Annotated in this window: 60 protein-coding genes and 1 pseudogene (1 of these 61 running past the window's edge); 30 read left to right on the forward strand and 31 right to left on the reverse strand. The window is 54.5% G+C overall.

Annotated elements, in window-relative coordinates; all coding sequences use genetic code 11:
• Positions 1–9, forward strand: partial view of a heparan-alpha-glucosaminide N-acetyltransferase domain-containing protein gene (locus tag WKJ04_RS09535; RefSeq protein ID WP_337880208.1) — the 3' portion only. It extends 1,179 nt beyond the left edge of the window; 9 of the gene's 1,188 nt are visible here — the last part of the coding sequence; its start codon lies beyond the left edge, outside the window; its stop codon occupies positions 7–9.
• 153 nt (positions 10–162) lie between these two features.
• On the opposite strand, the gene pelA is transcribed toward WKJ04_RS09535, so the two are convergent.
• The 15 genes from pelA to kduD form a co-directional block, all read right to left on the reverse strand.
• Entirely contained in the window at positions 163–1,347 is a 1,185-nt protein-coding gene (pelA, locus tag WKJ04_RS09540; protein ID WP_337880209.1) for a pectate lyase, read from the reverse strand.
• Positions 1,347–4,355, reverse strand: coding sequence for a TonB-dependent receptor (locus WKJ04_RS09545; RefSeq protein ID WP_337880210.1), 3,009 nt, complete (start codon positions 4,353–4,355; stop codon positions 1,347–1,349). Before WKJ04_RS09545 ends, pelA begins: the two co-directional genes overlap by 1 nt.
• A 206-nt stretch (positions 4,356–4,561) precedes the next feature.
• On the reverse strand, positions 4,562–6,184 hold the full coding sequence (locus WKJ04_RS09550) for an NADP-dependent glyceraldehyde-3-phosphate dehydrogenase (protein ID WP_337880211.1): 1,623 nt from the start codon (positions 6,182–6,184) through the stop codon (positions 4,562–4,564).
• Between the two features lie 120 nt (positions 6,185–6,304).
• Positions 6,305–7,246: a sugar kinase gene (locus WKJ04_RS09555; RefSeq protein WP_337880212.1), complete on the reverse strand. Its 942-nt coding sequence runs from the start codon at positions 7,244–7,246 to the stop codon at positions 6,305–6,307.
• Positions 7,247–7,259: 13 nt separating this feature from the next.
• On the reverse strand, positions 7,260–7,928 hold the full coding sequence (gene eda, locus WKJ04_RS09560; protein WP_337880213.1) for a bifunctional 4-hydroxy-2-oxoglutarate aldolase/2-dehydro-3-deoxy-phosphogluconate aldolase: 669 nt from the start codon (positions 7,926–7,928) through the stop codon (positions 7,260–7,262).
• On the reverse strand, positions 7,925–9,448 hold the full coding sequence (locus tag WKJ04_RS09565; protein ID WP_337880214.1) for a mannitol dehydrogenase family protein: 1,524 nt from the start codon (positions 9,446–9,448) through the stop codon (positions 7,925–7,927). The genes eda and WKJ04_RS09565 overlap by 4 nt, the downstream gene beginning before the upstream one ends.
• On the reverse strand, positions 9,445–10,857 hold the full coding sequence (uxaC, locus tag WKJ04_RS09570; RefSeq protein ID WP_337880215.1) for a glucuronate isomerase: 1,413 nt from the start codon (positions 10,855–10,857) through the stop codon (positions 9,445–9,447). Before uxaC ends, WKJ04_RS09565 begins: the two co-directional genes overlap by 4 nt.
• A gap of 28 nt (positions 10,858–10,885) precedes the next feature.
• Entirely contained in the window at positions 10,886–12,451 is a 1,566-nt protein-coding gene (locus tag WKJ04_RS09575; RefSeq protein ID WP_337880216.1) for an altronate dehydratase family protein, read from the reverse strand.
• Between the two features lie 72 nt (positions 12,452–12,523).
• Positions 12,524–13,984 (reverse strand): glycosyl hydrolase family 28 protein, encoded by a 1,461-nt coding sequence (locus WKJ04_RS09580; protein WP_337880217.1) that lies wholly within the window; start codon positions 13,982–13,984, stop codon positions 12,524–12,526.
• Positions 13,985–14,420: 436 nt separating this feature from the next.
• The gene (locus tag WKJ04_RS09585; protein WP_337880218.1) at positions 14,421–15,449 is read right to left on the reverse strand and encodes a LacI family DNA-binding transcriptional regulator; all 1,029 of its coding nucleotides are present in this window, start codon (positions 15,447–15,449) and stop codon (positions 14,421–14,423) included.
• Positions 15,450–15,542: 93 nt separating this feature from the next.
• Positions 15,543–16,838, reverse strand: a complete 1,296-nt coding sequence (locus WKJ04_RS09590) for a TRAP transporter large permease (protein WP_337880219.1) — start codon at positions 16,836–16,838, stop codon at positions 15,543–15,545.
• Positions 16,838–17,335, reverse strand: coding sequence for a TRAP transporter small permease (locus tag WKJ04_RS09595; RefSeq protein ID WP_337880220.1), 498 nt, complete (start codon positions 17,333–17,335; stop codon positions 16,838–16,840). The genes WKJ04_RS09590 and WKJ04_RS09595 overlap by 1 nt, the downstream gene beginning before the upstream one ends.
• Positions 17,328–18,350, reverse strand: a complete 1,023-nt coding sequence (locus tag WKJ04_RS09600) for a TRAP transporter substrate-binding protein (RefSeq protein WP_337880221.1) — start codon at positions 18,348–18,350, stop codon at positions 17,328–17,330. Before WKJ04_RS09600 ends, WKJ04_RS09595 begins: the two co-directional genes overlap by 8 nt.
• A 71-nt stretch (positions 18,351–18,421) precedes the next feature.
• Entirely contained in the window at positions 18,422–19,264 is an 843-nt protein-coding gene (kduI, locus tag WKJ04_RS09605) for a 5-dehydro-4-deoxy-D-glucuronate isomerase (RefSeq protein WP_337880222.1), read from the reverse strand.
• A 31-nt stretch (positions 19,265–19,295) separates the two neighbouring features.
• The gene (kduD, locus tag WKJ04_RS09610) at positions 19,296–20,063 is read right to left on the reverse strand and encodes a 2-dehydro-3-deoxy-D-gluconate 5-dehydrogenase KduD (protein ID WP_337880223.1); all 768 of its coding nucleotides are present in this window, start codon (positions 20,061–20,063) and stop codon (positions 19,296–19,298) included.
• A gap of 325 nt (positions 20,064–20,388) precedes the next feature.
• Between kduD and WKJ04_RS09615 the strand changes: the two genes are divergently transcribed.
• From WKJ04_RS09615 to WKJ04_RS09630, 4 genes are all read left to right on the forward strand, one after another.
• On the forward strand, positions 20,389–23,175 hold the full coding sequence (locus WKJ04_RS09615; protein ID WP_337880224.1) for a TonB-dependent receptor: 2,787 nt from the start codon (positions 20,389–20,391) through the stop codon (positions 23,173–23,175).
• A gap of 94 nt (positions 23,176–23,269) precedes the next feature.
• Positions 23,270–25,750 (forward strand): glycoside hydrolase family 88 protein, encoded by a 2,481-nt coding sequence (locus WKJ04_RS09620; protein WP_337880225.1) that lies wholly within the window; start codon positions 23,270–23,272, stop codon positions 25,748–25,750.
• Positions 25,747–26,817, forward strand: coding sequence for a hypothetical protein (locus tag WKJ04_RS09625; protein WP_337880226.1), 1,071 nt, complete (start codon positions 25,747–25,749; stop codon positions 26,815–26,817). Before WKJ04_RS09620 ends, WKJ04_RS09625 begins: the two co-directional genes overlap by 4 nt.
• Positions 26,814–27,590, forward strand: a complete 777-nt coding sequence (locus tag WKJ04_RS09630; protein ID WP_337880227.1) for a rhamnogalacturonan acetylesterase — start codon at positions 26,814–26,816, stop codon at positions 27,588–27,590. The genes WKJ04_RS09625 and WKJ04_RS09630 overlap by 4 nt, the downstream gene beginning before the upstream one ends.
• On the opposite strand, the gene WKJ04_RS09635 is transcribed toward WKJ04_RS09630, so the two are convergent.
• Positions 27,582–27,875: a DUF3861 domain-containing protein gene (locus WKJ04_RS09635; protein ID WP_337880228.1), complete on the reverse strand. Its 294-nt coding sequence runs from the start codon at positions 27,873–27,875 to the stop codon at positions 27,582–27,584. The two genes, WKJ04_RS09630 and WKJ04_RS09635, sit on opposite strands and share 9 nt — an antisense overlap.
• 79 nt (positions 27,876–27,954) lie before the next feature.
• On the opposite strand from WKJ04_RS09635, the gene WKJ04_RS09640 reads away from it, so the two are divergent.
• Positions 27,955–28,392 carry a MarR family transcriptional regulator gene (locus tag WKJ04_RS09640; RefSeq protein WP_337880229.1) on the forward strand — a complete coding sequence of 146 codons (438 nt, stop codon included), beginning with the start codon at positions 27,955–27,957 and terminating at the stop codon, positions 28,390–28,392.
• Here WKJ04_RS09640 and WKJ04_RS09645 read toward each other — a convergent pair.
• Together WKJ04_RS09645 and WKJ04_RS09650 are read right to left on the reverse strand one after the other, a co-directional pair.
• Entirely contained in the window at positions 28,389–30,353 is a 1,965-nt protein-coding gene (locus WKJ04_RS09645; RefSeq protein ID WP_337880230.1) for a methyl-accepting chemotaxis protein, read from the reverse strand. The genes WKJ04_RS09640 and WKJ04_RS09645 overlap by 4 nt on opposite strands.
• 110 nt (positions 30,354–30,463) lie before the next feature.
• Positions 30,464–31,351: a LysR family transcriptional regulator gene (locus WKJ04_RS09650; protein ID WP_337880231.1), complete on the reverse strand. Its 888-nt coding sequence runs from the start codon at positions 31,349–31,351 to the stop codon at positions 30,464–30,466.
• 89 nt (positions 31,352–31,440) lie between these two features.
• Between WKJ04_RS09650 and WKJ04_RS09655 the strand changes: the two genes are divergently transcribed.
• Positions 31,441–32,613: an MFS transporter gene (locus WKJ04_RS09655; protein ID WP_337880232.1), complete on the forward strand. Its 1,173-nt coding sequence runs from the start codon at positions 31,441–31,443 to the stop codon at positions 32,611–32,613.
• Between the two features lie 115 nt (positions 32,614–32,728).
• Complete coding sequence (gene dkgB, locus WKJ04_RS09660) at positions 32,729–33,541, forward strand: 2,5-didehydrogluconate reductase DkgB (RefSeq protein WP_337880233.1); 813 nt, start codon at positions 32,729–32,731, stop codon at positions 33,539–33,541.
• A gap of 24 nt (positions 33,542–33,565) precedes the next feature.
• On the opposite strand, the gene WKJ04_RS09665 is transcribed toward dkgB, so the two are convergent.
• From WKJ04_RS09665 to WKJ04_RS09675, 3 genes are read right to left on the reverse strand one after another with little or no spacing between them, the layout of a single operon-like run.
• Positions 33,566–33,763, reverse strand: a complete 198-nt coding sequence (locus WKJ04_RS09665; protein WP_337880234.1) for a hypothetical protein — start codon at positions 33,761–33,763, stop codon at positions 33,566–33,568.
• A 35-nt stretch (positions 33,764–33,798) separates the two neighbouring features.
• Positions 33,799–34,716: a LysR family transcriptional regulator gene (locus WKJ04_RS09670; RefSeq protein ID WP_337880235.1), complete on the reverse strand. Its 918-nt coding sequence runs from the start codon at positions 34,714–34,716 to the stop codon at positions 33,799–33,801.
• A gap of 19 nt (positions 34,717–34,735) precedes the next feature.
• A complete protein-coding gene (locus WKJ04_RS09675; RefSeq protein ID WP_337880236.1) occupies positions 34,736–35,746 on the reverse strand; it encodes a zinc-binding alcohol dehydrogenase family protein in 1,011 nt (336 codons plus the stop codon).
• A gap of 374 nt (positions 35,747–36,120) precedes the next feature.
• Between WKJ04_RS09675 and WKJ04_RS09680 the strand changes: the two genes are divergently transcribed.
• The 3 genes from WKJ04_RS09680 (at position 36,121) to WKJ04_RS09690 (ending at position 38,877) form a co-directional block, all read left to right on the forward strand.
• Positions 36,121–36,537 (forward strand): organic hydroperoxide resistance protein, encoded by a 417-nt coding sequence (locus tag WKJ04_RS09680; RefSeq protein WP_337880237.1) that lies wholly within the window; start codon positions 36,121–36,123, stop codon positions 36,535–36,537.
• A 64-nt stretch (positions 36,538–36,601) separates the two neighbouring features.
• Complete coding sequence (locus WKJ04_RS09685) at positions 36,602–37,636, forward strand: alpha/beta hydrolase (RefSeq protein ID WP_337880238.1); 1,035 nt, start codon at positions 36,602–36,604, stop codon at positions 37,634–37,636.
• A 332-nt stretch (positions 37,637–37,968) separates the two neighbouring features.
• Positions 37,969–38,877 (forward strand): GNAT family N-acetyltransferase, encoded by a 909-nt coding sequence (locus tag WKJ04_RS09690; RefSeq protein WP_337880239.1) that lies wholly within the window; start codon positions 37,969–37,971, stop codon positions 38,875–38,877.
• Here the strand turns inward: WKJ04_RS09690 and WKJ04_RS09695 are convergent.
• Both WKJ04_RS09695 and WKJ04_RS09700 read right to left on the reverse strand, forming a co-directional pair.
• Positions 38,865–39,494 carry a hypothetical protein gene (locus WKJ04_RS09695; protein ID WP_337880240.1) on the reverse strand — a complete coding sequence of 210 codons (630 nt, stop codon included), beginning with the start codon at positions 39,492–39,494 and terminating at the stop codon, positions 38,865–38,867. The two genes, WKJ04_RS09690 and WKJ04_RS09695, sit on opposite strands and share 13 nt — an antisense overlap.
• A gap of 40 nt (positions 39,495–39,534) precedes the next feature.
• Positions 39,535–40,407 carry a hypothetical protein gene (locus WKJ04_RS09700; protein WP_337880241.1) on the reverse strand — a complete coding sequence of 291 codons (873 nt, stop codon included), beginning with the start codon at positions 40,405–40,407 and terminating at the stop codon, positions 39,535–39,537.
• 333 nt (positions 40,408–40,740) lie between these two features.
• Between WKJ04_RS09700 and WKJ04_RS09705 the strand changes: the two genes are divergently transcribed.
• The 15 genes from WKJ04_RS09705 (at position 40,741) to WKJ04_RS09775 (ending at position 46,638) form a co-directional block, all read left to right on the forward strand.
• The gene (locus tag WKJ04_RS09705; protein ID WP_337880242.1) at positions 40,741–41,742 is read left to right on the forward strand and encodes a sigma-54 dependent transcriptional regulator; all 1,002 of its coding nucleotides are present in this window, start codon (positions 40,741–40,743) and stop codon (positions 41,740–41,742) included.
• Positions 41,739–41,957, forward strand: coding sequence for a hypothetical protein (locus tag WKJ04_RS09710; protein WP_337880243.1), 219 nt, complete (start codon positions 41,739–41,741; stop codon positions 41,955–41,957). Before WKJ04_RS09705 ends, WKJ04_RS09710 begins: the two co-directional genes overlap by 4 nt.
• Positions 41,932–42,276, forward strand: a complete 345-nt coding sequence (locus tag WKJ04_RS09715; RefSeq protein WP_337880244.1) for a hypothetical protein — start codon at positions 41,932–41,934, stop codon at positions 42,274–42,276. Before WKJ04_RS09710 ends, WKJ04_RS09715 begins: the two co-directional genes overlap by 26 nt.
• A gap of 9 nt (positions 42,277–42,285) precedes the next feature.
• On the forward strand, positions 42,286–42,654 hold the full coding sequence (locus WKJ04_RS09720; RefSeq protein WP_337880245.1) for a hypothetical protein: 369 nt from the start codon (positions 42,286–42,288) through the stop codon (positions 42,652–42,654).
• Positions 42,647–42,937, forward strand: a complete 291-nt coding sequence (locus WKJ04_RS09725) for a hypothetical protein (RefSeq protein WP_337880246.1) — start codon at positions 42,647–42,649, stop codon at positions 42,935–42,937. Before WKJ04_RS09720 ends, WKJ04_RS09725 begins: the two co-directional genes overlap by 8 nt.
• A gap of 180 nt (positions 42,938–43,117) precedes the next feature.
• Complete coding sequence (locus tag WKJ04_RS09730) at positions 43,118–43,333, forward strand: RebB family R body protein (RefSeq protein ID WP_337880247.1); 216 nt, start codon at positions 43,118–43,120, stop codon at positions 43,331–43,333.
• A gap of 15 nt (positions 43,334–43,348) precedes the next feature.
• Positions 43,349–43,660, forward strand: a complete 312-nt coding sequence (locus WKJ04_RS09735) for a hypothetical protein (RefSeq protein ID WP_337880248.1) — start codon at positions 43,349–43,351, stop codon at positions 43,658–43,660.
• 26 nt (positions 43,661–43,686) lie between these two features.
• Positions 43,687–44,316 (forward strand): hypothetical protein, encoded by a 630-nt coding sequence (locus WKJ04_RS09740; protein WP_337880249.1) that lies wholly within the window; start codon positions 43,687–43,689, stop codon positions 44,314–44,316.
• A gap of 157 nt (positions 44,317–44,473) precedes the next feature.
• Entirely contained in the window at positions 44,474–44,704 is a 231-nt protein-coding gene (locus tag WKJ04_RS09745) for a RebB family R body protein (protein ID WP_337841424.1), read from the forward strand.
• 32 nt (positions 44,705–44,736) lie between these two features.
• The gene (locus WKJ04_RS09750) at positions 44,737–44,967 is read left to right on the forward strand and encodes a RebB family R body protein (protein ID WP_337841425.1); all 231 of its coding nucleotides are present in this window, start codon (positions 44,737–44,739) and stop codon (positions 44,965–44,967) included.
• Between the two features lie 56 nt (positions 44,968–45,023).
• On the forward strand, positions 45,024–45,263 hold the full coding sequence (locus WKJ04_RS09755) for a RebB family R body protein (RefSeq protein ID WP_337841426.1): 240 nt from the start codon (positions 45,024–45,026) through the stop codon (positions 45,261–45,263).
• A gap of 25 nt (positions 45,264–45,288) precedes the next feature.
• On the forward strand, positions 45,289–45,528 hold the full coding sequence (locus tag WKJ04_RS09760; RefSeq protein ID WP_337880250.1) for a RebB family R body protein: 240 nt from the start codon (positions 45,289–45,291) through the stop codon (positions 45,526–45,528).
• Between the two features lie 101 nt (positions 45,529–45,629).
• Positions 45,630–45,839, forward strand: a complete 210-nt coding sequence (locus WKJ04_RS09765; protein ID WP_337880251.1) for a hypothetical protein — start codon at positions 45,630–45,632, stop codon at positions 45,837–45,839.
• A gap of 47 nt (positions 45,840–45,886) precedes the next feature.
• Positions 45,887–46,141, forward strand: a complete 255-nt coding sequence (locus WKJ04_RS09770; RefSeq protein ID WP_337880252.1) for a hypothetical protein — start codon at positions 45,887–45,889, stop codon at positions 46,139–46,141.
• A 59-nt stretch (positions 46,142–46,200) separates the two neighbouring features.
• A complete protein-coding gene (locus WKJ04_RS09775; RefSeq protein WP_337880253.1) occupies positions 46,201–46,638 on the forward strand; it encodes a hypothetical protein in 438 nt (145 codons plus the stop codon).
• 41 nt (positions 46,639–46,679) lie between these two features.
• Here WKJ04_RS09775 and WKJ04_RS09780 read toward each other — a convergent pair whose 3' ends face one another.
• The 8 genes and pseudogenes from WKJ04_RS09780 to WKJ04_RS09815 form a co-directional block, all read right to left on the reverse strand.
• Entirely contained in the window at positions 46,680–46,922 is a 243-nt protein-coding gene (locus WKJ04_RS09780; protein ID WP_337880254.1) for a hypothetical protein, read from the reverse strand.
• Between the two features lie 5 nt (positions 46,923–46,927).
• The gene (locus tag WKJ04_RS09785; protein WP_337880255.1) at positions 46,928–47,431 is read right to left on the reverse strand and encodes a hypothetical protein; all 504 of its coding nucleotides are present in this window, start codon (positions 47,429–47,431) and stop codon (positions 46,928–46,930) included.
• 13 nt (positions 47,432–47,444) lie between these two features.
• Positions 47,445–47,900 (reverse strand): hypothetical protein, encoded by a 456-nt coding sequence (locus WKJ04_RS09790; RefSeq protein ID WP_337880256.1) that lies wholly within the window; start codon positions 47,898–47,900, stop codon positions 47,445–47,447.
• Between the two features lie 157 nt (positions 47,901–48,057).
• Positions 48,058–48,618, reverse strand: a complete 561-nt coding sequence (locus WKJ04_RS09795) for an AraC family transcriptional regulator (protein ID WP_337880257.1) — start codon at positions 48,616–48,618, stop codon at positions 48,058–48,060.
• A complete protein-coding gene (locus WKJ04_RS09800) occupies positions 48,615–48,761 on the reverse strand; it encodes a hypothetical protein (RefSeq protein WP_337880258.1) in 147 nt (48 codons plus the stop codon). The genes WKJ04_RS09795 and WKJ04_RS09800 overlap by 4 nt, the downstream gene beginning before the upstream one ends.
• Before the next feature lie 137 nt (positions 48,762–48,898).
• Positions 48,899–50,809, reverse strand: a complete 1,911-nt coding sequence (locus WKJ04_RS09805) for a PAS domain-containing protein (RefSeq protein ID WP_337880280.1) — start codon at positions 50,807–50,809, stop codon at positions 48,899–48,901.
• Positions 50,807–51,211 (reverse strand): annotated as a pseudogene (locus WKJ04_RS09810) (GAF domain-containing protein); the annotation flags it as partial. The pseudogene WKJ04_RS09810 and the gene WKJ04_RS09805, both read right to left, overlap by 3 nt.
• 307 nt (positions 51,212–51,518) lie before the next feature.
• Positions 51,519–51,665, reverse strand: a complete 147-nt coding sequence (locus tag WKJ04_RS09815) for a hypothetical protein (RefSeq protein WP_337880259.1) — start codon at positions 51,663–51,665, stop codon at positions 51,519–51,521.
• A 307-nt stretch (positions 51,666–51,972) separates the two neighbouring features.
• On the opposite strand from WKJ04_RS09815, the gene WKJ04_RS09820 reads away from it, so the two are divergent.
• From WKJ04_RS09820 to WKJ04_RS09835, 4 genes are all read left to right on the forward strand, one after another.
• Positions 51,973–52,794, forward strand: coding sequence for an alpha/beta hydrolase (locus tag WKJ04_RS09820; RefSeq protein WP_337880260.1), 822 nt, complete (start codon positions 51,973–51,975; stop codon positions 52,792–52,794).
• A gap of 138 nt (positions 52,795–52,932) precedes the next feature.
• On the forward strand, positions 52,933–54,402 hold the full coding sequence (locus WKJ04_RS09825) for a catalase (RefSeq protein ID WP_337880261.1): 1,470 nt from the start codon (positions 52,933–52,935) through the stop codon (positions 54,400–54,402).
• Complete coding sequence (locus WKJ04_RS09830; protein ID WP_337880262.1) at positions 54,399–55,196, forward strand: SDR family NAD(P)-dependent oxidoreductase; 798 nt, start codon at positions 54,399–54,401, stop codon at positions 55,194–55,196. Before WKJ04_RS09825 ends, WKJ04_RS09830 begins: the two co-directional genes overlap by 4 nt.
• A gap of 33 nt (positions 55,197–55,229) precedes the next feature.
• On the forward strand, positions 55,230–55,943 hold the full coding sequence (locus WKJ04_RS09835; RefSeq protein WP_337880263.1) for a hypothetical protein: 714 nt from the start codon (positions 55,230–55,232) through the stop codon (positions 55,941–55,943).
• Positions 55,944–55,975: the final 32 nt, after the last annotated feature.

Genomic DNA, 55,975 nt, shown 5'->3' on the forward strand with positions numbered 1-55,975 from the left:
TACTTTTGAGCGGAAAACCTCTCCAGCCCTGTCTCAGTGCGTTCAACAGGTGAAATCAGGCCTTGGGAGCACACTGCAGGTCCCCGGCGGCGTGGCGCTGTTTGCCACAGGCGGAATCTGCAGTTTCCAGCCGGCAGGTAATACCACAGCAGCCAGTGCCGGTTAAGGAGCTTTCGTCGCATGGCCAAGCTCCTGTTGGCTTGGCGCACACTGTTGTTGCAGCTCAGGTCGTTTGGCCCAGGCTTTTAAAAAGGCTTTCCCTTCCGACTGGTACCAGCCATAGCCTTGCTGCCGTTCCAGTGACAACTGATTGACGTCACTGTACGTCTGACCATCGCGATCAAAAAACACCGGTTTTTCATCTTTCAGACTGTAAAAACGCGCCCACAGTACCCGGCCTTTCTCTGGCACCAGACTGGAACCTGTGGCTGTGCGTTGCCATTTTTTGTCGGTGATTTGATGCTGCTGCAGCCATAAAGCGCCATAACACAAGGTACGGTGAACCCCCGGCTGGTCACTGGCTTTGCCCAGCAACAGAGCCAGCAGTTTGGCACTTTCGGTGCTGACCAGACTGACCTGTTCAAATTTACGGGCCGCCACCGGAGCCAGCGTTAAGGGATGATGCTGTGCAGTCCAGACGGTAGGGCGGCCATTCAGCACCACCACCGCCTTCACCAGAAACTGCACACCACGCTGAAAACTCTGACTGGCTTGCTGTTGCTGTTCAGTGCTGAACAAAGGCGACTGGCTGATATCCGACAACAAACTGAGTAAGTCCGTCATCACATGATCATTTAAGGTGGCGGCGTCATGGTAGCCGCCCCGCAGCGGGTAAGTCTGAGGAAAACCTCCATTGGGAAACTGAGCCTGAAGCAGGAACTGCAGCGCTTTATCAAGGCTATGACGGATCCGCTGCCGCGCCGCACCGTCGGCCTGCGGGTAGTAGTTCATCAGCCAGCGTATCTGGCTGCTGGTCGCGCTGTTATCAAAAGTGGGAATATAGGCTGGCTCCGCACCAGCCCACTGACCCGGCCGACGTGGCTGACGCATGTCTGTTCTTTTACTCCAGCCGCCACTTGGCGTTTGGTAACTCAATACCGCCGCCAGTTCCGCTGCCGAACTGATCGCCTCCAGGCCAAAGTTTTTGGCTTTAGGCGCCGCCAATGCTTTGGTTAAACCCAGAGCAGTCAATTCCTTTGTAAACTGCTGCTGGTCCTGCTGCTTTAACTGCACTGATTGCTGCAGATACTGCTGCCAGTCTGGCGTTAACGGCTGATCCTGCCAGTACGAAGAGCCCCAGACGGGGCTCCCCAACAGCAGCAGAAAAAATCCACTGCAACGGCTCATCAGAAGGTCCCCCGCACACCGACCAGATACTGGCGGCCGGTCAGCAGGTATTCCACTGGCCGCGAGGTATAGACATCACTCCACTGTTCAGTGGCCGCATTGGTCAGGTTAATGGCTTCGAAGCTCAGTGACAGGCTGTCGCTGAGTTTGTAGCGGGACGAGAAGTTCAGCTGCCCCTTGTCTTCATAACCCCGGCCGAAATTCCCTTCGTCTTTGTATTTGTCCAGGTACTCCTTGATATAACGTTCGCGGAAGTTCCAGGAAAAACGCGCACTGAAATCGCCGTGCTCATAATACAGAGTGGTGTTGTACGCCAGCCGCGAGGTTTCTTCGGCCAGCAGGCTCAGTGGCACCTCAGTGAATGGATCCGTCAGATCTTTCATGTAATCAATCCAGGTCAGGTTGCTCTGAATACCAAAACGGTTCCAGGGCTCAGGCAGGAAGCTGAAGGGTTGCTGGTAAATAAACTCAGCCCCACGCACCCCTTCGGCTGGCGTATTGATCAACTGCGTCACCTCCCAGGTGATGGTCGACGGATCCGTGTCGCCCAAGTCAATGCCCAACTGCGACAGTTGCTCACGGCTGAACACCTGCGAGGTAGAGCCTTTCGACAAGCCAGTGATGTCTTTGTAGAACACGGACAATGCCAGCAGGGCTTCGTCGTCAAAGTACCATTCCAGACCCACATCAATCTGCTCCGATTCGTACGGCATCAAGGTTGGGCCTGCCCCCATTTCAATGGTTGCGGTCGGGTCTTTCGAGTCCGGGGTATTCACTTTAATGGCCGAAGCAAGATCCGCAATCGCAGGCCGGGTAATGGCTTTGGCCAGGCTAAGGCGGGCCACCACCTCATCCGTCAGATCATAGGCCAGGTTTAAACTGGGAAGAAAATCTTTATTGCTGCTGGTGGTGGAGCGCCAGCCGTAACCGCCAGCCAAATCGGCCCCGGCTCCGCGGCCAGCGGTGTAACCGTCTGCATAGATATGGTCCAGGTTGACAATGCCTGAGGTGTTTTCATTGTCCAGATAACGGCCACCAATATTACCGCGCAGCTCTTTGCCCGCCAGCTCCGCTTTAAAATCGAGCTGAATAAACAGGCCCGAGACTTTTTCTTCAATATCGTAAGTTGAGTTGTAACGCTGTTTCGCTTCAAAGAAATCGGCTGTCGAAAAGGCGTTATACACCTTCTGGTAGTCGGTGGTTAACCAGCTGTTGGAATCCAGCGTGGAGTTGCCGGGGATAGACGCGGCATTGCCAAAATGCTGACCGGCATCAGCCAGCGAAATACCAAACAATGAACCGGCGCGCTCGGCGGCAGGTAACTTCAGCACCAGCGATTCCGCCGCATCACCACTGGTTTTATTGGTGCTGGTGTTCAGCACTTTCCAGCCGTTGTCGTACTGCACATTGGCGGTTTTGAACGTGCGGTGGTTCAGGCCCCATTTCAGCGTCAGCCCGTCATTGATTTCATAAGCAAAATTCAGTGAAAAGTTATTGTTTTCGCTGTTAATCTGCTGACTGCGGTTACGCACCAGACCCAGGCTGTACAGGGACGGGTCCAGCATCAGTTGCTGCAATTGCTCTTTGCTGTAGCTGCCGCCAAAAGCCTGAGCCGGTGCAAAGGCAAAGGCCGGCATATCCATATTCATAGTGGCAGTGCCAATGCTGGTGCCGGTTTGGCTGAGCAGGCTGATAGGGTCAATGGCGCTGTCGTAGCTGTACGCGAACGTGGAGTTAAAGCTGTCCAGGCCAAAGGTGCGCTGGTAAGGGATATCCAGATCCGATGTGCCGCTACCGGCCAGAAAACTGATTTTCAGCGCGTCGCTGACATGCCAGTCAACCGAGAAAGTCACCTGATTAAAGTCCGAATTGGACACATCCTGGCGGGCTTCAGAGCGGATAGGCACGCCGGACAAGGTTGCAGCCACCAGGGTATTGTTGGCATCGACCAGCAGGTTCTCGGCATAAATACTGGTTTTGCTGCTGACATTGCCACGCAGCAAGGCGGAGTACTGGAACTCATCCATGGTGCTGTCGAGTTTGGCCTGCAGAATATCCAGATTCAGTAAGATATCGTCAGTGGGCTGGTATTGAAATGCCGCCGTCAGGCCTAACCTGTCCTGTTGTTTATTGAAAATGGAATACCGTGGAATACGCGGCAGCCAGATGCCTTCCATGTTTTCATTGGTATAAACCCCTTTCGGACTAAGCTGAGTCACAGGCGCAGCCGTCAGCAGATTATCGGCGCTATCTTTTACCCAGGACGGATTGTTTACCGACCAGCGCACTGTGGTGGCGCCTTCACTTTGCACCAGACCTTCGGAGTAGGCCGCCGACACCAGCACACCAAATCTGTTGTCCCAGTTTTGACTGAACATGAGCGAACCGCGGGGGGTTACTTCTTCCGCCACATCGTTGTAACGGCCATTGAGGTTATAGGCAAACTTGCTGTCCTGGTACTGAAAAGGCCGCGCCGTTTGCAGGTTCACATTGCCGGAAATACCGCCGTCTTCCAGTTCAGCCGCCACAGTTTTATTCACATCGATTTGGGTAAACAGCTCGGAGGCAAAGACGTTAAAGTCAAAAGCCCGGCTTTTGTTGGCGCCGCCAGACGCATCTGTCGCCGCACCGGCCGACGCCGATTCCATACCGTTGATGGTGGTTTTAACAAAAGCAGCCCCCAGACCCCGTAAGCTGATCTGGCGGCCTTCCCCGGCGTCTTGCTCAATGGCGACACCGGGAATACGGGCCAGGCTGTCGGCCACGTTCAGGTCCGGGAACTTACCCAAATCCTCCGCCAGAATAGTTTCTTTGCTGCCTACAGCTTCACGTTTAGCCGACAAGGCCAGACTCAGACTGCCGCGGTAACCTGAGACCTGAATGACCTCGACCTCCTGCTCTGCCGCGCTTTTGGTCTGCTGCTGTTGCTGCGCTACTACGGAGCCACTGCCCAGCGCCAGCCAAATAGCCAGGCTGAGTTTGCCCGGAAGAAAAGCTTGATTCGTCATATTTGATTCCCTGTTGTTTCTTTTTGAGATTGTTGTTTTTTTCCCCGTAGGGCCGGTGTGAGCAGGTTGAGTCCCTGTCTGACGACTGCCATTTATCAAATGCCACCGGTAGCAAAATGACAAAACAATAAACCGGAGAACGACCCCCTGCCGCTGACCAGAACGGCGGCAAGGGACGACACCCCTTCACTGACAAGTGTGTGAATTCAGAACAAAAAATCCGTAGCTAAAAAGCCAGACTGACGCTGCTGCACCATGCTGCGTACCAGACCAATGCCCTGTTCAGTCCCTTTAATGGCCACCAGTGTCGGAATGGAAAACTGATGCAAGGCATCCTGCACCGACAAAGTGCCTTCGGCAGAGTCTTTGCGGCCGGTAAAAGGGAAGGAATCCGGGCTGCGCTGACACTGGCTGTTGATGTTGATGCGGCCCACCTGGTTGGCAAACAAGTCGACCAAAGGCCCGATGGCCGCGCCGTCCTGACCAAAAATACTCAGTTGCTGGCCAAAGTTGCTGTGGATCACATATTCAATGACTTCGCTGATATCGTCGTATGGCACCAGCGGCACCAGCGGACCAAACTGCTCTTCCTGATACAGCCGCATGGATGGGCTGACCGGGTACAGCAAGGCCGGCCGCATTAAAGGCCCGGCCAGCTCGCCGCCGCCCGGGTTTTGCACTGTCGCACCATTTGCCAGCGCATCCTCAATCAGCGCCTGCATGGCCGCCGTTTTACCTGGTTCCGGCATAGGGGTAATTTGCGCACCGGCACGCCAGGGCATGGCTAACTGCAGTTTGTTGATTTCGGCCACCAGCAATGGCAACAGTGCGTCCACCTGCTGACGCGGCGCGAAAATAATCTTCAGCGCCGTACAACGTTGGCCGTTAAAACTCAAAGCACCGGCAATAATTTCGGTGGCGGTTGTCGCCAGCGCCGCACAGGGCAGCACAATAGCCGGGTTTTTGGCATCCAGACCCAACACCGCTTTGAGCCGGTGAGGCTTGGGGTGCAGCCGTTTTAAGTCACTGGCGCCTTTATTGGTGCCGATAAAAGCCAGCACATCCACTTTGCCGCTTTCCATCAGCGCACCGACGGTTTCCCGGCCGCGACCATAAATCACATTAATAACCCCAGGAGGGAAGCAGTCGGCGAAGGCCTGCAGCAGCGGTTCAATCAGCAAGACGCCGTATTTGGCGGGCTTAAACACCACGGTGTTGCCCATCATCAGCGCCGGAATTAAAGTGGTAAAGGTTTCATTCAGCGGGTAGTTAAAAGGCCCCATACAAAGCACCACCCCCAGAGGCACCCGGCGGATTTTGCCTAACACACCCTGCTCGCTGACAAAGTGGCTGTCGGCCCTGTCCTGTTGCTTCATCGCCTGCACTGTGTCACGAATGTAGTCACAGGTGCGGTCAAATTCTTTGCTGGCGTCTGCTGTATTTTTGCCAATCTCCCACATCAGCAGCCGGATCACCGCATCCCGTTGCTTCAGCATGGCCACCAAAAAGGCTTCAATATGACGGATGCGTTCCAGCACCGGCAAGGTCGGCCAGTGGCCACGGCCCAAATCATAGGCCTTAACCGCGGCGTCCAGCGCCTGCAAGGCCGCTGCGCTGTCCATCAGCGGGGTCGCGCCCAGGATCACCGGGTTCAGTGTGTTGCTTTGTTCATCACGCAAGCAAACCGGGCTGACCACTGGAGCCAGTTCACCCGGCCATTGCTGCAGTGCACCAGCCACCAGGTAATGCCGCTGCTCAAGCGCTACAGGCTGTGGGAATTCAACCGCCAGCTCAGCGGCGGTTGGAAACAATGGGGTTAAGTCAGACATACAAGCTCCTTTTCGCACCAGGTGAATTGCGAACCCAGGTTGTAGTGCTGGCGTTATTGTTGTGTCCGGGCCAGCTCCATCATCTCTATACCCAAACAACTTTAAGGGCGACGGGTATCATTAGTTCAGAGTGTACCTTTGGGTAAAAGCCCGGAAATTGTCATGACTGACAATAGCGCCTGTGTGCTCCACCACAAAAGCAGCCAAAGCTGCAGCCAGCCGTGCTGCTGCTTTGGCATCTTTGCCAGCCAAACGCGCGGCCAGATAACCGCCATTAAAGGAATCACCCGCTGCTGTGGTGTCCACCACTTTTTTTACTGTCACGGCCGGCATATGAAAGCTCTCTGCACTGGTGTGCACAGTGGCGCCCTCTTTGCCGTTTTTCACTACTATTTCGGCCACACCCAGCTCTGCCAGCTGCACCACCACATCCTCAGTACTTTGGGCGTTAAACAGCACTTTGTGGTCGTCCAGCCCGGGCAGCGCCAAATCGGATAAGGCATAAGCACGCACAAACGCCGCTTTGCAGTCGTCCACGCTGCGCCACAAGGTAGGCCGGTAGTTCGGGTCAAACGCAATTTTTACACCGGCCGCCTTTAATTCAGCCAACAGACCAAACAAGGTTTCACGGTCCGCTTCAGGCAAAATCGCCAGGCTGATGCCGGAGAAATAAAACCAGTCACTGCGGCTGAGCTGACCCAACGTCAGCTGTTGCTGATACAAAGCGATGGTTTGTTTAGCGGCCGAACTGTCGCGCCAATACACAAAGCTGCGTTCGCCGAAACAGTCGGTGTTGATCATATACAGGCCAGGCCGCGCGGTTTTACTGCGCAGCATCAGGCTGCTGCCAAGCTTCTCCGCTTCCACCGCCGCCAGCAATTTATCGCTGATCAGATCCGTGCCTACTGCGGTAAAAAAGTCGACCTGCACAGCCGGGTTCATCCGTTTTAAATACACGGCGGTATTAAATACATCACCGGCAAAATTCTGGTGGTAGACGTTTTCCACCAGTTGGTACAACTCCACCATGCATTCGCCCAATACGATGACCCGACCCGTCATACACTTCCCCTTGTTAAGCTGATTTGCGCAGAGGCGCGGATTTTTCGGCCAGACAGGTGCCGGCCAGACGTACAGACTCGGCCGTCAGCGCCGTGATAGCCGCGTAATGGCCCGCTTTGACCAGATCGGCCGGTGTCAGCCAGCTGCCACCGACCACAAACACATTGGGCAGGCTCAGGTACTCTGTCAGATTCGCGGCGCTGATACCACCGGTCGGGCAGAAACGCACTTGCTGAAAAATGCTGCGCACTGCGTTCAGCAGTGGGGTACCACCACTTAAATTGGCCGGAAAAAACTTCAGCTCATTCAGGCCCATTTCGTGGGCCATCGCCATTTCAGACACAGTGGACACCCCAGGTGCCAACGGCAGTCCGGTGTCGATCATCGCTTGCAGCAAGGCTGGTGTAGAGGCCGGGCTGACCAGAAACTGGGCACCGGCATTTTTGCAGTCCTGCGCCTGAGCCGCATTCAGCACAGTACCAGCACCGACCAGTACCGAAGGCAAGGCCGAACGAATGGCGCTGATGGCGTCCAGCGCTTTTGGCGTGCGCAGCACCACTTCCACCGCACTCACCCCACCCTGCGCCAGCGCAGCAGCTATATCGACCGCCTGCTCTGGTTGTTCAGTCTGAATAATGGGCAGCAAAGGGCAGCCATTTAATAAGCGGGACAAAGCGGTCATACAGGGTCTCCATTAAGTAACAAGTTCCATTGGGGCTGCACAGCATCAGTGGCCGACTGGTGGTTCAATACGTCATAAGCACGGCTTAACGCTGCGACAAACTCTGGCTGTTGGCTCAGGCGGGCCGGAAATACAGCATCCAGCGCCAACCACAAGGGCAGATCGGTGGCGGCCTTACCACTGCACTGGCCTGCTATTGCCAGTAACTGCGAGGCGAAGGGGTCCACCAATGGCACAGGTTCAGCCAATTGCTGCTGCATGGCGCGGCGGCGGATAAACTGCAGCCAGCTGGCAATAGCGACGGCGAGCAGCCGTACCGGACGACCGGCCTGAACGTTATCCAGAATCACCGGGATCAGCCGCATCGGCAGTTTTTGTGAACCGTCCCAGGCAATTTGTGCCAGCAAATGCCGCACTGAGGGGTTTAAAAAGCGCTGGAAAATAGCAGCGCTGTACTGGGCTAAATCCAGGCCTTTGAGCTCAGGCACCGACGGCAGAATTTCCTGCTGTACCAGCAGTGTCACCAGTGCCGCTAACTGCGGGTGCGCCATGGCATCCAGCACAGTTTCGAGGCCAAGCAACGAGCCCAAATAAGCCAGAGTGGAATGCGGGGCGTTTAATAAACGCAGCTTGGCTTTCTCAAAGGCGGTCACGTCCGGCGTGAAAATTACCCCGGCTTCGCGCCAGGCGGGCTGCTCTGCCGGTAACACATCTTCCACCACCCATTGCACAAAGGCTTCGCGTTTAACTGGCCAGGCATCGGCAAAGCCAGTACGCTGCTGCACCAGCTCACGCAACGCATCGTCGGTGGCCGGGGTAATGCTGTCGACCATAGAACAAGGGCAAATCAGCTGCTGTAACGCCGCGAGGAAACCAGCCCGTTCGCGATACGCCAGCGCATGCGCGGCAAAACGTTGCACTGAGGCTTTGAGCTTATGGCCATTGTCGGTCAGGTTGTCACAGCTCATTAAGGTCAGCAGTGGCACACCGGCCTGATAACGCAGGAACAACGCCTGCACCAGCAAACCGATGGCAGACTCAGCCCGCACTGAGCCGTCCGGCACTACTTCTGCCAACGCCAGATCCGCAGCCACCACCGGCAGGGTCAGATCCAGTTCACCTCGGCCATTCAGGCAGTAGCCTTTTTCCGTAATGGTCAGAGTGACATAACGGCATTGAGGCGCCGTTAAACGGGCCAGCACCTGGCCGTACTGACTGGGTGCCACCAGCACTTCGGCGATGGAGCCCACCAGTTCAAGTTCGGTCTGCTGCTCCATCGCGGCCAGATAATACAAGCCATCTTGTGGCTGCAAGGCCGCGGCCACATCGGCGCTTCGCATCGACACCGCACAAATACGCCAGTCACCACCAGCGAGCAACAGAGCTCTGTGGGTGTACCAGGCCTGGTGACCGCGGAAAAACGCGCCAGGGCCTAAATGCACCAGGCCTATGCCCGGTGTTTTGTTCTGCAGATAAGCAGGCAACACATCCTGCGCAGTAGTGCGGCTCAGACGACTCATAACTGGTAGGCCTGCTTGGCTAATTTGTAAGTCAAATCATGCGCCAACTGATGGGCTTCGTCTTCGTTCAGACGGTGCTCGGCCACCAGCTGCGCCAGGAAACGGCAGTCAATGCGGCGGGCCACGTCGTGACGGGCTGGAATCGACAGAAACGCACGGGTGTCGTCATTAAAACCGACCGTATTGTAAAAACCAGCCGTTTCAGTCACCTGATGGCGGAACCTGAGCATGCCTTCCGGGCTGTCGTGGAACCACCAGGCCGGGCCCAGTTTCAGCGCCGGGTAATGACCAGCCAATGGCGCCAGCTCCCGGGCGTAGGTGGTTTCGTCCAGCGTAAACAGAATAATCTTCAGGCTGGGCTCGTTGCCGTATTTCTGCAACAAAGGTTTTAACTGGCTGACAAACTCGGTCGGGCTTGGAATATCTGCGCCTTTGTCGGCGCCGAAGCGCTCAAAAATCACCTGGTTATGGTTACGGTGTGCGCCGGGGTGAATTTGCATGGTCATGCCATCTTCCAGGCTCATGCCGGCCATTTCGGTCAACATCTGGCCACGGAACAGTTCGGTCTCTTCCGCGCTGGCCGTGCCAGACAGGCACCTGGCAAACAGCGCTTCGGCCTCTTTGAAAGGCAAATCGGCGGTTTTGGCGGTGGGGTGACCATGGTCGGTTGCCGTAGCGCCGTGATCGCGAAATACAGCCCGGCGAATGCGCAGTGCCTGCAGGTAACCGGCCCAGTTTTGGGTGTCCTGACCTGTCAGTTCGCCCAGTTTGGCGATATTGGCGGCAAAATCAGCGCGGTCTGCGTCCACCACGTCATCAGGCCTGAAGGTGGTGATCACCCGTTGTTCAAAACCGCTGCCTTTGAGTTTGGCATGATGGCGTAAATCGTTCAGCGCGCCTTCTGTGGTGGCAATGACTTCAATATTAAAACGGTCCAACAGTGCCCGTGGTTTATAGGCTGCGGTCGCCAGCGCCGCATTGATATGGTCGTAGTACAGATCAGCAGTTTGTGGGCTTAATGCCACATTCAGACCAAACACATCGTGGAACACCGAATCCAGCCAGATGCGGGATGGCGTGCCGCGGAACAGGTAATAGTGTTCAGCAAAAATGCGGAAAATCTTGCGGTAGTCTGTTTCCACCGCGCTGCCGTCTTTACGGCGAATGCCCAGTTGCTCCAGGCTGATGCCCTGGCTGTACAGCATACGGAATACATAGTGGTCCGGCAGCAGCAGCAGGCTGGTGGCATTGTCCCAGTTCTGGTTATCGGCAAACCAGCGCGGGTCTGTGTGACCATGCGGGCTGATAATAGGCAAATCTTTGATTTCGGCATACAAACGGCGCGCGATATCACGTTGCTGTGGTTCGGCGGCAAATAAACGATCGGGATGTAAACTCAGCACTGTCATGATGTCTCTCTTAGCCTTGGGGCTGCGCTTATAAAGTCACGCCGTTTTTCCAGATGGCGATTTCTTTGTTCAGATACACTTCGTTGCGGGTGCGCTCACCTGAGGCCACCGCCACTAAATAACGGAAAAATTCTTTGGCAAATTCAGTCACCGACTGCCCCGGCTGCAACATGGCGCCGGCGTCATAGTCAATCCAGGTCGGTTTGCGGGCCGCCAGCGCTGAATTGGACGCAATTTTGACGGTGGGAACCGGAAAGCCCAGCGGCGTGCCGCGGCCAGTGGTAAACAGGATCAGGGTGGCGCCAGCGGCCGTTAAGGCTGTGGAGGACACTGCGTCATTGCCGGGGCCCTGCAATAACGTCAGGCCAGGCACCGTGGCCTGCTGACCATAGTCAATCACCTGCTCCACTATGGCGGAACCGCCTTTCTGAATTGCCCCCAGCGACTTTTCTTCCAGTGTGGTGAGACCACCGGCTTTATTGCCCGGGCTTGGGTTTTCGTACACCGGCTGATTATTGGCAATAAAGTACTGTTTAAAGTCATTCACCAGCTGCACTATGCCGTCAAACACCTGCTCAGTGCGGGCCCGCGCCATCAGCACTTGCTCAGCCCCAAACATCTCGGGCGTTTCGGTCAGGATCACTCTGGCACCGGCCGCACTGGCTAAATCGGCAATCTGGCCCACCAGCGGGTTGGCGGTCAGGCCACTGAAACCATCGGAACCACCGCATTTCATACCAAAACTTAAATCCGACACCGGGCAGTCGGTGCGCGCATCCTGACTCATCAGCTGCAGCAGCTCTTTGGCGGCGGCCAGACCCTCTTCGTCCTCATCACTGACCTGCTGGGCGTTAAAGGCGCGAAGACGGTTTTGGTCCAGGTGCTCCAGGCCCATCAGCAAGGTGGTCAGTTGGTTGTTCTCGCAGCCAAGACCAATAATCAGCACAGCACCGGCATTGGGGTTTTGCGCCAGGCCAGCCAGAATGCTGCGGGTATGGTTTAAATCATCACCCAGCTGCGAGCAGCCAAAGGGGTGGGTATAAGCAAACACCCCATCAATATTTGGCAGTTGCTGCGCTTCACAATACTGCTGGGCGGCTTTGGCAATACGGCTGGCCGCCTGATTGACACAACCCACTGTATTGAGAATCCACAGCTCATTGCGGGTGCCGACCTGGCCATTGCCACGGCGGTAGCCTTTAAAATGGGTGGGTAAATCGGCCGGATACCTCAGAGGGCTGGCCTGTAAGCCTTGGTAGCTGTAGTCCAGTTCACCATCCAGCGCCGTTTTCAGGTTATGGCTGTGGATATGCGCACCGGCTGCTACATTGGCCGTCAGTACCCCAATGGCATAGCCGTATTTAATAACCTTGTCGCCCTGGGCCAGGGCCGTTAATGCCAGCTTATGACCTGCCTGCACGGCCTCGCTCACACAGATATGCTGCCAGGGCGCCGGTAATGGCTGACCAGCCTCCAGGTTCTGTAAAGCCACCAGCACATTGTCACGTGGATGCACCTGCCACACCAACGCCTGTGGTTCACCGGTCAGGGGGGCACTGCAACTGGCAGATTGTGACTTGATTTCTGTACTCACTGTTGACCCTTATGGCCGCTATACAGCCTGAAATTTGCCATTGTCCATCGGTAGCAAAAACCGGACAAAAATTTAACTCTGTGGGCTGTGTTGCCAGGCCTCACCATTCAGTTGCACCTGTTGTGTCCGGATCTCGCTCACCTGCTCCAGCACGCCCAGCTGCAAAGCCCGGGCTGTAACCTTAGACAACTGAATAAGCCCTATAGGCGCCTCGGCAAAACCACGCAGCTCAAATAAACGTTCTGCCTGGCCTATCTCTACATTGTGCAGCGAGACATTGCGCACTTGAGGCAGGAAAGCACCATCCCGGCCTTCTTCATAAAAATAGTTGATCACAATGGCGTCTTTCACCTGACCAATCACAATGTCACGCAGCGCCACTGTGTCGATTTCACCGCCACGCAACGCATTGGTTTTAATCCGCAGCCCCCGGTCTAAATCCGGGCTGCTCATTACCAGACGACGGGCAAAAATCGCGTGAGCGCCACCAGAGATTTCACTGCCCAGCACCACACCGCCATGACCGGCTTTCATCACACAATCCTGGATCAGCACCTGCTGCACCGGCGTGGCGAACCGACGGCCATCGGCATTGCGGCCAGATTTGAGCGCGATGCAGTCATCACCTGTGTCAAATTCACAACCTTCAATCAGCACCCGCTGGCAGGATTCCGGATCACAGCCATCCGAATTCGGTCCATGACTGATGCACTTCACATTACGCACTGTTAAATCCTGGGTCAGCACCGGATGAATCAACCAGAATGGCGAGTTGGTCAGTGTCAGGCCTTCAATCCGCACTTGCTGGCAGTCATAGGTTTGCAGCAAAGGCGGACGCAGAAAATTCGGTGTCAGTACCCGCTGTTCCACTGGCAGCCCCTGTTCGGTCATTTGCATCAGCAAATCACGACCGGCTTTTTGCTCCTGCTCAGGGTTTACCTGCCAGGGCGTATGTTTCCACGCCCCTTTCCACGGCCACCAGTGCTGATTGCTGCCACCGCCATCAATGCGGCCCAGCCCCGTGACCGCAATATTGGTCGCCTGATAAGCATAAATCAGTGGCTGATAGCCCATCAGTTCCATACCTTCCCAGCGCGTATGCACATAAGGCAGGTAAAGTTCCGGCTCAGGCACAAACTGCAATAACGCATCTTTGGCCAGATGCAACTCCACATTGGATTTCAGCCGGATGGCGCCACAAGGCCAGACGCCGGCACTGAGCAGCACCCGGCCTCCCCCCTGTTGATGGCATAAATCAATCAGTGCCTGCAGCGCCTGACGGTTATGCCGGGCCAGACTGACCGCCTGAATCGCTTCGGCCTGACTGGGCAGTACCTGCACCTGATGAGCGCTGGCCTGGTAAATTTTTGGCGGGATCGTCACAGGCTGGACAGAGGCTTCAATAGCGTCCGCCTGCTGCCATAACAACTCCAGTCCGCTGAGCTCCACAGCGGGGCCGGCCGAGCTGCAATGGCTCAGTACTACTGGGGCAGTTAATGCCAGAGAGCTTTTCAGAAAATCTCGTCTGTCCATCCGGTTCACTCTTATCAGGCCTGAGATCCGGCCCATTTCTCTGGTAATAAAAACATCTTAAAACAACTTGCCACCGGTAGCAATATGACAATTAAAGTTTATGCCACCGATGGACAAATTAATTAGAGCCCATACTCTGGCTTAGGGCTTGTTGACGTTTCAGGGTTATTTTTGCAGCAGCCTAGCCGGTTTTTATGCAAGGCAGTGCGAGAGCAGTGTAGTTAGTCTACATAAACGAGTACTAACGCAGCAGAAAGACCGGCCAGGCGCTGCCCTTCGGGTTCGGTCTGGCGGCGCCCTGCACTTTGTCACTCGTCGCTTATTTAGAATAACTAAACTTCGCTCCTCGTTTCGCGTTCAGAACGCCGCCAGAGCGAACAAAATTTAATCTCGAAACGTCAACAAGCCCTAGTTGCACAGCCAGAAAATAAAGGGGTTAATCCTGTTTTAAGGTGGAATCCCGCACCACTAAAGTCGGTGCTACTTTGGCCGCCACATTGCGGGCAGCGGAGTCATTGTCTTCAATGCTCATAATAATTTTGGTGGCCGCCAGCTGGGCCATTTGCCGCACCGGCCGGCGGATAGTGGTCAGGGCCGGGATCACCCGGCTGGCCAGCAAGTTGTCATCAAAACCCGCCACAGACAGTTCCTCCGGCACTTTAATACCCAGCAGATGAGCGGCTTTGAGCAGGCCTGCCGCCATCTGGTCGTTATAGGCAAAAATGGCGGTGGGCCGCTCCGGCTGGCTCAGCAGCTGCATGGCACACTGGGTAGCGGCTTCATAGGTAGCTTCACTTTCCAGCACCCAGTCCGATCGCAGTTTAATGCCATAAGCCGACAGTCCCAGCTCAAACCCATTCAGACGCTCCACTGACGATTTATAACGCAAGGGACCACTGATGTACGCAATATGCTGGTGACCCAACTGTGCAAAATAACGTGCCATTTCAGCCGCTGCCGCTCTGTCGTCAGACACCACGGAGCGGCTGGGTTCATCCAGCAGTACAGAGGTCAGCCGCACATAAGGCTGGCCTGCCTGATCCAAAGCCTGCGCCAGATGTTCCAACTCCGACACGGGCGGCAGAATGATCACCCCATCCAGTTTGGATCTGTTGATAAAGGTGAAGCAGTCCTGCACCAGAGTTTCGCTACGGTAGCGGCAGGGGTGAACCACCAGCTCATAACCACGTTGTGAACAGCTCTCCAGCACACCACGCTGCACATCATCCAGATACAAGGCGTCCGGGTTATCATAAATCAAGCCAAGCAGATAAGAGCGGCTGGACGCCAGGCCACGGGCCTGCGGACTGGGAGTGTAGTTCAGTTCAGCAATCACCTTTTCCACCCGGACCCGGGTCGACTCGCCAACACTCAAAGAGCCATTCAGCACCCGCGATACGGTGCGTTTGGACACACCGGCAATACGGGCCACGTCATTAATGGTCGAGGTTTTCAGTGAGATCAAAGGTGTTACTCCATGGTTAAAAGGGCCAGTTACAGCTCGGCCACAGCCATTCTATCCTGAATTGCAAAACTGAAGCCAGCCGCAACAATTCCGTTACAGCCCAAGCGCCGCTGGCAGCCACTCGCTGATTGCCGGCACATAAGTGATCAGCAGCAATACCACAATCATCGCCAGATACATAGGCAACAATGGCCTTAACAATTGTTCCAGCTTCACTTTAGCGACGGCGCAGGCGACAAACAGCACACTGCCGACCGGTGGAGAAATCAGGCCGATCGACAGATTCAGGATCATCATAATGCCGAAGTGCAGTGGCGACAGGCCCAACTCCATCGCCACAGGCAAGAAAATAGGCGTAAAGATCAGCACGGCTGGCGTCATATCCATAAAGGCGCCGACGATCAGCAGAATCACATTGATCAGCAGCAGGATCAGAATTGGGTTTTCACTTAAGGTGAGTAAGCCTGCACTGACCGACTGCGGGATATTTTCGTACGATAAAATCCAGGACATGGCCGCTGAAGTGGCAATCAGCGCCAACACTATGGCGGTAGTCTCCGTCGATTTCAGCAAAATTTTACCTAAGTCGGCCAGCGCCACTTCTTTGTAAATCATCACCGCCAGCACAAAGGAATAGACCACCGCAATGGCACCGGCTTCGGTCGCGGTAAAAGCGCCGCTGATAATGCCACCAATCACCAGCACTATCATCAGCATACTGGGAATGGCTGCCGCCACTTTGGGGATCACCACAGACAATGGCAAACGGGCGGCGACAGGAAAGCCTTTGATTTTGGCGTAACCGGCACAGACAACCATCAGCGCCAGGCCCAGCAAAATACCGGGCAAATACCCGGCAACAAAGAGCGCCGCGATAGACACACCGCCACTGGCTATAGCGTACACAATCATAATATTGCTGGGAGGGATCAGCAGACCTGTAGTGGAAGCAGCCGCCGTCACCGCGGCGCTGTAGTTGTCGTCATAGCCCTGCTTTTTCATCTCCGGCAGCATAAAACTGCCAATGGCTGAAGTCGCCGCCACTGCAGAGCCGGAGATAGCGCCAAACAACATACAGGACACCACATTCACCAGCGCCAGGCCACCTGGCAAAGCACCAACCAGCGCCATCGCACATTCAATCAGCCGCTTGGCTATACCGCCACGCCCCATCAATAAACCGGACAGCACAAAAAACGGAATGGCCAGCAAAGCAAAACTGTTCAGGCCACCCGCCATCCGCTGCGCCAGCGTGGTGATGGCTGGCAGCACATCCATACTCAACAACATGGTGGCCAGGGTGGCTAAACCAATACAAAACGAAATGGGCACGTTTAAAAACAGCAGAATAAAAAACAGCCCCAATAACACCAATGCAGACAATTCCATTATTCCGACTCCGCACAATTCAATGGCTTACCACGCCACAAACACAACAGCTGGCAGTAGCCATACACGGCAATCAGCAAGCCCGTCAGCGGCAACACCAGGTAAATCCAGCCCATACCAATGCCCAAGGCGGCTGACATCTGGTTCAGCTCAAAGGCCAGCCGCACCAAAGCGCCTCCACCAATAACCAGCACAGCGACAGCAAACAGCACCACACAGCTGGTCAGCAGCATTGCCATCTTGTGCTGAGCTTTGGCCGGCAGTTTGCTGGTCAGAATATCCAGCCCCAGATGCTGGCCGGTGCGATAAGCCCAGGCCGCCCCTAACATACCAATCCACAACAACAAGGTGCGGGCAATTTCTTCGGTCATTGAACTGGGGCTGCCCAGGATAAACCGCGATACCACCTGCCAGCACACCACCAGCACAATGGCAGCCATCAGGCCAATCAGCACCCGACGTAAAAATTGATCGATCCAGAACAACGATTTAGTCATTTTGCGGCTCCTGTGTTTGGGTCGGCCTTTGAACCTGGTCCGGCGCCGCTTTCACTTGCGCTATAGCACTGATTAAATCGCCGACCACAGAACCGTGCAGGCGTTGGTGCAGCGGCTGCACCGCCTGAATAAACACGGTTTTGTCCGGGTAAATCACCTCCACACCCGCTGCTTTGACTTTAGCCAGCGCATCGTGGGTTGAGATTTTCCAGGCTTCCCGCTGATACGCCACCGAATCAGCCACAGCCTGCTGCAACCAACCTTGCTGCTCTGCACTCAGGCTATCCCAGATATGCTGACTCATCAGGATCAGGTCCGGCACGCTGGTATGTTCATCCAGCAGGTAGTACTTACACAGCTCGTAATGGCGGGATAAATAAAAACTGGGCGGGTTGTTTTCGGCGCCATCCACCACCCCTTGTTGCAGAGCGGTGTACAGCTCGCCCCAATCCACCGGCGTGGCGGCACCGCCGAGCGTCTGCACCATCTGCACAGCAGTCTGGCTGTTGGGCACGCGGAATTTCAGGCCGGCTAAATCGGCCGGGCTGCTGATTTTAGCCTGGGTGGTATAAAAACTGCGGCTGCCGGCATCGTAATACCCCAGGCCTTTTAGCCGTACCGGTGATAAATCCGCCAGCAGCTTCTGGCCGATCGGGCCTTCCAGCACCTGCCATAAGTGCTGCTCGTCGCGAAACACATAAGGCACACTGAATACCTGCATGCTGGGGGCAAAGCCTTCCAGCGGTGCAGCCGACACTTTGGTTAATGCCAACGAGCCGATTTGCAGCAGTTCAATCAGTTCACGTTCAGAGCCCAGCTGACCACCGCTGTACACCTGGATCTTCATCGTGCCGCCTGAGTAGTGTTCCAGTCGCTCCGCCATGTTCAGCATGGCTTTGTGCACCACATGTTCCTGATCCAGCGAATGCGCCATCCGCAGTGTCAGTGCAGGTTCAGCCTGCTGACAGCCGGACAGCAGCCAGCAGCAGCCCACCAGGCTATACCACCATTTCATCCTCTTCTCCCCTGTTGTAACGAGCCCGGGCTCTTTGTGTTTAATGTGGCCCGGTGCTGCAGGAAATCCGGTCAGCGCAGAGCGCTGGCCGGGAATTTATCCATATCGTTGTAGTCGTGATTCTCGCCCGCCATACCCCAGATAAAGGTGTAACTGCCAGTGCCACAACCGCTGTGAATGGACCAGGGCGGTGACACCACCGCCTGTTCATTGCCGACCCAAAGATGGCGGGTTTGTTGGGGTTCGCCCATAAAGTGACAAACCTGCTGGCCTTCAGCCAGACCAAAGTAGTAATAAGCTTCCATCCGTCTGTCATGCTGGTGCGCCGGCATGGTGTTCCAGACACTGCCAGGCTCCAGCACGGTCAACCCCATCTGCAGCTGGCAGGTGTCCACCACACCACGGATCATCAACTGGTAAATCTGCCGTTTATTGCTGGTTTCCAGCGCGCCCATATCCAGCACTGTGCACTGCGCCATCGTAATATGGCGGTTGGGGTACGGATGGTGCGCCGGCGTAGAATTCAGATAGAAACGGGCCGGATTGGCCGCGTCATCACTGTGAAAGCTGACGTCTTTCGCCCCTTTGCCGACATAGAGCGCTTCGCGAAACTGCAACGGATAGTCGGTACCATCCACCCGGACCACCCCTGTCCCTCCGGTGTTGATCACACCAAGCTCACGCCGCTCCAGGAAGTAACCGGCTTTGAGCGCATCGACGGTCTGCAGCCATACAGGTGCTTGCACCGGCACCGCACTGCCAACAATCAGCCGTTCATAATGGGTGTAATTGAGCACCAGCTGGTCGGCCTGCATCAGGTTGTCGACCAGAAAATGCTGGCGTAATTTGTCAGTGTCGTAGTGCCGCACATCATCAGGATGACAGGCATAGCGCTGGGTAAATACAGGGTTCATCTTCACTCCACTTAATAAAACAACAGGCTGACTAACGCGCTAACCAGCCACCGTCCACGGCCAGTACATGCCCATGTACATAATCACTGGCTTTGGACGCAAGAAACACCACAGCGCCGGCCAAATCCGCCGGTTCGCCCCAGCGCCCAGCTGGCAAGCGGGCCAGAATCTGTTGGTTGCGCTCTGCATTGGCCTGCAATGCCGCCGTATTGTCAGTACGGAAATAGCCCGGTGCTATCGCATTCACATTCACCCCCTGCCCGGCCCATTCATTGGCCAGCGCCCGGGTTAAACCCACCACCGCATGTTTGCTGGCGGTATAGGCCGGCACCGTAATACCGCCGCTGTACGACAACATAGAGGCAATATTAATAATTTTGCCCTGGCCCCGCTCCAGCATGGCTTTGCCCAGCTGCTGGCTCAGCAAAAAAGTCGCATCTAAATTTACGGCCAGGTTTTGTTGCCAGTCCGCCAGCGCAAAGTCTTTGGCCGGAGTGCGGCTGATGGTGCCACCGCAATTCACCAGAATATCAATCTGACCCGCTTGTGCCTGTGCCTGTGTCGCCAGATTTAAAACAGCCTGCGTATCGGCCAGGTCAGCATACAGCGGATGTGCCTTGCCACCTGCCGCCTGGATCTGCGCCAGGGTTTCAGCACAGCCCCCAGCACCGGAGCTGGCACACCAGACTTCAGCCCCTGCTTGTGCCAGTGCCACAGCAATGGCCTGGCCCAGGCCACGGCTGGCGCCGGTAACCAACGCTTTTTGCCCATTTAAGCCAAATAATTGCTCAAGTAACATGCCTTTTTCCCCCTTTACCTTTACGTAAACTTCCAGAACAGCTGACGCCAAGGTAAATAGTTAAGTATATGAAAATAAATAAAAACAACTAAAACATTCAGTTTTGTTACAACTATTTCAGCTTTTTTTCTGTTCAGTATTTGACAGTAATTATGGCTTGGTGTTAGCTTTTTGCCATCGGTGGCAAAAAAACGCAAGCTAATTTTGCCACCGATAGACAAAATAATAAATTTCAATCAACAGGGCTCAGGTTGTATCGGGCCATGCTAAAAAGTCAGCAGCCAAGACTGCTGAAAAAGTAAAAAAACCAGACAAGGAATACAACATGGCAGCTCAAGCACAGGCATTTCGCCTCCATCCACTCGTGCTCGCAATGACTATCGCCGCAGGCAGCACTTCCGTGTTGGCGGATCAACAGACCGATACCACTGCAGCCAAAGCTAAAGCCGAAGAAAATGTGGAAGTCATTCAGGTGACCGGCAGCTTCCGCGACAGTTTATCCAATGCACTGAACGTCAAACGCCAGTCAGACAGCGCCATTGATTCCATCATGGCGGAAGACATCGCTGACTTCCCTGACTTAAACCTGGCGGAGTCTTTGCAGCGTATTCCTGGTGTGGCCATCAGCCGCGCTGCCGGGGAAGGCCGCCAAATCACAGTACGTGGCCTGGGCCCGGATTTTACCCGTGTCCGTATTAACGGTATGGAAGCCATTTCAACCAGTGGCGGTACGGACCAGATAGGCGGCGCCAACCGTGGCCGTGGTTTTGATTTCAACACCTTCTCTTCCGACTTATTCAGTTCCTTAACAGTGCGCAAAACCGCCAGCGCAGACGTCGAAGAAGGCTCGTTAGGCTCCACTGTGGACTTACGTGCCGCCCGTCCTTTTGACTACGATGGCTTTACCTTTACGGCATCGGGCCAGCTGGGTTACAACGATTTGTCCGAGAAAAACGACCCGAAAGCCTCATTCCTGATCAGCGATCATTTCCTCGATGGCAAATTCGGCGCTTTATTCTCTGCCTCATTTTCTGAGCGCAATTTAAAAGACCAGGGGGCAAGTACGGTGCGCTGGAACAACGTCAATGACTTTGGTTCCTACAAAGGCTCGACCACAGCCACCGAACTGAACGCTATCAACAATGCATTCCGCCCGCGTTTACCCCGTTATGACTCCTACACCCATGATATGGAACGTATCGGCCTGAGTTCAGCCTTCCAGTTCAGACCCAACGAAGATACCAAAATCGACCTGGACCTGTTGTACGCCAAAACTGATGCCACCCGGAATGAAGTGTTTTTGCAGGGCATTCTGAACTCAGGTGCCAACAGACCCACCACGGCCACAGCGGGCAGCGGTAACACAGGCGTGATGAATGTGGTGGATTATTTTATTGATGACACCAACACCATGACATACGGTGCCTTTGAGAATGCCACCATCCGTGCCGAAAACCGCTTTGACGAACTGGGCACTGAATTTACCCAGGCCAACCTGAATTTCAGCCATTACCTGAATGATGACCTGAAACTGGAAGCCATGGTGGGCAGCGCCACCTCTGAATTCGACAATCCGGTGCAAACCACCCTGGTGATGGAAAAACGTGGCGTCGATTTCAGCTACGACTACCGTGGAGCAGGCCGGGAGAGCCCAAGCCTGGTGTTCGGTGACGGTGTATTTGACCCCAACGGCTGGACGTCCAACTCAGTGCGTTTACGTCCGCTGGGTGCTGAGAACGGCTATGACACCGCTGAAGTCAACCTGAGCTGGACTTTAACTGACAGCATCAACTTAAAAGCAGGTCTGCACTACAAAGACTTTACTTTTGAAACATTCGAAGCACGCCGCTCTGCTGAAAACGCCGCTGGCGTTGTCTATACACCCGAATTAATTAAAGAATACAATTCTGGCCTGGGTTCTCAGCCGGTCTGGCTGGTGCCTGACTTTGATGCTGTCAATGCGGCTTACAACATTTACAGCAACACAGGGGTTTTTGCCGTCAGTAAAGACTTCCGCCGCGACGACAATTACTCAGCGCAGGAAGAGACCACTGGCGCTTACCTGATGGCCTCCTTTAACACTGAGCTGAATGAAGCACCGTTCTGGGGGAATGTCGGTATCCGCCGCGCCAGCACAGACCAGAGCTCCACCGCCTGGGCCACTGTCGGTGGCACAGCGCAGGAAATCACTGTGGATCACAGCTACGACGAAACCCTGCCATCACTGAACCTGAATTGGGAGCCGGTGGAAGACTTTATCGTCCGTTTCGGTTATGCCGAAGTGATGGCTCGCGCTGGTTTAAGCGCCATTCGTCCGAACGTATCGGTGTCCGTGTCAGGCAGCGCCATGTCGGTCAGTGGCGGTAACCCTTATCTGGAACCGACCAAAGCCAAAACCTATGACTTAGGCCTGGAATACTACTTTGGTGACGAAGCCATGATTGCGCTGGCGTTGTTCCAGAAAGACATCAACAGCCATGTGCAGTCACTGCGGGAAACCAAACCTTTCACCGAAACCGGCTTACCTGTACAGGCCGCGATTGACGCCTGTAATGCGGGCCCAAGTGGTTATGGCGATGCCTGTAATGAGAATCTGGACTGGTCCGTTACCACGCCACTCAACGGCCCTGGCGGCGACTTAAAAGGCTATGAGCTTTCCTACCAAACCCCATTCAGCATGCTGCCTGAGTTCTGGAACCGTTTTGGCTTTATCGGTAATTACACTCATGTGTCCGCAGAAATGGACTACATCAACGTGGCCGGTGAAGTGCAGGCCACCCGTGATCTGACGGGTTTGTCACGCAAAACTGTTGCCGCCACTCTGTACTATGAACACGAAGCGCTGAATGCCCGCGTCAGTCTGGCTAAACGTGATAAGTACCTGACCACTGCCATTGGCCGGGATAACAACGATATGGAAGGCACCAATGCCACCACCAATATCGATGCGTCGGTCAGTTACAGTCTGACTGAGCAGTGGAAACTGACCTTCGAAGCGCTGAACCTGACCGATGAGGTGGACGACCAGTGGGTAGACAGCTCAGGGAACCGCCTGACCTATTACCATGAAACAGGTCGCCAGTACTACCTGGGTGCTCAGTACAAGTTCTGATCCCTCCCGGAGGGCGAGGGCACACTCAGCCTCGCCTGAGATGGTTGCAGCGGGTTCACCCGCTGCTTTTTTATAACAGATCCCGGATGCTCTGATGATTGCCGTAAAACACCGACACCTTCCCCTGCTGTTCACCAGTTGCTGGTTAGCCGCCTGTCAGCCAGCCGCTGAACCGGACCGCAGTCAAACCTCAGCGCCTCAGGCTGCGGCAGGCGCCGCACAACAACTCGCTGATCTTGCGACTGTACAGGTCCAAAACCCGTCCTCTTTTGCCCGGCCTGACCAGCTGATCTCGCTGGCAGTCAGTGATTTGGGTTTAAAGGAACGGCCGGCGGCCAGTTCGCTCTGGTTTGGTGGTACCGAGCTGCCCACCCAGTGGCTGGACACAGATTTGGATGGCCAGGCAGACCAGCTGTTGGTGTTAAGCCAGCTGGCGGCGGCTGAACACCAACAGTGGCAGTTAAAGCCACAAAGCTCCGGGCTCACCCCCACCAGCCGGGTGCAGGCAGAAATCTCCATAAAAGAAGGCGGCCAATGGCAAGGCAAAGTCTATAAAGGTGGTCAGTTTGTCAATGTGCAGCAGGTCACGCCGCCGGCTCACTACACAGACCACAGCGAATACATCCGTTATGAAGGCCCTGGGATTGAATCCGATAAAGTCGGTTACCGTATTTACCTGGACTGGCGCAACGGCTTCGATATTTTTGGTAACAGTACAGGCCAACCTGTGCTGCATCAGGTCGGTCTGGATGGCTACAGTTCTTACCATGAAATGCAGCCCTGGGGCATGGACTTACTGAAAGTCGGCAAATCCCTGGGCGCCGGTGGTTTTGGCTACTGGGACGGCAAGCAGGCGTTAGGGGTTGCCAAGGTCAGTGGCCACACCGCCACAGTGCTGGACAACGGCCCACTACTGGCGCGGCAGCGCATTCAGTACCACAACTGGCAAATCGCCGGTAAAACTCTGAATGTAAGCAGCCAGCTCAGCATGACTGCTGGCAGCCGTCTGCTGCGCAATCAGCTGAGCCTGTCAGAGCCGCTGGACAACCTGGTGATTGGTCTGGTGAAACTGCCGGACACCAAAGTGCTGACCGGTACGCTGGAAAGCTCAGGCCATCAATACACCTACCTGGCCACTTATGGTGCCCAAAGCCTGAATAAAGACAAGCTGGGCATGGCTCTGCTGTTTAAACAAGGCCAGCTGGAACAACTGACAGCGGACGAACACAGCCACCTGGCGGTGATGAAACTGATTGCCGGTAAACAGCTGGATTATTACCTGCTGGCCGCCTGGCAGGGAGAGCCCTCAGGCATTCAGACAGAGCAGCAGTTTGTCGACTACCTGCAGCAACAGGTGGAAATACTGACCCGCCCGCCCCGGATCCAACTGGAGAACCCGGCCACCACCGCGGCTGTGCAGCAGCCGTTAACAGCGGAGCGGGCTTTGTTCTGGGCTAAAGCCATGGCCGATGCCGAAATGCAGCGCCAGGTGCCGGATTATGTCTGGGGTGGCTGGGACCACGAACGGCAGCGCCCAACCACCTTTGAGTACACCACAGGTCTATTGCTGCAGGCCATTGACGATTTAAACCAGCTGCAGCCTGACCCGGCTTACCAGCAGGCGGTGCTGAACACGGCCAGTTCTTTTGTCGCAAAAGATGGCACTATCCACAGCTATCAGCTGGAAAAATTTAATATCGACAGCCTGAACACTGGCAACCTGCTGCTGCGGGTCTGGCAGCGCACTGGCGAAGAACGCTACAAAAAAGCGCTGGCGCTGCTGCGTGAGCAGGTACGCCAGCATCCGCGGACTGAAAACGGCGCTTTCTGGCATAAAAAAATCTACCCGTACCAGGTCTGGCTGGACGGCGTCTATATGGGCATGCCGTTTTTAACCCGCTACAGCAGCGCCTTTGAGCAAGGGGCCAGCTACAAAGAGGCTGTGCACGAGTTTGAAGTCGTGGCCGAAAAACTGCGCAGCCCCGACACCGGCCTGTATTTCCACGGCTGGGACGAAAGCAAACAGCAGCGCTGGGCCAACAAAGACACAGGCGTATCGCCGGAATACTGGAGCCGTGGTATGGGCTGGCTGGCCATGGCGCTGGTGGATGTGCTGGAAGAAATTCCGACCGAACACACCCAACTGCGCGCCCCTTTAATTGCCCAAAGCCAGCAACTGGCCGCCGCACTGCAACACTATGCCGACCCAGAGCGTCATGTCTGGTATCAAATTCCGGACAAAGCCGGCGCCACAGGTAACTACCTGGAGTCCAGCGCCAGCAGTATGTTTGTCTATTTTTATGCGAAAGCACTGAATCTGGGCATTATTGACCCGGCCTACCGCAGTTTTACCGAACAAAGCTACCAGGGGTTGTTAAACGAATTTGTCTTGCTGGACGCGAAGGGCCAGGCCCATCTGACCAGTATGGTGCAGGTGGCCGGTTTAAGTGCGGGCCGGGATGGCAGTTACGACTATTACATGAACGAACCTGTGATGCGTAACGATGCCAAAGGCATGGGCCCGTTCATTATGGCGTCCGTGCAAATGGCGAAACTGCTGGGTCAGCCGAAGTGAGATGGTTGCTGCTGAGTCTGTGCTGCGGGTTCGCATTCACCATCACAGCACAGGCTCAGACTACCCAGCCCCCGATAGTGCTTCAGGTGGCCACCGACGGCAGCGCGCCTTTTCGCAGTATTCAGGCCGCACTGGACAGCCTGCCACAGGACAATAACGCCACCAATCAGCGCTGGGCGCTGATACGTATCGCACCGGGTTTATACCGCGAAAAACTGTATCTGACGCGGAATAAAGTGCTGCTGGCCGGTCACAGCCTGACCGAGACCATCCTTCAGTACCCTGAGCTGCGTCAGCATTTTCTGGCCCGGCAAGGCACTGAGGCACTGCCAACAGGTCAGGCGCTAAGCCGGGACTGGGGAGCTGCCGTGGTGAATATTGCCGCCTCCGACATCGCGCTGCTGGATTTAACGGTGCATAACAGTTACGCGTTGGATTATCCGCAGGATCCAGAGCGTTTTGAACATCAGTTTGCTTTGCGGGGTTTTGAACAGGCCAGCCGTATTCTGACCGATAGCGTGATGTTATCCAGCGCCGGAGCCGACACCGTCAGTTTATGGAATAAACAACATGGCCTCTATTACCACAGCCGCAGTTATTTCAGCGGCCGGGTCGATTTATTCTGCCCACGCGGCACCGCTTATGTCACCGACTCCGATTTTGTGAACTACACCACTCAGGCCACCTTATGGCATGACGGTGAACTGGCGGAGCAGCAGAAACTGGTGGTCACCCACTCGCGTTTTCATGGTGTGTCAGGGTATCAGCTGGCGCGCCGCCATTACGATGGTCAGTTTGTCCTGTTGCATAACAGGTTCAGCAGCAGCCTGGCCAACCAGCCCATTTTCCGCCGCACTTATCCGCAGCAGCCACAACGGGATCAGCCGAATCGTTACGGCGACCGCAATTATTTTTACCAGAACCAGGGGCCGGCTTACGACTGGCTGCAGGATAATCTGACAGCAGACGAGGCCAGCCGTTACAGCGCTGAGCAGGTGTTTGCCGGGTTATGGCAGCCAGAGCAACAACTGCAGCAATTCAGACAATGGTTAAAGGAGACGCCATGAACGCATTTTTTCTGCTCTGCAGTCTGCTGCTGAGCCTGCCACTGGCAGCCCTGGGTATACCGGCCGGCACCAGCACAGACCAGCCCAAACCCCGGCTGCATCTGGTGGGCGATTCCACCATGGCCGATAAAACCAATCTGGCTTATCCGGAGCGCGGCTGGGGCCAGCTGCTGCGCGAGTTTTTACGCCCAGAGCTGACGCTGATCAATCATGCCGCCAATGGCCGCAGTACCTTACGCTTTCTGAATGAAGGCCGCTGGCAACTGCTGCTGAGCGATTTAGGCAAAGACGATTATGTGCTGATCCAGTTTGCCCACAACGACTCGAAACAGGATGATCCGGCGCGATATGCTGCGCCCGACAGCACCTACCCGCAATTGTTGACCCGCTTTATCCGTGACGTCAGAGCCAAAGGTGGCATTCCCATGCTGGCCACGTCCATCTGCCGCCGCAATTTTAACGCCAGGGGCCAGTTGCAGGACGATTTAGCCCTGTACGCCAAGGCGATGCGACAAGTGGCAACGCAGGAGCAGGTTGAACTCGTTGACCTGCACAGCTGGCACTGTGCTGAACTGCAAAAAAGCGGGCCTGCTGGCAGCCAGCCTTATTTTATTCAGGTCCCTGCCGGTCTGTACCAGAAGTTTCCTGATGGCAAAACTGACAACACTCATCTCAGTGTGCAGGGAGCCACTTTGGTGGCTCAGCAGTTTGTGCGGCAACTGAAGCAACGTCAGCACCCGCTGGCGCCGTATGTCTGGCGCGAGTTACTCTAATGCCTCAGGGCCACTGCCACGCACTGTGCGCTTCAGATGCCCGATAAATTGCTTGAAATGGGGTTGAAACTCTTTAAACAGCTCCTCTTTGCGGTGTTGCATCATCACTTCACTGAATAACTTCAGGCCAACAATCAACGCCTGATGCTCAGCCTCACTCAGCTTCAGCTTGCCCTGGCTCTTGGCCAGAATGGCAAAAATATCGTCGTGGTTCTGGCAGTCAAACTGCAGCACAGCGGCGCTGTCATCCAGTTTTTGCAGCTGGACCCTGTAGTGGTGTTGCATCTGGTACTCCTGCCCACTGGGCATTTCATTAAATAGTTGATAAAATCAATTAAACACAATTTAATTGATATTGTCAACTATGTCAATCCACCAGCAACTTTTCCATATTCTGGATTTGTATAAAATCGCGTTGGCACAGGCATTCCGCAGCCAGCAGATCGCACTCAGCCCTCTGCATTACAAAGTGCTGCACCTGATCCAGAGCTTAGACCCAGCCACTCCGCAGCTGATCGCGCAGCACTCCGGACGGGACAAAGCCCAGGTCACCCGCTTATTGCAGGACATGGAAAAACAGGGGCTGATTGAAAAGCAGCCCCACCCGCACGACAAACGCAGTGTATGCCTGGCATTAACCAAGCGGGCCGTCACTCTGTGTACTCAGGCAGCTCTGCTGGTAAGCCAGTTGGACAGACAACTCAGCAGCCAGCTGACCGCCGATGAGCAGCAACAGCTGCATCAGTTGTTGCAGAAGCTGGCGCAGGGGCTGACTTGCCCCCTTAAAGCAAGCTCAGATTAAAGTTTAAAGCGCCCTACCTGCTGTTGCAGCTGCTCAGCCAGCTGCGCCAGCTGTTGGCTGGTGGCCGCAGTTTCTTCAGCACCGGCACTGGTCTGATGCGCCACCTCATTAATGCTCTGCAGGTTTTTATTAATATCGTCCACCACCACATGCTGTTGTTCGGCCGCCGAGGCAATTTGGGTGTTCATATCGTTAATATGGCTGATGCCACCGGCGATCTGGTGCAACAGCTGGCCGGCAGCCACTACTTTAGTCACCCCGGCCCCGGCCTGTTCCATACACTGCTCCATCGCACTGTTGGCCTGGTCTGCACCGCGGCGTAACCGTTCAATCATTTCCTGAATAGACACAGTGGATTCCTGAGTCCGTTGCGCCAGAGTGCGGACTTCGCTGGCCACCACGGCAAAACCACGGCCCTGGTCACCCGCCCGCGCCGCTTCGATAGCTGCATTTAATGCCAGTAAATTGGTCTGGTCGGCAATACCACGGATCACATCCAGCACTGAGGTGATGGTATCCGAGCCGGCTTTCAGCTCGACCAGCGTCTGAGCCGTCTGATGCACCTGCGCCTCCAGGCTCTGGATCAGCCGCACTGTGCCATCAATGTCGCGTTGCCCCTGCACGGCTTCTGAGTTGGCCTGACGTGACAGCTCGGCGGCTTCCCCCGTACTGCGCGCCACGTCCCGCACTGTCGCGCCCATTTCGTGCATGGCCGTCACCACAGTTTCGGTGTCCTGCTGTTGCTGACTGATGCCTTTGCTCATCTGAGCTGTGACAATAGAGGCCTGCTCTGACGCTGAAGCCAGTTGCACCGTGGCATCACTGATCAGCAGCATCACCTGCTTTAACTCAGCACTGGTGCGATTAAGCGCTTTGGCAATATCCCCAAATTCATCTTGCCCCTGGTAGCCAGACACAGCCGTCAGGTCCCGCTCTGACAACTCCTGCAAAGCCCGGGTGACCGAAGCGGCCGCCAGACGGATATTGCTGATAATCAGCAGCGCCAGGTAACAGGCGAGAACCAGCACCAGTGCGACTGAAACAAAGGCGAACCAGAAGGCGCGGCCAGCTGCGCTTTCTTTGGCGGCCGCCATATCGGCAATGCCCTGATTCAGTTGTTTTTCAAACTGATGCAATAATTCAATACGGGCTGTGGATTTGGTGAACCAATCCGCACCACTGCTATTCAGTGGCAAGCCCGGTGCTGTTGTTTGCACCAGTTGCTTCAGTTGCTCTACCTCGGCAACAATGGGCTGCGTCAATAACTGCTGCAACTGCTGTTGTTGGGCGGCAGAGAGTTTTTGCGTTAACCTGGCCAGATAGGTCTGGTATTCGCCCAGATTCAGCAAAAAACGCTGCAAAGACTCCGGCGTACTGCCATTCTGGTGAAAGATCACCGCCAGCAAAGCCCGCTCGCGCCCCGCCCGCTCTTTCATTTCAATGAGTTGATTCAACTGAATAAAAGCCGTCAGCAGCTCAGGGTCACTGACCTGACCTTCCATTTGCTGGGTAAAACCGGTCAGCAAAACAATCTGCTTGGTGTAAGCCGCTGCTGACTGCGGGGGCTGCAGACTGAACCTGTCTACCTGCTGGCGCACAGCCTCCAGCTCTTGCAGCGCCACCAGAGCCTGACGCAACAACGGGTCCTCGTCATTGGCGTGCTGACGTAATTGCTGCAACGCGGCATCTGACGACGCTCTGAACCGCGCCAGTTCAAGCTGATTCGCTCCCTTACTGCTCAAAAACAGGCCGGATAACCCCCGCTCTTTTTGCAGCTCGTTAATCAGCAAACTGACTAAACCCGTCTTCAGACTGACCTGACGGATCTGCTGCATTTCTGCCAGCGTCTGGTACTTCTGCAGCAAGTAAAAGCCAGAAAACAGCACCATCCCGGCCAGTGGCAAGACCAATAACAGCAACAGTTTTTGCGTCAGCGCCAGCTGACGGATCCAATAACCCATTTTGATGTCCTCGATGAAAGGAAAAGCGGCAATACAGGTGTAGCCATACAATCAACTGGCTGTTTTGTATGACTAATTACCTATAGTTCAGCCACTGCAGCCACGCCAGCCTAAAGCGCTAAACGCCCTTCAAGGAATTGCAGAAATACCTTGATCCGCCCCGACAACGCACTGTGGCGATAATACACGGCCTGAACCTGCTCACGGGGGTGTGGGCTTTGCAACTGGCCGGGCAGCAGCTCTGCCAGCTGCCCCGAGTTGATGGCCTGACGCACCATAAAATTGGACAACAAAGCAATGCCATGCCCGGCCAGGCAAAGTTGCAGCAGGGTTTCACCACTGCTGGCACTGATCGCAGGCCGGATGGCAACAGGCTCTGCCAGCGGCAACAGGTTCAGTCTGGGGTTGTCAGCAAAACCCAGCCACTGATGCTGCGCCAGTTCAGCCGGCTGCTGCGGTATTCCATGCAAATTCAGATAAGCCGGGCTGGCCACCAGATGCAGGGTACTACGGCCCAATAAACGGGCATGCAGGTTGGAATCTGTTAAGCCACCAATACGGATCGCCAGATCGGTACGCCGCTCAATCAAGTCGATCAGTTTGTCACTCGACATCAGCTCCAGCTCAATAGCCGGGTACAGAGTGCGAAACTCGTGCATTAATGGCACCAACTGATGCAACACAAAAGGACTGGCCGCATCCACCCTTAAAACGCCACTGGGCTGGCCTTGCTGCAGCTTCAGTTCCTCTTCCGCCTGCTGCAGCTGTGTCAGTGCGCCCCGCACTTTGTGCACAAAGGCCTTGCCCTCGGCCGTAGGTTCCACCCGTCTGGTGGTGCGGGTAAACAGGCTGGCTCCCAATTGCTGTTCCAGGTGCTGCACCGCCCTGGACACCTTGGCCACCTGACAATCCAGCAAGCGGGCGGCGGCTGAAAAGCTGCCGCTGTCGTACACGGCCAATAACAGCTCCAGCTGTTCGGTTTGCGATATTATTGCCATATTTGCAAAAGATATTTGTGATTAATGCCACTTTTCACAATAGTAGCTTTTGGCACACTGCCGCGCACTGACTAACGCGGAGAATTTTTATGCCACTTGCACTTTGGGCGCTCACTTTAAGCGCCTTTGCCATAGGCACCACCGAATTTGTGATTGTCGGTCTGGTGCCAACCATAGCTCAGGATTTGGGCGTGTCTTTACCCTCAGCAGGCCTGCTGGTCAGCCTGTATGCGCTGGGGGTCGCCATTGGCGCCCCTGTGCTGACGGCCCTCACCGGCAACTGGCCACGCAAACCTGTGCTGCTGGCCTTAATGGTGCTGTTTATCGCCGGCAACCTGCTGGCTTTTTTAGCACCAGGCTATCAAAGTCTGGTGCTGGCGCGGGTGCTGACCGGTCTGGCCCATGGGGTGTTTTTCTCCATTGGCTCCACCATAGCCACCAGCCTGGTCAGTAAAGATAAAGAAGCCAGCGCTATAGCCCTGATGTTCAGCGGACTGACGGTCGCTCTGGTGACGGGTGTTCCGCTGGGCACCTGGATTGGTCAGGAGTTTGGCTGGCGTGCCACCTTTTTAGTGGTCGCAGGCCTTGGGTTCATCGCCCTGGTAGGCAGCGCTTTGTTAGTACCGGCCCGACTCAAACCAGGCCAGGCTGCATCTGTGATGCAACAACTGTCGGTACTGACAGAACCCCGCTTACTCCTGGTGTTTGCCATGACAGCGGTCGGTTACGGCGGCACCTTTGTTGCCTTTACCTACCTGGCCCCTATTCTGCAGCAGGTTTCAGGTTTTGCCGCCGGTGCCATTGGCCTGATTATGCTGGTGTACGGGGTTTCTGTGGCTGTTGGGAATATCTGGGGTGGCAAGCTCGCCGATAAACACGGCCCGGTGAAAGCCCTGAGCATTATTTTTGCACTGCTGGCTTTGGTGCTGGCGGCCTTTAGCTGGACTGCGCACTCAGCCGTGCTGGCGGTGCTGACAGTACTGATTTGGGGGGCTTTTGCCTTTGGCAACGTGCCTGGTTTACAGGTGTATGTGGTGCAGCTGGCACAAAAATACCGGCCAGAAGCGGTGGATGTGGCCAGCGGCATGAATATAGCCGCCTTTAACCTGGGCATTGCCTTGGGAGCCTGGCTGGGTGGCCTGGTGGTCGCCAGCCGCCCGCTGACCGACACGGGCTGGATTGGCGCTTTAATCGTACTGCTGGCACTGGGACTGACCCGTTGGTCTGGTGCACTGGAACGCAAACAACCAGGCCTCTGTTGATTCAACCTGACAAATTCGTCCTGCGGCAACTTCGGCTGGCCGCAGTTTTGCCTTCAACATCTTGAGTCTGGAGTCTTAGCCCCCAGACTCAGTGCATCACCCCAGGAGAAATGAAATGAGCACAACCTTATTCGCCCCGGCACTTGGCATGGGCACCTTCCGGCTGAAAGACCAACTGGCCTATGACTCAGTGGCAATGGCACTGCAAGCAGGGTACCGCCATATCGACACGGCCCAAATCTATGGCAACGAAGAGCAAGTGGGCCGGGCCTTGGCCGACAGTGGTATTGCCCGCAGCGAAATTTTCCTGACCACCAAAGTCTGGCTGAGCAATTTGAGCGCCGACAGGTTTATCGCCAGTGTGCAGGAAAGCCTGCAGAAACTGCAGACAGACCAGGTGGATTTATTACTGATCCACTGGCCGGACAGCAGCAATAAGGTGGCGATGCAGGACTACCTGGCGCAACTGAAGCAAGCCAAAGCACTGGGCCTGACCAAAGCTATTGGGGTTTCGAATTTCACCATTGCTCAGTTGCAGCAGGCGATAGAAATTCTGGGCCCGGGTGAGCTGGTAACCAATCAGGTGGAAGTGCATCCTTACCTGCAAAACCGCAAACTGCTGGCTTATATGCAACAGCAAGGCGTCACACCAACCGCCTATATGCCTTTGGCCGTTGGCAAGGTCTTTACCGACCCTGTGCTGCAGGCTGTTGCGGCCCGCACTGGCTGCAGCATCGCTCAGGTGGTGCTGCGCTGGGTGCTGGACCAGGGCATGGTCACTATTCCGATGTCGACCCAAGCGAAAAACCTGGCAGATAACTTTGGCGCTTTAAGCGTGACATTAGCGGCAGAAGACAAAGCGTTGATCGCTGGGTTAGATGCCGGTGAACGTATCGCCAACCCGGAATTTGCTCCAGCCTGGGATTAACGGGAATTTGCTGAGAAAGCCGGGTTAAAACCCGGCTTTTTTATTCTGACTGCGTTTTTTTAAGTGCCATAAAGGCCAGAACGCCAACAGAGCGGCCACCAGCACAATCAGGCTAATGGCCACCACCATCTGATACACAATAAAACCATGGGCTTCACGGGCCACCACCAGTTCAACAATGTAACCACTCATCTGCATCAGCCAGATCACAAAACTTTCCATACAGCCCCCGCCTCTCAGCCCAGTGACATTTTCAGTCAGAATAGCAGCAAAACCCGCTGCAGTTGCTGTTGAAGCTGCTCTGCCAGAAACTGCTGCAGCGCCTGAAGCACTGGGGTCAGCTGCGAGCGGCCTGGCACCAGTAAATGCAAAGGTGCCGCTTCGCCTTGCCAGTGGGTGCACAGGGGCACCAAGCGGCCAGCCAGCAAGTCTTCACTGACATCCAGCAGCGATTTAAACCCAATACCCCGGCCACTGACCAGCCAGCGCCGCACCACGTCGCCGTCGTCAGCCACAGAGCCACCCTGGATCACCACAGTTTCGGTGTGTTGTTGCCGGTAGAAAGTCCAGTGGCTGTGGGTACTGTCTTTCAGCGCAAACCGCAGGCAATGGTGGTGACTGAGATCGGCAGGTTCTGCCGGTGCACCATAACGTTCAAGATAAGACGGCGCCGCACACAGTACTCTGTGGTTAGCGCCAGACAAAGGCAGAGCCACCATAGTGGAATCGGCCGGCTGACCATAGCGAATGGCCGCATCCAATGGCTCTTTGTACAGGTCGGTCATCCGGTCGGTCACCGACAACCGCAAACTCAGGTTGGGGTGCAGCTGATTAAACTGATCCAGCCAGCCCAGCATCAGGTTACGGCCCAAATCCGACGGCATCGCTAAACGCAACTCGCCAGACAACTGCTCCCGACCCTGCCGCACCAGTTGCATACCCAGCTCAATCTGCTCAACACCGCTCTGGCAATGACTTAAAAACAGCTCGCCAGCCTGCGTCAGCCGTAAAGAGCGGGTGGAGCGGACAAACAGCTCAGCGCCCAGCTGCTGCTCCAGCCGTTTCAGGGCCGCACTGGTGGCCGCCGGCGTCAGGTTCAGTTGTTTCGCCACCAGGGTCAGGTTGCCCAACCGGGCCGTCGACAGAAAGATCTGTAAGTCCTGTAACAGCCGCATCAGGCCACCTCTTTAGCCATCAGAAGCCTTCCAGCACAATTTTACCTTTGGTGCGCTGCGACTCAATCAATCGGTGTGCCTCACTCAGATTGGCGGCGTTGATAGTGCCAAGATGAGTGCCCAGGGTGGTACGAATTAACCCGGCATCAATCAGTCGGGCCACTTCATTGAGCAGTTGGTGCTGCGCCAGCATGTCAGGGGTCTGGTACAACGAGCGGGTAAACATCAGCTCCCAATGCAAGGACAAACTCTTGCGTTTGAGTTGGGTGGCATCCAGTTGGTCCGGGTCGTCTATCAGGCCGAATTTCCCCTGTGGTTGCAGGCTTTCAATAATTTCGGCGAAATGCTCACTGGTATGGGTCAGGCTGATCAGATGACTGACCTGGCCCACACCAATGCGCTGCAGCTCCTGGCTCAGCGGTTTGCTGTGATCAATCACCTGATGCGCACCCAGCTGCTTCAGCCAGTTTTGCGTTTCAGCACGGGAGGCACTGCCTATCACTGTGCATGCGGTTAACTGGCGGGCCAGCTGCACCAGAATAGAACCGACCCCACCCGCTGCGCCCACCACCAGCAGCGACTGACCACTGTAGTCTTTGCCCGGTTTCACCTGCAGCCGGTCAAACAACATTTCCCAGGCCGTAATAGCGGTCAGCGGCAACGCAGCGGCTTCCGCGTCGCTCAGGCTTTGTGGCGCCAAACCGACAATACGTTCGTCCACCAGCTGAAACTCGGCATTGCTGCCGCTGCGGCTGATATCACCGGCATACCAGACGCGGTCGCCAACCTGGAACAAACTGACCTTGTCGCCCACAGCTTTGACAATACCAACAGCGTCCCAGCCTAACACCTTGTATTCACCGGCCGCTGCGCTCACCCCTTTGCGGATTTTGGTATCCACCGGATTCACCGAAATGGCTTTCACTTGCACCAACAAGTCGTGACCTGAGGCGTGCGGTACTGGCAGTTCAATATCTTCCAGTGCCAATGCACTGACCGCATGCGCGGATTTATACCCTATAGCTTTCATCTTCCTGGCTCCTTTCATTGACCCTGCCAGCTTAAAGGCTGTAATTAACAAAGAAAAACCAGTAATTTTTAAAACATTTTCAAATTAATTTTGAAAATAGCAGAAAAACCCAGAGTATCGCCTGACCTCACGTCTGACAGCTCAACAAAAAACAAGTTATTCAAAGTATATTCTTTTAATTATCAATCACATAAATAAAATGTCAGAAAAAATCCAAAAATTAACTTGCAAACAAATAGTTTGCGCAATAATATTTAACTCAAGCCAGACAGCAACAACGCCACACCAGAGTGGAAACGCAGAAAGGCGGTAGTTTAAACCAAATAGTTATCGCAACAACTTTAAGTTCAACAACTGAAATCAGGAGAGTTAAAATGCAAGTAATTTATAAAGCCATAGTGACCAGTACTGCAGGCCGTGATGGTCGCGCTGTATCCAGCGACAACAAGCTGGATGTGAAACTGAGCACCCCACGTGAACTGGGCGGTGCAGGTGGTGAAGCCACTAACCCAGAGCAACTGTTTGCTGCAGGTTATTCAGCCTGTTTCTTAAGCGCCATCAAGTACGTCGCGGGCCAAAGCAAAATTGCCATCGCCGCTGACGCCAACATCCGTGCCGAAGTAGGTATAGGTCAAATCCCGGGTGGTTTTGGTCTGGATGTGGAGTTGTTTATCAGCCTGCCAGGCACAGATGCAGCTGTCGCGGCCGATTTAGTCCAAAAAGCGCACCAGGTGTGTCCGTACTCAAACGCCACCCGCAACTCTTTAGACGTTCGTCTGACGCTGGTGTAACCAGCGTTTGACCGGCAAATACTTATCGCACAAATAGTTAAATTTTATTGACGGAGTTGAAGATATGAAAAGCTTACAAAAAACCCTTGGTTACAGCATTGTCGCTTTAGGTCTGGTCAGTGCTTTATCGGCAGATAAGTTGGTTGCCGCTGAATTTCCTGGTGTTGAAACCAAGACCGAAGCCTTCTTAAATGTCCTGGCTCAGGGCACCGGCAAACCACTGGAGCAATTAAGCCCCACCGACGCCCGCGCTGTCTTAACAGGGGCTCAGGCCGGCGCCACACTGCCAGCCGCACAAGTCAGTGAAAAATGGATCACAGCCGACGGCCAGAAGATTAAACTGGTGGTGGTCCGCCCTGCAGGTGCCAAAGGGGTATTACCTGGCTTTATGTTCTTCCACGGCGGTGGCTGGGTGCTGGGCGATTTCCCCACCCATGAACGCTTGATCCGTGACTTAGTGCAACGCTCTGGTGCCGCGGCTGTGTATGTCGATTACACCCCATCACCTGAAGCCAAATACCCTACCGCTGTGAACCAGGCCTATGCCGCCACACAATGGGTGGCGCAGCATGGTAAAGAAATCCAGGTCGACGGCAGCCGTTTGGCTGTGGCGGGTAACAGTGTCGGTGGCAATATGGCCGCAGTGGTCGCCCTGAAAGCCAAAGCGGCAGGCACACCGAAACTGGCATTCCAGTTACTGATGTGGCCTGTGACGGACGCCAACTTTGAAAACAGCTCGTATAACCAGTTCCAGCAAGGGTATTTCTTAAGCCGGAACATGATGCAGTGGTTCTGGGACAACTACACCACCAACCCTGCCGAGCGGAATGAAATTTATGCCTCACCACTGCGTGCCAGCACAGAGCAGTTAAAAGGCTTACCACCAACACTGGTGCAGACCGCCGAGTTTGACGTGCTGCGTGACGAAGGCGAAGCCTATGCAGTGAAACTGGACCAGGCCGGTGTGACCGTGACCTCAGTACGCTACAACGGTATGATCCACGACTTTGGTCTGCTGAATGTGCTGTCTGATGTACCAGGCGTACAGGCCCAGCTGGACCAGGCCGGTAGCGCGCTGAAACAGCACTTAGCCAAATAACAGTCACCTCATAGCACCAAACATCAGACCGCCCCCCGCGGTCTGAGCTTTTGGGCATGTCACCGCCTGTTTCGTCCGTTTTTATGGCTGCGCTGGCTGATCCCGGCCAACAGCATCAGGCTTTGACCGCTGCAGCGCGGCCTCTGACTGGCACAACCGTTGCTAACTCTGTGCACAGACATCAGTTGCTCTTTACGGGATCCATTATGCAGCTTTCCTCTTTGCCATCATCAGCCAGACCATCGGTGAGCATCCAACAGCAGCTCACACAGCTGACCAGCTTGCCACTTCAAACTATTCAGCCTGCACAGCGCCTGCCTCTGATGCTTCAGATGCGCCGCCTGCTGACACAGGCACAGCGAAAAGGAGAATGCAGTGACCTCAGCGTGCTGACGGGTCTGGCATGTCATCTTTGCGACTGGCCTTTACTGCAACAAATACAACAGCTCCAGGAAAAAACAGATTTATTGCTGCACATTCAGCCCGCAGTGCTGCAAGGTCAATTCGAACAGGCCTGTTCACACCTGCAGGCGGCCAGTCGGTCACCGGCACAAGCTGACAGCGCAAGAGCATTGCAACAGGAACTGGCGACATTACGCCAACAATTACCTTGTACAGAAGCCGAACTACACCAAGGTTGTATCAGCCTGACTCCACTGCACTACCATCATGTCGCCGACTTTGGCTGGCAATATGCGGATCCGTCCATTGCCAGTCTCTGCAATCTGCCGCAGTTTGTGTCGGCCGAACACTGGCTGGGCTGGTTGTATCAATGCCGACAGGAACGGGCTCGCCATTTATTTGCCGTGATGCATCAGGAATGGGGATTTATCGGCTCTGTCAGCCTGCAGCTGTTTCACGGTGTCGGCTTTTTTTATTACTGGCTGGGAAAAGATTTTCAGGGGCTGGGGCTGGGGCCACTGGCTGTACAGATTTTATTGCGACTGGGACGCCGTCTGGGCATGCACTGTTGTTTTGCCAAAGTATTTAACTTCAATTTGCCCTCGCAAAAAGCAATTTTGCGGTCAGGATTTACCCATTTGCCTTTTACCGCCCGCACTCCTTCTGAACACGAACAGTTTTATTATCTGGGGCCAGCACAACATCAATTCTGGCTGCACCACCAACTGCAGGAATTGCTGTCGCTTCTTCACTCAGGTATTGAGCTGGAGCCACTGAGCCGACCACACAAATCCCAGACTCAGCGTCCTCCCCACGACAGCAAGGATTATCTCCTGTGAAACCAGTCATCTGGCATGAACCAAACCACGACACCAGCGGCCAGCATCGCCCAAGGCGGTCCCATTTTCAGCTGGGGGCGAAGCGCCTTCTGCCAGCCACTGGCATGCGAATTCATCAGCGCCATCATGCCAAAATTACCCGCGCTGAACAGGCCGTACATCAGGCTGTTTTTATAATCTCCCTGCTTCCCGTAATACAGCGCCTTCAAACCATCGGCCCAACCACCATAACGCAAGGCCTGTAAACCCAGAGCATGGAAGTTATGACCGGAATAGGCCATAGCCCGGTACAAGGTAATACTCTGCAACGCATAAAGACTATGCCCGCTGAACAGCAGGCCGTTGTTGATATTCAGGCCATATTTATGGATATCCAAAGCTGTATAGCCTATGCCAGCAAAGGCAGAGACAAAACTGGTGAACGCCACCTTGTTGTACAAATAAGCGTGCCCGCCTACTTTAAAAATATCCTTCGGATCCAACCTGACTGGCGGATACATAAATCTGCCGAGGCCTTCCAGAAACGACATACGGGTTTCCAGAATGGCGTTGCTAACCAGGCCAATACTTGAAACCGTCTTCAACCGATCTTTCAACGTCGATATTTCACTCATCATGCTCCCCCTCTGCTGTGTGCCGCAGCCTTGCGGCCTGGGCTTATTGCATCCTGGCTTTCACCAGGCTACGCCGCACCAATACCCGCTGGTAATACTCCTTGTCTTTGGTATAAACAGGCGTAATAGCCGCCATACTGGGCGTCATCCATTTGCTCAGCGTTTTGGTCTCCGCATCCACACCATAAGCCTCCTCACCGATTGGCAGGAAAGGGAACAAATAGCCATAGACTTCGGTTTGTGAATAATCCAGCAAAGACTCAGACCCCTTGTTATTCAACGCCTGATACAGCTCCGCAGCCAGACTGCCTTGGGTGCCGATCAGGCTGGTCAGAAAACTGCTGTTGCCTTTGAGGCTGGTTGCGAACTGGTCACGCAGATCCTGCAGGCTGCTGAAGCAATAGTTAGTTGCCGCCGCACTGCCATTGCTGCTGACATAAATTTTCAGACCAGCTCTTGATTCAATAGTCAGGCCGTTCAGATACTCCACCAGATCCATGGCCGTCATGGCCTGGTTGTAGCTGTTGTACAACAAAGGCACCCCGGCAGAGCCCAAGCCACACAACTCAAGAACAGCGCCCTGCCCCCTGACCACCGTTTGCGGATCAGTCAGAAAGGCATTCACCTCCTCCCTTAATTTCAACAACACCGCCTGAGCAATGTCGTAGTTCATAGCGCTGCTCATCAGCTGAGTCTCCAGCTTGTCTGCAGAAGTCGGTTCAATCATCAGCCTGCTGATCAGCAGATCCTGAAAAATCAGCGCTTCGTTGCGGCTGTTAAACAACGGTTGCACCCATTTCTCTTTTGTCGGCGTTTCCCCACTGATCGCCGCTCTGGTGAAGTTGACCCCAAATACATGCTCAAACAGAAGTTGCATATCACTATTTGGGCTTGTCATATATTTGTTTTCTGCCATTTCGAATCTCCTTTTGCATAAAACAATCTTTGATACACAAATTATTAATTTCAAAATTCGCACCAAACATAAAAACCCCCGACAAAAAACCCACAAACCATTAAATAAAAAAGAAATAATAGTTCAAATTCCGAAAAAAATAACCATAACAGCAACATTCACAACCAACAGACGGACGATTCAATCCAAATAAAAAAACAAACAGGACACTTTCATCCACAAATAAAAAATAAAAGCGCAGTGTTACAAAAACATAAAAAATAGTGACAAATTCATAAGAAATGTTTCACTTATTGGTATAGGTTTTTTATTCATTTCACAGGGAGGCCAGATATGAGTGCTGTCAGTTCATTTTTACCACTGTTTTCTGAAGTGTTACCTGGAGTGATTAGCCAAAACGCCACGATGAAAACCTTGGCTGCTCATGTGGCAAAAATTGCCCGCAGCGATGGCGCTGTGTTTTTACATGGCGAAACCGGCACAGGTAAAGATTTGCTCGCCAAAGCCATCCACCAGCTCAGTGGCCGGCCTGGCCCTCTTGTCAGTGTCAACTGCGGCGCTATTCCGGAAACTCTGTTTGAATCCTTATTTTTTGGCCATGAAAAAGGCGCCTTTACCGGTGCCGATAAAAAACAGCAGGGCTTCTTTTATCAGGCCAGTCAGGGCACCCTGTTTCTGGATGAAATTGCAGAGCTGCCTTTGGTCCATCAGGCGAAATTGTTACGTGTGCTGGAAAGCCGCCAATTCAGCCGGATTGGCAGCAGCGAAACTCAGGCATTTACCGGCCGTATTGTCAGTGCGTCACACGCCAACCTGGCGGCGCTGGTCGCAGGGCGGGCCTTTAGGGAAGACCTGTGGTACCGCATCAATCTGTTTGAAATCACAGTCCCGGCGTTGCAACAACGCCGGGATGATATTCCGTTGCTTGCGCAGCATTTCGCCCGTTTAGGCAACACTATCCGTTTCAGCCGCTGCGCACTGAAACTGCTGCAGTGCTCTGCCTGGCCCGGCAATATCCGCCAACTGAAAAACTGCGTCGACAAACTCTCAGTGCTGGCAGACGGGCCGGAAGTCACAGCCCAGACCATTCAGCAACTGGCCATTTGTGATGAACAGGTCGATTGGGCTGCCCGGGTTGCGCAGGAAATCATTGAAATGCCGATCAGCAATAAACTCAGAACCATTCACGACGCCTTGATAGAGCAGGCGGTGGAAAAAACCAATGGGAACAAAACTGAAGCGGCCCGCTTGCTGGGGGTGCACCGCAAGGTCGTTGAACGTCGTCTGGCACAAATTCAGACCAGGCCTGCTCTGATCCAGGACGCCAGATTATGAACACAACCCAGCCAATTCCGGCCGTCACACAGCAGACCGAGGCACGTCGCCTGGCCGAGCACAGCGCCCGGCAACTCAACCAGCTAAAAGCCGATTCCAGCCTGCTGCTACAGCATCTGATGCAGGAGCAGCAGGCCAAGCTGCAGCAAATGATGCGTCAGTTGCAACAACAACCAGTGGAGACAACGCATGAACAAAACAAACCTGCTGTTTGAAACCACCAGAACAGCGCCAGACCGTTACGAATGTGTCGCTGTGTATCAGGATACCGGCTCATCCGCGGGCAATAGCCCGCTGCAAGAGCAGCACGACGCGGTGCCTGATCCATCCGGCCAGCCTTTTGCCATTGATCCCAATATAGCTGCAGCTGTCGCACCAGAGTGGGCACAACAGGCGCAGGCTATCTTCTTTCAGAGCCTGCACAGCAACAGTTCTGGAGGGCACGCCGAGTACCTTAAGCAGATGCAGCAGCAGTTTGAGCTGATGCGTCAGCTGTTGCAGCAACAACTGGCCCGTTTCGGCCAGCCGCGCTGAGCCCGCAGCATGACAGTCTCTATTTCAGCCATAGTGGCACAAAGCCATGCGTTCGCCAGCTCAGAACTGCAGCAGTTTCAGCGCTTTATCAACACCAGCAAAGCGCTGCAGGGTGCTATCGCCACTGAACTGGCACAGTCACAAGGTCGCTTTGTCCAGCTGCAACAGCTGGTAGACAGCCTGCAGCAAGGCACTGCCGCCAACGGGATGCAACCCATTCAGATCCTGGCGGCAGATCAGGCCTATGTTGCGGCCCTGTCTGCAGAATCCGTCCCTGCCAGCGGCTTTAACCAGCCCGCGCAGAGCCTGAGTTACATGGATAAATTTATCCGCCAGGTGGCTCAGGAGATGAACCAAAGGGACACCAGTGATGAGTAATGCCGAGCCCAGTACCAACTCAGCCCAGCAGTTGATCCAACCGTCCGTGAATCAATCGGTGGCGCTGGCCGTGCAAAGTGCAGTCGACCTGATGCGTAACCTCAATACCATTGAAACCACAGTGATAGGTGTGGCTTCTGCCAGCTGGCTGGCCCAGCCGGAAAACATGGCGTACAAAGAAATTATTGAGACGGCGACCAAAACCATTACCTTTGCCGTTGAAAACTTAGCCCAGGTCGGTTCTGTTGGCGCCCAGGTGTTACAGGATCTGAAACCGGATTAACCCCTGGCCGTTGCCAGCCGCAGGTCTTCTCTGGAATGGCCGGTTCTGGCCTCAGTACCTGGGAGCCAGCCGGGTTCAGCACCAGGTAAAGCCGCATCACGGCGTCGTTTTCGATTACCGCTCAGGTTGGCAGGTTTTTCGCATTGACACACTGAAACACAGAGTTTCACAGGAGCTTGTATGACCGAACTGAATTCCGCAGTAGTCCAGAGCCTGGCGTTGGTGAATGCCATGACCCTGGGTGTTGCCCCGGCGATGGCCATGGGTAGCCAGTACCAGCATCTGGCCTATAACCTGGGTTTGGCCAGCATGAACCAGGTGTTTGCCCAGCAACAGGCCTGCATCAGTCAGCAAGCTACGTCGGTGGTGGCTGTACTGCAATTGTACCGTCCCTGAGTGGAGGAGACCCTGATGACAGCCAAACCCGATCTCAGCTCTGCCGGGCCAACGCCGGAAACGCAGGAGCTGCTTCAGCAGGCTATGGCCCTGTTTGATATGGCGCCTTTTCAGCCGGTTCAGTTGGCATTTCCGGCTGTCATTGGTGCCACCGCCCCTCCACCTGAAACGCTGCAGCTGGATCTGCAACAGCTGTACGCCAGTCAGGAGCAGCTGTTTACCAGCCCACCAACCGAAACAACAGCCAATCACCAGCCCCCGAGTGCTGCAGCCCCGGCTGAACCGCACACTGTCCGGCAGATGTTTGAGCCATCAGCGGACGGCTGAAGGCCGTCGGCGCCGGACCTCCGGACATGAGTTTTTTAAGTTCAGCCAGCCTGTTGCCGCAAAAACGGCTGGAACAGGACTTCAAAGTGGTGCTTGGCAGTGTGCTGCAGGATCAGCTGCCTAAATTGCAGCAGCAACGGCCCCGCCAATACCAGGATTTGCTCAGTGATTATCTGAACCCCTTTTTGCCCAGAGCCGGACCAGCCCCACAACAGTTGCCAGCCAGGCTGCCACTGTACTGGCAGCAATTAGTCTTACCCAACGCCAGTCTCTGCTCAGAACTGGTGCTGAGCAGTTTTGAACAGGTCACTTACCTGCACTCCCTGACTATGCTGCCGGAAGATTTTGGTCTGTTCAGCCCCTTGTGGCCATCGGCGGCATTCCGCTACATCAACAGCCTGATCGGCGACACACTCAACGCAGTGACGGCCCTGAGCCTGAGCCAACACAACAGCGCCATTGTCTGCACCCTGACCAACCCGAATCTGGCCGCAATTTTTACCGCTTACGGCTTCAGGCCCTGCCCTTCAGGGCCACAAATTCAGGGGTTGCCCTTGCCCGCGCGGTTTTACCGGCCAGTGAGCCCCACACAGAGGGCGGATCAGGCCGTCAGCAAAGGCCCAATGGCTGATCCAGACCACAGCCGCTTTGACTGAACAGGCAACACAAAAATTAATATCAAATAAAAACAATACGTTAAAAACAATTCATGCAATTTTGGCGACTGGCACAACCAATGCAGTACCTCAGATGAATCCAACATTGAGGATTCGAACCCTGGTACAAACAGTACCTAAATCATGGAGATTGATTATGTCGAGTGCACAACTTGTCAATGGCGCAGTCGTCGACTCTGTCACTATTACCAATACAAAAGTACTGGCCGAAGCTCCGGCCATGGCGATGGGCAGCCTGTACCAGACTATTGGTAATTCGGTGGCGATGGCAGCCGCCAACGCCGTTTATGCGCAGCAGCAAGCCAATGTGGTGTATCAGGCGTCAACGACCCTGGGTGTCACCAAATTGTTCTCGCAAAACGCGTAACAGCCTCAGCCCTTTAAACAGGAGATCCAGCGATGTCACAACCCAGTCAGGTGAACGGCGCCATTATTGACGCCGTCGCAGGCACCAACAGCTCAGTCGGTGCAGTAGCCCCGGCCATGGCCATGGGCAGCCTGTATCAGACGATAGGTAACTCTGTCGCCATGGCGGCCGCCAATGCGGTCTACGCCCAGCAACAGGGGTGGGTCACGGCCCAGTCTGCCGGAACTTTGGGGGTCACCAAGCTGTTCAGCCAGAACGGCTAACGGCTTCAGGTCACAGCAGTAGGAAGTAACACAACATCAACTCAGGAGAGAATTTTATGTCCAACTCAACCCAACCCACAGTGGTCAATGGTGCCGTTGTTGATTCCATCGCCACAGTCAATACCAAGGTACTGGCCGAAGCACCGGCCATGGCGATGGGCAGCCTGTACCAGACCATTGGCAACTCAGTGGCCATGGCCGCTGCCAATGCTGTGTATGCGCAACAGCAGGCCAATGTCGGTTATCAGGCCGCCAGCACCCTTGGCGTGACCAAATTGTTTTCAGATAACCAGTAAAAACTAACCCCATAAGGAGATCATGATGAGCAACGCTTCTCAACCAACCGCAGTCAATGGCGCCATTGTGGACGCCGTCACCATTGCCAACACCAAAGTGCTGGCCGAAGCGCCGGCCATGGCGATGGGCAGCCTGTACCAGACCATTGGTAACTCTGTGGCCATGGCCGCTGCCAATGCTGTGTATGCGCAGCAACAAGCCAATGTGGCCTACCAGGCGGCAACAACTCTGGGTGTGACCAAGCTGTTTTCCCAGAATCAGTAAGTTGACGGGGTGGCTGGCAACCAGCCACTTAGATTTCAGGCAGAGCAACCTGGTTGCTCTGTGCCTGTCTGAGCCCAAACCAGACCAATGGAGTACTGAATATGTCCGAGACCGATTACATCACCAGCTCTGTCGCCATTAATGATGAATTACAGAGCCAGAGCAACGAAACTCTGCAAACTCTGTCCTTAGGTGGTCTGGTTAATGCCACCACACTGACCATGCTGAATAACACCGCCAACCAGTACGCGTCGCAGACTTTGGCCAACTCAGCCATGGTGCAGGTCTGTAACAGAATTCTGAGTTCCTGAATGCCGCTGAACCTGCAACCTTATGCCACTATCACAGGAGTCTGAACATGCCTTTGTCATCTCAATCCAGCGGTATCTCCAACTGCATCAAAGCCCCTTTTGATCCCTTGGATAAAAGCAGCCCAGGGGAATGGAGTCTATGTTACAACCTGCAGCAACAAAAACTGACCTTGTCCGTTCAGCTGTTCCAGCCTGACCAGGCAAAACAGGGGCCGTTTATCTGCACACTGGACGCGGCGGGACTGAATGACCTGCTGGAATTTTTAGCTGTCGTCAAAATGCGGATCAATCAACCGGCCTGATGCCGGGCATGTGCTGATGCACTGCCCCAGCACAACGATCGATGGAAGAGGACGTCACCATGAGTGAGGACAAGAGTAAAGAAAAATCAGGCGCTTCCAGATTAGGCTGGACAGCGGAAGAAGCCGCCGGTGCTGCCATTGCGCAATCTTTGTCGCTGGCAGCGCAGAATGAAGTGGACGCATTCAGAAACCAGAATACCGTCACTATGGTGGCCATGGGGGTTGCCTATGCCAAATGGCTGCAAAACCCTTTGCTCGGTGCTCAGTACAGCGAACTGGTGCAGAGCGCCAGCCTGGGAACCAAACCCGGCACCACAACACTGGCTGAACGGCTGACACCTGTGCCAGAGGCGACCAGTAAAACAGCCTCAGACGCTAAATTCAGAGACAGAACCGCAGCTGACGCCCCCGCAGAGACCAAAGCCAGCGGGCGTTACACGCTGCCTGATCAGGTGTTTCAGTATTTCTTATCCCCCAGGCAGGACGATAAGGGGTAATATTTCCAGCAAAACTGCGGCTCCTGAGCCAGACGGCCCCTCTATTCATCGGCTGTGCGGTCAGTCTTCAGCGAGTCCAGCATCAGTTGCATAGCCAGCCGGGTGCCTTTGGCCTGTGCCTGATTCAACGCTGCCGCCGTCAACAATTCCTGGCTGACGGCGCCCAGGTCAATAGCTTTTTTGGTGGCGGCTGTGACATCAGCCGCAGACATCGACGCCAGCCAGCCGGCTGGCTGCCAGTACCAGCCAAAGCGGTCAAAAACAGCAGGCACCTGTGTTGTCACAGGTATTACCAATGCAAATCAGGCTGAGGCGTGGCGCCTGAAGCCGGAGACGGGTCCACCCCTTCTGGTCCGGAGATGGCTTCCGCTGGAAAAGGCAGTGGCAAATGCGGAAAGCGGTTCAGCAGATCGTTATAAAACGTCTGGTGCCATTGCCATAACTGCTGCAACGACTGGAGCTGCTGTAATCTGGCTTTGTATTCTTGCTGATAATCAAACCAGTGCAAGGCATCGGCCGGTGACGGGCTGGCATAAAACAACCTGAGCAAACCATCCTGACTGCCGGTATACAAGGCTGACACAGTTTCAAGCTCCTGCCGGCTTTCCTGTGCGGGCAACAGCAGGCATCTTTGCTGGAACACAAAGAGCTGCTGCATTTGACTGGCCCAATGCGCTAACACAGCATCTTCAGGCCTGGGGTTCATCGCGGTATTGGACTGAGCAAATATCACCACCCGTTGTAAACAGGCCGTCAGCGCTAAATAACTGTCTTCTGTCACCGGCTCACTCATCTGTTTCTCCTGCTTATTCATAACGGCTGTAGCCTGATGCGGGCTGCTGAACCGACGAAGGTTCAGCATCTGTGCCAGTGAAGGCGTTATCCGCCTGCATCGGACATGCCGCAGCACGTTGAGGCCCGGGTTCGCTGCCAGCCTCAGAAGCAGCATGCTTCCAGTTCAGTAACAACTGCGCCGGGCTTTGGCCTGTGACCGAGACAATCTCTTTGTAAAAAAAGCTGATTTGCAGTTCCAGCTGCTGGCACAACCCACGGTTCTGAGGAACAGCCTCCCACCCGGCCAGCCTGAGAAGTACCGGATTCAACTGCTGCTTCAGCTGCGAAAGCAGCGGCTCTGAAACCACCGCCCCTTTCATTTGGGCCCGCAACAGGCAAGCCGATTCCAGCCAGTCCAGCAGTATTGTTTTTTCAGCCTCAGGAGCCGAAAGCTGTTTAAGCACGCTGATCACAATCAATGGTTCCATCTGTTTAGTTTCCTCCATTTTCCTTTAACCGATACATAAGCCAGATATATGCCAAAACCCAGATAACGCCAGGGCAGGTTTCACGCGCCAGCCCGGATTGAAACTGGCATAAAATGACCAGACTGGCGCTGCAGACGGTCGCCCGCGGCCAGCGCCATCATCCGGATTTACGCCGGACCCGCAGCGGGCTTTGCTGAAACACACTTTTAAAAGACGCCGAAAAATTCGCTTGCGACGGATACCCCAGGCGTAGCGAAATCTCCTGAATGCTCAGGCTGGTTTCCATCAACAACTGACGGGCTTTTTCCATACGTTGCTGACGAAGCCAGGCAGAGACTCCGGTATTCAGTTCCTGCTTAAAGGCTTTGGCCAGGCTGTTTCTGTTGGTATTCATCGCTTTACTGATGGAATCCAGAGTCAGAGGCAAGTGCAGATGTTGCCGGATATAACGACAGGTTTTGTCTACCAGTTCCTGCTGCTTGCTAAGCGACGCCGAAACCGGGTTTTTCTGCGGGCCTGCAGGCACAGCCTGTTCAGCACACAATAAAATCCGTTGACATAACTGCATAAACTGCTGCAGCGGTGCTTCGGATAAAACACCGCAAAGGGTAAAGGTTTTATTGCGCAGATGGATCAGAGCAACGGCTTGCCGGGATACCGAAAACTGTTGCTGGACGCGGCTGAACATCAGGTCGTCATCCACCATATACACGGTCATTTTTTTTTGGACGCACAAACCAGGGGGTCCTGCAACTGTTCAAGGATCAGACAGGCATAATCCTGATTCAGCAAAGACCACATTGACTGCAATGCGCTTTGGTTTTTCAGCAGAAACACTAACTGCAAGTGATCATTTATCATCCGCACTCCTTGAGTAGTCCAGCCACACTGTGCAGCCAGAACCTGGTCACCTCAGACTGAAAGGCTCTCTGAGCATACCGGAGACGGAGCTGTTTTTCTTATTTGGGGAATAAATTGCGCGGATGCAGCACGGTTTGTCAGACCGTTAACGGGAAACGGACAAAAAATCGTGACCCCAGTTCTGGTTCTGATGTGAAGCCAATAGTGCCCCCCATCACTTCCGTCAGCTCCTTGCAGAGAGCCAACCCCAGACCAGTACCACCTTTACGTTTAGAGCTGCTGGCATCGGCCTGCGAAAAACGCTGAAAAATTTTGTTGTGGAAACCAGGCGGAATACCAGGGCCACAGTCCACCACCGCGATTTCCAGCTGATCATGGCTGAAACAGGCCTGCAACAGCACCTTGCCACCATCCGGGGAAAACTTCAGTGCATTGGATAATAAATTCGCCAGAATTTGCTGGAACCTGTGTTCGTCCAGCATCAGCTGTGCCTCTGCCAGCTCTGGCGGCGCATGCAGCACCAGCTTCACTCTGGATTTTTCGGCAAAGGTGGCATGGTCATGCAAGGCCTGTTGCAACAAAGGCAATACAGGCACCGCCTTTAACTCCAGCTTCATCTTTCCGGCACTGAGTTTTTCAATATCCAGCAAGTCGTTAATCAGGTGCTGCAACCGGCTGATATTGCTTTGCGCCACATCCAGTAACATCTGTGCTGTGTCACTGAGCTGAAGCTGCTGGGTGCCAATCAACAGCTTGATGGCGCCGCCAATCGAGGTTAAGGGGGTACGCAATTCATGGCTGACTGTGGAAATAAACTCATCTTTCAGCCGCTGCAAGCGCATAAACTCGGTGACGTCCTGCACCGAGCCCAACATAATTTGCTCCGGATTTTCGTCGGCCGGCAGCATTTGCGCCAATTCATGCACCCAGCGGATCTCGCCGTCAGAGCGGATAATACGGTGGATCACATTGTGCTCCCCGCTCTGCAGCGCCCTGGCTTCACTTGCTTCCACTGCCGCCAAATCGTCCGGATGAATGGTGCTTTTGAACAAAGCAACGCTGGGCAAGGTGAAGACTGGGTCAAAACCAAAAATATCGTAAATCATGGGCGACCACCACAACTCCCCAGTGGTCAGGCTGGCCCGCCAATAACCTATTCTGGCCTGGCGACTGGACAACTCCAGCCGCTGCTGCGCCAGGTGCAAATCGTCATTGGCTTGTTCCAGCTCCAGATAATGCTGCTTTTTATCCGTTACATCGTAGATATAGCCATGCCAGAGCACACTGCCATCCGGCATTTGTTCCGGCATGGCCCGGCCGGACAACCAGGCGGTTTGACCACCGGCTTTGATAACCCGGTACTCATGGTTCCACAGGCTGAGCCGGCTGCGGGACTGTTCAATACTGGCCAAAAGCGAGGGAATATCGTCCGGCACAATCACCGTAAACACTGACGAGGCATCCTGCAGCACCTGGTCGGGCGTCACTCCATAGATCTCCCGAATCGACTCACTGGCATAAGGGAACGCCGCCCGGCCGTCCGGCCATTGCTGAAACTGATACACCACACCGGGCAGCTGCTGTGCCATTTTGGCCAGCCGGTCATGGCTTTCAACTAACGCACGTTCTGCCTGTTTTTGCTCTGTGATATCGGCGTGGGTGCCATACATCATCAGTGGCTGGCCATCGTCGGTGCGGGACACCAGACGCCCTCTGTCATGCACCCAGACCCAATGCCCGTCTTTGTGCCGCATCCGGCAGCGGCAGTCATAAAACGCCGCTTCCCCGGAAAAATGTTGCTGCAGCAGTTGCTCACTGAGCGCCAGGTCCTGCGGATGCATCAACCTCTGCCAGGTAGTCATACTGACAGGCGCCAGCTCTTCCAGCCGGTACCCGATAATCTCGGCCCAGCGTTCATTCAACGACGTTTCGCCGCTCTGCACATTCCATTGCCAGGTGCCAATGCGCGTACCTTCCAGCACAGAGCGGTTCAGCAGTTCACTTTGTGCCAGTTGCTGGTGGGCAAACTGCTGCAGTCGGTCGCGAATTTCCTGCTCAACCGAATCAGCAAAATTACGCAGTATGTCACGTTCGTTTTGGCTGAGCTGGCGCGGCTGCGAGTCAATCAGACATAAGGTCCCTATACGTTGCCCTTCAAAACTTAAGGGCGCGCCGGCGTAAAAGCGGATAAAAGGCGGCCCAAGCACCAGGGGGTTGTCAAAAAAACGGAAGTCTTTTGTTGCATCGGGCACTTCCAGAATGGTGCCGGCCAGTATGGCATGGCCACAAAATGAAATGTCTCTGGGGGTTTCGCAGGCAGTCAGCCCTTGTCTGGATTTAAACCACTGCCGCTGCTGATCCACCAGAGACACCAACACAATCTCAGTGCCAAGGCAGAGCTTGGTCAGATGGGTCAGCCGGTCAAACCTGGGTTCAGCCAGAGTGTCCAGCAAGGCAGCAGAACTGAGCGCATGTAAACGTTCAGCTTCATTGGGCGGAACAGATGGGGCAAGCATAGAGTCCTGTAATGCGCTGAATCCTGACGGACCTTTTGCTGAAGGCACCTTGCCTTATCATTGCCGGCTCCGCCGTTTCGTCCCTTAAAGACTAACAGAGGCCAACCAGACTGGCAAACCAGGGCCCAGCGCCTGTACGCCATCTGTTTTTGAAAAAACGTGGCCTGTGGACTGCGTTTCTGTGTTGTGTGTCAGGCCAGCAGCGGCAGTCAGCAGAATTTTTTTTATAGAAATTGCCTCGCTAAAGTTGGTTCAGAGTGTGTGAAATGGCACAGCTGCCGCTGGCGCCTGGCTGAATGTGCCGAATTGCTGCACCTGGGGTCAGCACCTCAATCAGCTCAATCTGCAACAGCGGCACCTCTGTCCGTTGCAGCTGTTGCTGCACCACCAGATATTCCGCGCCCTGATAAGCTCAGGCCTGAAAAAAACCCATCGCACCCTGGTTAATTTTTAATCAATCCACGTTTAACACCGTTTAACACTGCTTAACTCGTTTCTTAAAAAATTCGGGATTAGGCTGAATTTCGACTTTCAGGCCCAACCAGGAGATGTCTATGAACAGCAATGAATCACCCGACTCGCTCTCCCGTCGCGAAGTGCTGCGCGCAGGTCTTGGCGCAATGGCATTGTTCACATTGCCCACTACTGCAATGGCAGCGTCACACTCAGAGAAACCATTCACAGGAACACCGACCATGAGCACTATGACCCTTAAAGATGGCAGCCACCTGTTTTACAAAGACTGGGGCTCAGGCCAACCCATTCTGTTTAGCCATGGCTGGCCATTAACCAGCGATGACTGGGAAAACCAGATGATTTTCTTCGGCAGTCAGGGTTACCGGGTCATAGCTCATGACCGCCGCAGCCATGGCCGCTCTTCGCAAACCTGGCATGGCAATAACATGGATCAATATGCGGATGATCTGGCGGAGCTGATCACTAAGTTAGACCTGCAAAACCTGATCATGATTGGCCACTCAACCGGCGGCGGCGAAGTTGCTCATTACCTTGGACGCCATGGCACGTCCCGTGTGGCAAAAGTGGTGCTGGTGGGGGCTGTACCGCCTTTAATGCTGAAAACCGCCAGCAATCCCAAAGGCTTACCACTGGAGGTTTTTGACGGGATCCGCAAAGGCACCCTGGACAACCGCTCTCAGTTTTTTAAAGACGTCACCATTCCTTTTTATGGCTACAACCGTGCTGGAGTCAAGGTCTCTGAAGGCGTCCGTGAAGCCTTTTGGTTTCAGGGCATGATGGGGGGCCTCAAAGGCCAACTGGATTGTATCCGAGAATTCTCGGAAGTCGATTACAGCGAAGATCTGAAAAAAATTGATAAACCAACACTGATAGTACATGGCGATGACGACCAGATTGTGCCTATTGAAGCCTCTGCACTGGAATCCGCCAAGCTGGTGAAGAACTCCACATTAAAGATTTATGAAGGGTCCTCACACGGTTTAGCAAAAATTGAAGCCGACCGATTTAATCAGGACGTTCTCGCTTTTATTAAAGCTTAGGTCTGGCCGATCGCTTGACAGAAGTAACGACAGACCGGGCGCTGAAGCACTGATGATTGCCTGTAAATAGCATGAATTTGGGGTTATTTCTTGCGAATAGCTGTCCCCATTCCCTGATTCAGAATTGTGGAGACAACTATGACCAAACCAAAACTGACCCATGCCCATGGGGCACCAGTCTCAGACAACACCAATATCCTGACGGCCGGTCGTCGTGGCCCGGCGTTGCTGCAGGATATCTGGTTACTGGAAAAACTGGCGCATTTTGACCGGGAGCTGATCCCGGAAAGACGCATGCATGCCAAAGGTTCCGGCGCTTATGGCACTTTTACCGTCACGGCAGATATCAGCCAATTCAGCAAAGCCAGTCTGTTTAGTGCCATAGGTAAAAAGACCGATGTCTTTGTACGTTTCTCCACTGTTGCAGGTGAACGTGGTGCAGCAGATGCAGAACGTGATATTCGCGGCTTTGCCGTGAAATTTTACACGGATGAGGGAAACTGGGACCTGGTCGGCAACAATACGCCTGTGTTCTTCTTTCGTGACCCGTTGCGTTTTCCGGATTTGAACCACGCAGTAAAACGGGATCCCCATACCGGCATGCGCAGTGCCAACAATAACTGGGACTTTTGGACTTTATTACCAGAAGCTTTGCATCAAATTACCATTTTGATGAGCGAACGCGGCATTCCGAAATCTTACCGGATGATGCATGGTTATGGCTCTCATACCTTCAGCGTACTGAATGCCAAGGATGAACGGTTCTGGGTGAAGTTTCACCTGCGTTGCCAACAACAGCTGCAATGCCTGTCGGATGCGGATGCTGCCACCCTGATAGGTGAAGACAGAGAAAGCCATCAGCGCGACTTATTTAACAGTATTGCTCAGGGCCACTTTCCCCAGTGGAAGTTATGTATTCAGGTGATGACTGAAACTCAGGCCCGGCAGCATCCGCACAATCCCTTTGATTTAACCAAAGTCTGGCCGCACAAAGACTACCCACTGCGTGAAGTCGGCCTGCTTGAGCTGAACCGTAACCCGGACAACGTGTTTGCTGACGTTGAGCAAGCCGCATTTTCGCCGGCCAATGTAGTCCCAGGCATAGGGTTCTCGCCGGATAAAATGCTGCAGGCCCGGCTGTTTTCTTATGGGGATGCACAGCGTTACAGGTTAGGCGTGAACTTTAACTCTATTCCGGTGAATGCCCCTAAATGCCCCTTTCATTCCTACCACCGCGATGGTGCGATGCGTACAGACGGCAATAAAGGGGCCACCCTGGCGTATTACCCGAACTCCTACCACGAATGGCATGACCAGCCTCAATTAAACGAACCCGCTTTAGCCTTAGAGGGGGATGCCGACCATTGGGACCACCGGCTGGAGGACGATCATTACGAACAGCCTGGTAATTTATTCCGACTGATGAACGCCGCACAACGGCAGATTTTATTTGAAAACACCGCCCGCAATATCAGCGCCGCCGAACGCTTTATTCAGATGCGTCATATCGAAAACTGCAGTAAGGCAGACCCTGCCTATGGCCGGGGCGTCGCGATGGCATTGGGATTGTGTGTGCCACAAGAGGCTGACCAAGGAGAGCACCAATGAACAGGGCTGGCAAAGCTATGATAACAGGCGCCTCTTCTGGGATTGGCGCTGTGTATGCGGACCAATTGGCCGCCAGAGGGTTAAATCTTATCTTGGTTGCTCGCGACCACAACCGGCTGGAGGCAATTGCACAGCGCTTGCGTCACACCTACTCCGTAGAGGTCAGCTGTCTGGGGGTTGATTTAACTCAGGCGGCTGGGCTTGAGCAAACGCTGGCGCTACTGGAGCAGGACCTCACATTAACCATGTTGGTTAATAGTGCCGGAATTAGCCCGAAGGATCCGGTGCTGGAATCAGAAGAGCAGAGCTTAGCCGCTATGGTTAATCTGAATGTCAACGTATTACACCGGCTTACCATCCGGGCCGCCAAGGTGTTTTCGAGCCGGTCTCTAGGAGCCATCATCAATATTGCGTCTGTAGTGGCGCTGATGCCCGAGAAATTCAACGGCAGTTACAGCGCAAGCAAAAGCTTTGTTCTGGTGCTGACTCAGGCACTGGCCGGTGAGCTGGCATTGCATGGCGTGCAAATTCAGGCGGTATTACCAGGCTTCACCCGCACCGAATTGTTTGAGCGGGCGGGCATCGATATCTCGGTAATCCCGCCCGACATGCTGATGAACGCCAGCGAACTGGTTGAAGCGGCGTTGATTGGCTTTGAGCGGGGCGAGTTGGTGACCATTCCGTCTTTGGTCGACCTGGCGCTCTGGCGCAGTTTCGAACACACCAGACAGCAGCTGGCGCCGTACCTGTCCCTCCAGCATCCGGCACCACGTTACTTTAATACGCCAGGCTAACCAGCTGGTCCGCCGCCACATAAGGAAAAATCCATGATGAGCACACGAATAGGACTAACCGTACTGAGTAGTTTACTGCCACTGCAACTGGCGCTGGCTGACTCGATTAAAGCCGCACCTGACACCGCGGTGAAAGCTTCCTTCGACATTATTCAGACCCGGATCAGAGTGCAGGACGGCTCCGCCATCTTTACCACTCAGGTCAGAGGGAACGCTGGTTCAGAGAAGCCAAAGGCAACGGGCAAATTTGAAGGCTCTGACGTGTACGCCTATGTCTGGCCCACCAGCCTGGACAGCGCCGAAGTTGGCTTTGACGCAGCACAGGGCATTGTCGCATTGGCTGTGACCTTTCACCCGGATTTTGATGATGGCGCCTACAGCAAAAAGAACCGGGATGTCTGGCATCCGCACTGGGTGGTGCTAACCAAAGACGACGCCTGTGGCGGTGGCCTGAAAGTGGTGGATATTGCCAAAGGCAGCAACCCCAAACTACCCGCCACCTGGCCCGGCGTGCCGCTGCTGATTGACAGCCCGGAATATCCTACCGAATTGAAACAAGATGTGGTGGAAGTTGTGATTCCACTGGAGTTTTTAAACGGCATTTCAAACGCCGCTTATGACGGAGTGACCGCAGGCCTGAAAATCAACGGCAATTTACATAGCCCTCTGTTGTGTGTCGACCAGGTATTTAAAGTGGCGTCAGGCGATCTCAGCCTGCCAGGTAAAGTGAAATCAGAGCCAAAGTAAGCAAAGTAACGCCAACAGCAGGACGGACTTTA

The organism is Rheinheimera sp. (assembly GCF_037442345.1).
Classification (GTDB): domain Bacteria; phylum Pseudomonadota; class Gammaproteobacteria; order Enterobacterales; family Alteromonadaceae; genus Pararheinheimera.

Bases quoted from the DNA above. Each gene is read 5' to 3' on its own strand.
- pelA (WP_337880209.1), bottom strand. From the start codon at position 1,347: ATGAGCCGTTGCAGTGGATTTTTTCTGCTGCTGTTGGGGAGCCCCGTC.
- WKJ04_RS09545 (WP_337880210.1), bottom strand. From the start codon at position 4,355: ATGACGAATCAAGCTTTTCTTCCGGGCAAACTCAGCCTGGCTATTTGG.
- WKJ04_RS09550 (WP_337880211.1), bottom strand. From the start codon at position 6,184: ATGTCTGACTTAACCCCATTGTTTCCAACCGCCGCTGAGCTGGCGGTT.
- WKJ04_RS09555 (WP_337880212.1), bottom strand. From the start codon at position 7,246: ATGACGGGTCGGGTCATCGTATTGGGCGAATGCATGGTGGAGTTGTAC.
- eda (WP_337880213.1), bottom strand. From the start codon at position 7,928: ATGACCGCTTTGTCCCGCTTATTAAATGGCTGCCCTTTGCTGCCCATT.
- WKJ04_RS09565 (WP_337880214.1), bottom strand. From the start codon at position 9,448: ATGAGTCGTCTGAGCCGCACTACTGCGCAGGATGTGTTGCCTGCTTAT.
- uxaC (WP_337880215.1), bottom strand. From the start codon at position 10,857: ATGACAGTGCTGAGTTTACATCCCGATCGTTTATTTGCCGCCGAACCA.
- WKJ04_RS09580 (WP_337880217.1), bottom strand. From the start codon at position 13,984: ATGGACAGACGAGATTTTCTGAAAAGCTCTCTGGCATTAACTGCCCCA.
- WKJ04_RS09590 (WP_337880219.1), bottom strand. From the start codon at position 16,838: ATGGAATTGTCTGCATTGGTGTTATTGGGGCTGTTTTTTATTCTGCTG.
- WKJ04_RS09595 (WP_337880220.1), bottom strand. From the start codon at position 17,335: ATGACTAAATCGTTGTTCTGGATCGATCAATTTTTACGTCGGGTGCTG.
- WKJ04_RS09600 (WP_337880221.1), bottom strand. From the start codon at position 18,350: ATGAAATGGTGGTATAGCCTGGTGGGCTGCTGCTGGCTGCTGTCCGGC.
- kduI (WP_337880222.1), bottom strand. From the start codon at position 19,264: ATGAACCCTGTATTTACCCAGCGCTATGCCTGTCATCCTGATGATGTG.
- kduD (WP_337880223.1), bottom strand. From the start codon at position 20,063: ATGTTACTTGAGCAATTATTTGGCTTAAATGGGCAAAAAGCGTTGGTT.
- WKJ04_RS09615 (WP_337880224.1), top strand. From the start codon at position 20,389: ATGGCAGCTCAAGCACAGGCATTTCGCCTCCATCCACTCGTGCTCGCA.
- WKJ04_RS09620 (WP_337880225.1), top strand. From the start codon at position 23,270: ATGATTGCCGTAAAACACCGACACCTTCCCCTGCTGTTCACCAGTTGC.
- WKJ04_RS09630 (WP_337880227.1), top strand. From the start codon at position 26,814: ATGAACGCATTTTTTCTGCTCTGCAGTCTGCTGCTGAGCCTGCCACTG.
- WKJ04_RS09635 (WP_337880228.1), bottom strand. From the start codon at position 27,875: ATGCAACACCACTACAGGGTCCAGCTGCAAAAACTGGATGACAGCGCC.
- WKJ04_RS09640 (WP_337880229.1), top strand. From the start codon at position 27,955: ATGTCAATCCACCAGCAACTTTTCCATATTCTGGATTTGTATAAAATC.
- WKJ04_RS09645 (WP_337880230.1), bottom strand. From the start codon at position 30,353: ATGGGTTATTGGATCCGTCAGCTGGCGCTGACGCAAAAACTGTTGCTG.
- WKJ04_RS09650 (WP_337880231.1), bottom strand. From the start codon at position 31,351: ATGGCAATAATATCGCAAACCGAACAGCTGGAGCTGTTATTGGCCGTG.
- WKJ04_RS09655 (WP_337880232.1), top strand. From the start codon at position 31,441: ATGCCACTTGCACTTTGGGCGCTCACTTTAAGCGCCTTTGCCATAGGC.
- dkgB (WP_337880233.1), top strand. From the start codon at position 32,729: ATGAGCACAACCTTATTCGCCCCGGCACTTGGCATGGGCACCTTCCGG.
- WKJ04_RS09665 (WP_337880234.1), bottom strand. From the start codon at position 33,763: ATGGAAAGTTTTGTGATCTGGCTGATGCAGATGAGTGGTTACATTGTT.
- WKJ04_RS09670 (WP_337880235.1), bottom strand. From the start codon at position 34,716: ATGCGGCTGTTACAGGACTTACAGATCTTTCTGTCGACGGCCCGGTTG.
- WKJ04_RS09675 (WP_337880236.1), bottom strand. From the start codon at position 35,746: ATGAAAGCTATAGGGTATAAATCCGCGCATGCGGTCAGTGCATTGGCA.
- WKJ04_RS09680 (WP_337880237.1), top strand. From the start codon at position 36,121: ATGCAAGTAATTTATAAAGCCATAGTGACCAGTACTGCAGGCCGTGAT.
- WKJ04_RS09685 (WP_337880238.1), top strand. From the start codon at position 36,602: ATGAAAAGCTTACAAAAAACCCTTGGTTACAGCATTGTCGCTTTAGGT.
- WKJ04_RS09690 (WP_337880239.1), top strand. From the start codon at position 37,969: ATGCGCCGCCTGCTGACACAGGCACAGCGAAAAGGAGAATGCAGTGAC.
- WKJ04_RS09695 (WP_337880240.1), bottom strand. From the start codon at position 39,494: ATGATGAGTGAAATATCGACGTTGAAAGATCGGTTGAAGACGGTTTCA.
- WKJ04_RS09700 (WP_337880241.1), bottom strand. From the start codon at position 40,407: ATGGCAGAAAACAAATATATGACAAGCCCAAATAGTGATATGCAACTT.
- WKJ04_RS09705 (WP_337880242.1), top strand. From the start codon at position 40,741: ATGAGTGCTGTCAGTTCATTTTTACCACTGTTTTCTGAAGTGTTACCT.
- WKJ04_RS09710 (WP_337880243.1), top strand. From the start codon at position 41,739: ATGAACACAACCCAGCCAATTCCGGCCGTCACACAGCAGACCGAGGCA.
- WKJ04_RS09715 (WP_337880244.1), top strand. From the start codon at position 41,932: ATGAACAAAACAAACCTGCTGTTTGAAACCACCAGAACAGCGCCAGAC.
- WKJ04_RS09720 (WP_337880245.1), top strand. From the start codon at position 42,286: ATGACAGTCTCTATTTCAGCCATAGTGGCACAAAGCCATGCGTTCGCC.
- WKJ04_RS09725 (WP_337880246.1), top strand. From the start codon at position 42,647: ATGAGTAATGCCGAGCCCAGTACCAACTCAGCCCAGCAGTTGATCCAA.
- WKJ04_RS09730 (WP_337880247.1), top strand. From the start codon at position 43,118: ATGACCGAACTGAATTCCGCAGTAGTCCAGAGCCTGGCGTTGGTGAAT.
- WKJ04_RS09735 (WP_337880248.1), top strand. From the start codon at position 43,349: ATGACAGCCAAACCCGATCTCAGCTCTGCCGGGCCAACGCCGGAAACG.
- WKJ04_RS09740 (WP_337880249.1), top strand. From the start codon at position 43,687: ATGAGTTTTTTAAGTTCAGCCAGCCTGTTGCCGCAAAAACGGCTGGAA.
- WKJ04_RS09745 (WP_337841424.1), top strand. From the start codon at position 44,474: ATGTCGAGTGCACAACTTGTCAATGGCGCAGTCGTCGACTCTGTCACT.
- WKJ04_RS09750 (WP_337841425.1), top strand. From the start codon at position 44,737: ATGTCACAACCCAGTCAGGTGAACGGCGCCATTATTGACGCCGTCGCA.
- WKJ04_RS09755 (WP_337841426.1), top strand. From the start codon at position 45,024: ATGTCCAACTCAACCCAACCCACAGTGGTCAATGGTGCCGTTGTTGAT.
- WKJ04_RS09760 (WP_337880250.1), top strand. From the start codon at position 45,289: ATGAGCAACGCTTCTCAACCAACCGCAGTCAATGGCGCCATTGTGGAC.
- WKJ04_RS09765 (WP_337880251.1), top strand. From the start codon at position 45,630: ATGTCCGAGACCGATTACATCACCAGCTCTGTCGCCATTAATGATGAA.
- WKJ04_RS09770 (WP_337880252.1), top strand. From the start codon at position 45,887: ATGCCTTTGTCATCTCAATCCAGCGGTATCTCCAACTGCATCAAAGCC.
- WKJ04_RS09775 (WP_337880253.1), top strand. From the start codon at position 46,201: ATGAGTGAGGACAAGAGTAAAGAAAAATCAGGCGCTTCCAGATTAGGC.
- WKJ04_RS09785 (WP_337880255.1), bottom strand. From the start codon at position 47,431: ATGAGTGAGCCGGTGACAGAAGACAGTTATTTAGCGCTGACGGCCTGT.
- WKJ04_RS09790 (WP_337880256.1), bottom strand. From the start codon at position 47,900: ATGGAACCATTGATTGTGATCAGCGTGCTTAAACAGCTTTCGGCTCCT.
- WKJ04_RS09795 (WP_337880257.1), bottom strand. From the start codon at position 48,618: ATGACCGTGTATATGGTGGATGACGACCTGATGTTCAGCCGCGTCCAG.
- WKJ04_RS09800 (WP_337880258.1), bottom strand. From the start codon at position 48,761: ATGATAAATGATCACTTGCAGTTAGTGTTTCTGCTGAAAAACCAAAGC.
- WKJ04_RS09820 (WP_337880260.1), top strand. From the start codon at position 51,973: ATGAGCACTATGACCCTTAAAGATGGCAGCCACCTGTTTTACAAAGAC.
- WKJ04_RS09825 (WP_337880261.1), top strand. From the start codon at position 52,933: ATGACCAAACCAAAACTGACCCATGCCCATGGGGCACCAGTCTCAGAC.
- WKJ04_RS09830 (WP_337880262.1), top strand. From the start codon at position 54,399: ATGAACAGGGCTGGCAAAGCTATGATAACAGGCGCCTCTTCTGGGATT.
- WKJ04_RS09835 (WP_337880263.1), top strand. From the start codon at position 55,230: ATGATGAGCACACGAATAGGACTAACCGTACTGAGTAGTTTACTGCCA.